At 61.9% G+C, this 57,671-nt stretch carries 53 protein-coding genes, 2 tRNA genes and 1 pseudogene (1 of these 56 running past the window's edge); 25 read left to right on the top strand and 31 right to left on the bottom strand.

Translation table 11 applies throughout. The features are described from left to right. From OXH56_04540 to OXH56_04505, 8 genes are all read right to left on the bottom strand, one after another. Positions 1–189: the 5' portion of a substrate-binding domain-containing protein gene (locus tag OXH56_04540; protein ID MCY3554571.1), read on the bottom strand. It extends 732 nt beyond the left edge of the window; only the first 189 of its 921 coding nucleotides appear in the window; it begins with the start codon at positions 187–189; its stop codon lies beyond the left edge, outside the window. After that, positions 159–422, bottom strand: coding sequence for a hypothetical protein (locus OXH56_04535; protein MCY3554570.1), 264 nt, complete (start codon positions 420–422; stop codon positions 159–161). The genes OXH56_04540 and OXH56_04535 overlap by 31 nt, the downstream gene beginning before the upstream one ends. Before the next feature lie 232 nt (positions 423–654). Then, complete coding sequence (mce, locus tag OXH56_04530) at positions 655–1,146, bottom strand: methylmalonyl-CoA epimerase (protein MCY3554569.1); 492 nt, start codon at positions 1,144–1,146, stop codon at positions 655–657. A gap of 72 nt (positions 1,147–1,218) precedes the next feature. After that, positions 1,219–2,892 carry a methylmalonyl-CoA mutase family protein gene (locus OXH56_04525; GenBank protein MCY3554568.1) on the bottom strand — a complete coding sequence of 558 codons (1,674 nt, stop codon included), beginning with the start codon at positions 2,890–2,892 and terminating at the stop codon, positions 1,219–1,221. A gap of 387 nt (positions 2,893–3,279) precedes the next feature. Beyond that, a complete protein-coding gene (locus OXH56_04520) occupies positions 3,280–3,588 on the bottom strand; it encodes a hypothetical protein (GenBank protein ID MCY3554567.1) in 309 nt (102 codons plus the stop codon). A 269-nt stretch (positions 3,589–3,857) separates the two neighbouring features. Beyond that, positions 3,858–4,424: an HDIG domain-containing protein gene (locus tag OXH56_04515; GenBank protein ID MCY3554566.1), complete on the bottom strand. Its 567-nt coding sequence runs from the start codon at positions 4,422–4,424 to the stop codon at positions 3,858–3,860. A gap of 83 nt (positions 4,425–4,507) precedes the next feature. Beyond that, on the bottom strand, positions 4,508–6,466 hold the full coding sequence (locus OXH56_04510; GenBank protein ID MCY3554565.1) for a PIG-L family deacetylase: 1,959 nt from the start codon (positions 6,464–6,466) through the stop codon (positions 4,508–4,510). Positions 6,467–6,525: 59 nt separating this feature from the next. Further along, positions 6,526–6,879, bottom strand: a complete 354-nt coding sequence (locus tag OXH56_04505; GenBank protein ID MCY3554564.1) for a hypothetical protein — start codon at positions 6,877–6,879, stop codon at positions 6,526–6,528. A 224-nt stretch (positions 6,880–7,103) separates the two neighbouring features. On the opposite strand from OXH56_04505, the gene OXH56_04500 reads away from it, so the two are divergent. From OXH56_04500 to OXH56_04490, 3 genes are all read left to right on the top strand, one after another. Then, positions 7,104–8,132: a hydroxyacid dehydrogenase gene (locus OXH56_04500; GenBank protein MCY3554563.1), complete on the top strand. Its 1,029-nt coding sequence runs from the start codon at positions 7,104–7,106 to the stop codon at positions 8,130–8,132. Positions 8,133–8,868: 736 nt separating this feature from the next. Continuing rightward, the gene (locus OXH56_04495) at positions 8,869–9,354 is read left to right on the top strand and encodes a MarR family transcriptional regulator (GenBank protein ID MCY3554562.1); all 486 of its coding nucleotides are present in this window, start codon (positions 8,869–8,871) and stop codon (positions 9,352–9,354) included. Positions 9,355–10,746: 1,392 nt separating this feature from the next. After that, positions 10,747–10,878, top strand: coding sequence for a hypothetical protein (locus tag OXH56_04490; GenBank protein MCY3554561.1), 132 nt, complete (start codon positions 10,747–10,749; stop codon positions 10,876–10,878). Positions 10,879–11,052: 174 nt separating this feature from the next. Here the strand turns inward: OXH56_04490 and OXH56_04485 are convergent. The 7 genes from OXH56_04485 to OXH56_04455 all read right to left on the bottom strand — a co-directional run bounded on the left by OXH56_04485 (position 11,053) and on the right by OXH56_04455 (position 17,018). Further along, positions 11,053–11,124 (bottom strand) — tRNA-Glu (locus OXH56_04485). Positions 11,125–11,235: 111 nt separating this feature from the next. Continuing rightward, positions 11,236–11,306, bottom strand: a tRNA-Gln gene (locus OXH56_04480). Positions 11,307–11,394: 88 nt separating this feature from the next. After that, positions 11,395–12,546, bottom strand: coding sequence for a deoxyguanosinetriphosphate triphosphohydrolase (locus tag OXH56_04475; protein ID MCY3554560.1), 1,152 nt, complete (start codon positions 12,544–12,546; stop codon positions 11,395–11,397). An 89-nt stretch (positions 12,547–12,635) separates the two neighbouring features. Beyond that, a complete protein-coding gene (locus OXH56_04470; GenBank protein MCY3554559.1) occupies positions 12,636–14,027 on the bottom strand; it encodes a sulfatase-like hydrolase/transferase in 1,392 nt (463 codons plus the stop codon). Positions 14,028–14,055: 28 nt separating this feature from the next. Next, positions 14,056–14,673: an SAM-dependent chlorinase/fluorinase gene (locus tag OXH56_04465; protein ID MCY3554558.1), complete on the bottom strand. Its 618-nt coding sequence runs from the start codon at positions 14,671–14,673 to the stop codon at positions 14,056–14,058. A 205-nt stretch (positions 14,674–14,878) separates the two neighbouring features. Then, complete coding sequence (locus OXH56_04460; protein ID MCY3554557.1) at positions 14,879–15,700, bottom strand: phytanoyl-CoA dioxygenase family protein; 822 nt, start codon at positions 15,698–15,700, stop codon at positions 14,879–14,881. An 85-nt stretch (positions 15,701–15,785) separates the two neighbouring features. Beyond that, positions 15,786–17,018 (bottom strand): PLP-dependent aminotransferase family protein, encoded by a 1,233-nt coding sequence (locus tag OXH56_04455; protein ID MCY3554556.1) that lies wholly within the window; start codon positions 17,016–17,018, stop codon positions 15,786–15,788. Positions 17,019–17,404: 386 nt separating this feature from the next. Between OXH56_04455 and OXH56_04450 the strand changes: the two genes are divergently transcribed. Next, positions 17,405–17,662 carry a transcriptional coactivator p15/PC4 family protein gene (locus OXH56_04450; GenBank protein MCY3554555.1) on the top strand — a complete coding sequence of 86 codons (258 nt, stop codon included), beginning with the start codon at positions 17,405–17,407 and terminating at the stop codon, positions 17,660–17,662. Positions 17,663–17,708: 46 nt separating this feature from the next. Here OXH56_04450 and OXH56_04445 read toward each other — a convergent pair whose 3' ends face one another. After that, positions 17,709–18,317 (bottom strand): DNA-3-methyladenine glycosylase I, encoded by a 609-nt coding sequence (locus OXH56_04445; protein ID MCY3554554.1) that lies wholly within the window; start codon positions 18,315–18,317, stop codon positions 17,709–17,711. Between the two features lie 3 nt (positions 18,318–18,320). After that, positions 18,321–18,935: pseudogene (locus OXH56_04440) on the bottom strand (histidine phosphatase family protein). A 292-nt stretch (positions 18,936–19,227) separates the two neighbouring features. Between OXH56_04440 and OXH56_04435 the strand changes: the two are divergent. The 4 genes from OXH56_04435 to OXH56_04420 are packed head-to-tail and all read left to right on the top strand — an operon-like array spanning position 19,228 to position 23,580. Beyond that, positions 19,228–20,337: an ABC transporter ATP-binding protein gene (locus tag OXH56_04435; GenBank protein ID MCY3554553.1), complete on the top strand. Its 1,110-nt coding sequence runs from the start codon at positions 19,228–19,230 to the stop codon at positions 20,335–20,337. Continuing rightward, a complete protein-coding gene (locus OXH56_04430) occupies positions 20,334–21,467 on the top strand; it encodes an ABC transporter substrate-binding protein (protein MCY3554552.1) in 1,134 nt (377 codons plus the stop codon). Before OXH56_04435 ends, OXH56_04430 begins: the two co-directional genes overlap by 4 nt. After that, positions 21,464–22,720, top strand: a complete 1,257-nt coding sequence (locus tag OXH56_04425) for an ABC transporter permease (GenBank protein ID MCY3554551.1) — start codon at positions 21,464–21,466, stop codon at positions 22,718–22,720. Before OXH56_04430 ends, OXH56_04425 begins: the two co-directional genes overlap by 4 nt. Further along, on the top strand, positions 22,720–23,580 hold the full coding sequence (locus tag OXH56_04420) for an ABC transporter permease (protein MCY3554550.1): 861 nt from the start codon (positions 22,720–22,722) through the stop codon (positions 23,578–23,580). Before OXH56_04425 ends, OXH56_04420 begins: the two co-directional genes overlap by 1 nt. Before the next feature lie 62 nt (positions 23,581–23,642). Here OXH56_04420 and OXH56_04415 read toward each other — a convergent pair whose 3' ends face one another. From OXH56_04415 to OXH56_04400, 4 genes are all read right to left on the bottom strand, one after another. Beyond that, positions 23,643–24,734, bottom strand: a complete 1,092-nt coding sequence (locus OXH56_04415) for an aromatic ring-hydroxylating dioxygenase subunit alpha (protein MCY3554549.1) — start codon at positions 24,732–24,734, stop codon at positions 23,643–23,645. 34 nt (positions 24,735–24,768) lie between these two features. Then, the gene (locus OXH56_04410) at positions 24,769–27,621 is read right to left on the bottom strand and encodes a pitrilysin family protein (protein ID MCY3554548.1); all 2,853 of its coding nucleotides are present in this window, start codon (positions 27,619–27,621) and stop codon (positions 24,769–24,771) included. A gap of 189 nt (positions 27,622–27,810) precedes the next feature. Further along, positions 27,811–28,875 carry a Gfo/Idh/MocA family oxidoreductase gene (locus tag OXH56_04405; GenBank protein MCY3554547.1) on the bottom strand — a complete coding sequence of 355 codons (1,065 nt, stop codon included), beginning with the start codon at positions 28,873–28,875 and terminating at the stop codon, positions 27,811–27,813. A gap of 50 nt (positions 28,876–28,925) precedes the next feature. Beyond that, positions 28,926–29,555: a hypothetical protein gene (locus OXH56_04400; GenBank protein ID MCY3554546.1), complete on the bottom strand. Its 630-nt coding sequence runs from the start codon at positions 29,553–29,555 to the stop codon at positions 28,926–28,928. A 205-nt stretch (positions 29,556–29,760) separates the two neighbouring features. Between OXH56_04400 and OXH56_04395 the strand changes: the two genes are divergently transcribed. The 3 genes from OXH56_04395 (at position 29,761) to OXH56_04385 (ending at position 31,819) form a co-directional block, all read left to right on the top strand. After that, on the top strand, positions 29,761–30,069 hold the full coding sequence (locus tag OXH56_04395; protein MCY3554545.1) for a metalloregulator ArsR/SmtB family transcription factor: 309 nt from the start codon (positions 29,761–29,763) through the stop codon (positions 30,067–30,069). 31 nt (positions 30,070–30,100) lie between these two features. Then, complete coding sequence (locus tag OXH56_04390; protein ID MCY3554544.1) at positions 30,101–30,583, top strand: VOC family protein; 483 nt, start codon at positions 30,101–30,103, stop codon at positions 30,581–30,583. Between the two features lie 117 nt (positions 30,584–30,700). Further along, on the top strand, positions 30,701–31,819 hold the full coding sequence (locus OXH56_04385; protein MCY3554543.1) for a PLP-dependent transferase: 1,119 nt from the start codon (positions 30,701–30,703) through the stop codon (positions 31,817–31,819). A 49-nt stretch (positions 31,820–31,868) separates the two neighbouring features. Here OXH56_04385 and OXH56_04380 read toward each other — a convergent pair whose 3' ends face one another. After that, entirely contained in the window at positions 31,869–32,177 is a 309-nt protein-coding gene (locus tag OXH56_04380) for a hypothetical protein (protein MCY3554542.1), read from the bottom strand. Positions 32,178–32,529: 352 nt separating this feature from the next. On the opposite strand from OXH56_04380, the gene OXH56_04375 reads away from it, so the two are divergent. From OXH56_04375 to OXH56_04365, 3 genes are all read left to right on the top strand, one after another. Continuing rightward, positions 32,530–33,798 (top strand): Gfo/Idh/MocA family oxidoreductase, encoded by a 1,269-nt coding sequence (locus OXH56_04375; protein MCY3554541.1) that lies wholly within the window; start codon positions 32,530–32,532, stop codon positions 33,796–33,798. A gap of 72 nt (positions 33,799–33,870) precedes the next feature. Then, entirely contained in the window at positions 33,871–34,722 is an 852-nt protein-coding gene (locus OXH56_04370; protein MCY3554540.1) for a sugar phosphate isomerase/epimerase, read from the top strand. 137 nt (positions 34,723–34,859) lie between these two features. Continuing rightward, a complete protein-coding gene (locus OXH56_04365; GenBank protein MCY3554539.1) occupies positions 34,860–35,276 on the top strand; it encodes a BrxA/BrxB family bacilliredoxin in 417 nt (138 codons plus the stop codon). 27 nt (positions 35,277–35,303) lie between these two features. Here OXH56_04365 and queF read toward each other — a convergent pair whose 3' ends face one another. From queF to OXH56_04350, 3 genes are read right to left on the bottom strand one after another with little or no spacing between them, the layout of a single operon-like run. Further along, entirely contained in the window at positions 35,304–35,702 is a 399-nt protein-coding gene (queF, locus tag OXH56_04360; protein ID MCY3554538.1) for a preQ(1) synthase, read from the bottom strand. Between the two features lie 47 nt (positions 35,703–35,749). Continuing rightward, positions 35,750–36,946, bottom strand: coding sequence for a hypothetical protein (locus OXH56_04355; GenBank protein MCY3554537.1), 1,197 nt, complete (start codon positions 36,944–36,946; stop codon positions 35,750–35,752). 16 nt (positions 36,947–36,962) lie between these two features. Further along, the gene (locus OXH56_04350) at positions 36,963–38,117 is read right to left on the bottom strand and encodes an inositol-3-phosphate synthase (GenBank protein MCY3554536.1); all 1,155 of its coding nucleotides are present in this window, start codon (positions 38,115–38,117) and stop codon (positions 36,963–36,965) included. Between the two features lie 256 nt (positions 38,118–38,373). On the opposite strand from OXH56_04350, the gene OXH56_04345 reads away from it, so the two are divergent. Continuing rightward, positions 38,374–39,300, top strand: a complete 927-nt coding sequence (locus OXH56_04345; protein MCY3554535.1) for a LysR family transcriptional regulator — start codon at positions 38,374–38,376, stop codon at positions 39,298–39,300. Here the strand turns inward: OXH56_04345 and OXH56_04340 are convergent. Both OXH56_04340 and OXH56_04335 read right to left on the bottom strand, forming a co-directional pair. Further along, the gene (locus OXH56_04340; GenBank protein ID MCY3554534.1) at positions 39,291–39,785 is read right to left on the bottom strand and encodes a cytochrome c-type biogenesis protein CcmH; all 495 of its coding nucleotides are present in this window, start codon (positions 39,783–39,785) and stop codon (positions 39,291–39,293) included. The genes OXH56_04345 and OXH56_04340 overlap by 10 nt on opposite strands. Before the next feature lie 106 nt (positions 39,786–39,891). Beyond that, complete coding sequence (locus OXH56_04335; GenBank protein MCY3554533.1) at positions 39,892–40,218, bottom strand: hypothetical protein; 327 nt, start codon at positions 40,216–40,218, stop codon at positions 39,892–39,894. 266 nt (positions 40,219–40,484) lie between these two features. Between OXH56_04335 and OXH56_04330 the strand changes: the two genes are divergently transcribed. The 6 genes from OXH56_04330 to OXH56_04305 all read left to right on the top strand — a co-directional run bounded on the left by OXH56_04330 (position 40,485) and on the right by OXH56_04305 (position 47,867). Continuing rightward, on the top strand, positions 40,485–42,758 hold the full coding sequence (locus OXH56_04330; protein MCY3554532.1) for an MFS transporter: 2,274 nt from the start codon (positions 40,485–40,487) through the stop codon (positions 42,756–42,758). Positions 42,759–42,878: 120 nt separating this feature from the next. After that, the gene (locus tag OXH56_04325) at positions 42,879–44,036 is read left to right on the top strand and encodes a Gfo/Idh/MocA family oxidoreductase (GenBank protein MCY3554531.1); all 1,158 of its coding nucleotides are present in this window, start codon (positions 42,879–42,881) and stop codon (positions 44,034–44,036) included. 162 nt (positions 44,037–44,198) lie between these two features. Continuing rightward, a complete protein-coding gene (locus OXH56_04320; GenBank protein MCY3554530.1) occupies positions 44,199–45,287 on the top strand; it encodes a DSD1 family PLP-dependent enzyme in 1,089 nt (362 codons plus the stop codon). An 8-nt stretch (positions 45,288–45,295) separates the two neighbouring features. Next, positions 45,296–46,396 (top strand): D-TA family PLP-dependent enzyme, encoded by a 1,101-nt coding sequence (locus OXH56_04315; protein ID MCY3554529.1) that lies wholly within the window; start codon positions 45,296–45,298, stop codon positions 46,394–46,396. A 294-nt stretch (positions 46,397–46,690) separates the two neighbouring features. Continuing rightward, positions 46,691–47,470: an enoyl-CoA hydratase-related protein gene (locus OXH56_04310; protein MCY3554528.1), complete on the top strand. Its 780-nt coding sequence runs from the start codon at positions 46,691–46,693 to the stop codon at positions 47,468–47,470. A gap of 76 nt (positions 47,471–47,546) precedes the next feature. After that, positions 47,547–47,867 (top strand): hypothetical protein, encoded by a 321-nt coding sequence (locus tag OXH56_04305; GenBank protein ID MCY3554527.1) that lies wholly within the window; start codon positions 47,547–47,549, stop codon positions 47,865–47,867. Between the two features lie 37 nt (positions 47,868–47,904). Here the strand turns inward: OXH56_04305 and OXH56_04300 are convergent, their stop codons facing one another. Then, entirely contained in the window at positions 47,905–48,231 is a 327-nt protein-coding gene (locus OXH56_04300) for a hypothetical protein (GenBank protein ID MCY3554526.1), read from the bottom strand. Between OXH56_04300 and OXH56_04295 the strand changes: the two genes are divergently transcribed. From OXH56_04295 to OXH56_04280, 4 genes are all read left to right on the top strand, one after another. After that, complete coding sequence (locus tag OXH56_04295; GenBank protein MCY3554525.1) at positions 48,230–50,164, top strand: ABC-F family ATP-binding cassette domain-containing protein; 1,935 nt, start codon at positions 48,230–48,232, stop codon at positions 50,162–50,164. The two genes, OXH56_04300 and OXH56_04295, sit on opposite strands and share 2 nt — an antisense overlap. A gap of 13 nt (positions 50,165–50,177) precedes the next feature. Then, the gene (locus OXH56_04290; protein ID MCY3554524.1) at positions 50,178–51,158 is read left to right on the top strand and encodes a YpdA family putative bacillithiol disulfide reductase; all 981 of its coding nucleotides are present in this window, start codon (positions 50,178–50,180) and stop codon (positions 51,156–51,158) included. 473 nt (positions 51,159–51,631) lie between these two features. Continuing rightward, positions 51,632–52,135 carry a 5-(carboxyamino)imidazole ribonucleotide mutase gene (purE, locus tag OXH56_04285; protein MCY3554523.1) on the top strand — a complete coding sequence of 168 codons (504 nt, stop codon included), beginning with the start codon at positions 51,632–51,634 and terminating at the stop codon, positions 52,133–52,135. Positions 52,136–52,202: 67 nt separating this feature from the next. Then, entirely contained in the window at positions 52,203–53,339 is a 1,137-nt protein-coding gene (locus OXH56_04280) for a 5-(carboxyamino)imidazole ribonucleotide synthase (GenBank protein ID MCY3554522.1), read from the top strand. Between the two features lie 65 nt (positions 53,340–53,404). Here OXH56_04280 and OXH56_04275 read toward each other — a convergent pair whose 3' ends face one another. The 3 genes from OXH56_04275 to OXH56_04265 form a co-directional block, all read right to left on the bottom strand. Then, positions 53,405–54,601: a DNA-processing protein DprA gene (locus OXH56_04275; GenBank protein ID MCY3554521.1), complete on the bottom strand. Its 1,197-nt coding sequence runs from the start codon at positions 54,599–54,601 to the stop codon at positions 53,405–53,407. 132 nt (positions 54,602–54,733) lie between these two features. After that, entirely contained in the window at positions 54,734–56,830 is a 2,097-nt protein-coding gene (locus OXH56_04270) for a RecQ family ATP-dependent DNA helicase (GenBank protein MCY3554520.1), read from the bottom strand. Between the two features lie 173 nt (positions 56,831–57,003). Further along, on the bottom strand, positions 57,004–57,671 hold a 668-nt coding region (locus OXH56_04265), incomplete at its 5' end, for a phosphotransferase (protein ID MCY3554519.1).

Here is a 57,671-nt window from a genome sequence, read left to right as displayed (position 1 = left end):
GAAGGCTTCGTTGTAGACCTGCTCGTACTTGACCGCCGAACTCTCGATGTACGGGAACGCGACCTCGGCGCTGGACACCTTGAGGTAACCCCGGGTGGCCGTTTCGTCGGGTTGGCCGCAACCCGTCATGAAAAATAACAGGGCCGCACCGGAAAACGCTAATCGGAAGGGGACCCCGAACCTCGCCATGAATCGTCCTCAAGGATGGAGCGGGTCTCCTCGTTCCGTTTATCCGTGTAATAGGCGGACACGAACCGGAAGACCCCATAGAGAATGAGCACGCTGCCGAAAACCAGTCTCAATTGTTCCGTCTGTATGAACACCCGCAAAATGTAGCCGGTCAGGACCAGTACACCGGATACGCACATCGCCAGCGCGACTACGTAGCCGAGTGCCTGCCGAAATGACGTAATACGGATCATACGCGGGTGAAACGGAATCCACCGAGCGGGCGCTAACGGACATTGTTGTACATAACTTCACCGGCTGGTTCAGTGGCAGAATGCCACCTTGTCCAGCCTTCCGCGGATTCCGCTTCGATCCATAGCGGTCAAGCGGACGATCGCAGGAATCCATGAGCCCTGGTTTACTGTAGTTTCAATTCTAACTAAATAAGAAAGGCTGTCCCACGTTGTCAAGTAAAAGTTACGGCGGTCACGACCGGCCGTCCCCGCCCTTTTCGCACAGTTCGATCAGTACGCCGCTTGTACTCCGGGGATGCACGAAGGCGACCCGGACGCCTCCCGCCCCGATGCGCGGTTCCTCATCGATCAGCCGGTATCCTTGGTCACTCAGGATCTTCAACGATTCCGTCACGTCGTCGACTTCCAGGGCGATATGGTGGATGCCCTCTCCGCGCTTCTCGATGAAACGGGCAACCGGACTCTCCGGGCCCGTCGCCTCCAGAAGCTCCAGTTCGGTGTCTCCGGCAGGAAGGAAGGCCACGTTGACGCCGTCGCTCTCCACGGACTCCCGGCCGTGCAGCGGCAGCCCGAGAGTCTCGTGGTACAGGCGCAGCGCCTCGTCCAGGTCGCGCACTGCGATCCCGATATGGGCGACACGGGCGGGCGGGGACGACTGGGCCTTCTGAGTCGTCGCGGCCGGCAGGTCTGTACCGGAGATCTTCTTCGATGGCTTTCTCGACATAGTATTCGACCTCTCCATCATGCGGCCGGCAGTGCGTCGGTGTGGGCACCTCAGAACCGCTCCGGACGCGGCTCAGAACCGCTCGGGCCGCTGATATTCTCCGAAGACGCCGCGGAGCGTATCGCAGATCTCGCCCAGCGTGGCCCGCTTTCGCACAGCATCGATGATCAGCGGCATCAGGTTGTCCTGCGTGCGGGCCGTCGATTCGAGCGCCTCGAGCGCCCGCGCCGCGGCCTGCCCGTCCCGGGCCTTCTTGAAAGCGCGCACCCGTTCCACCTGGCGGGCTTCGATGGCCGGGTCGATGGGAAAAGGCGCCGGCCCCTCCTCCTCGCCGCCGGTAAAGCGGTTCACCCCCACGATGACCTGTTCTTCCCGTTCGACGGCCATCTGGTAGGCATAGGCGCTGCGGCTGATCTCCTCCTGGGGATAACCCGCCTCGATGGCACCCAGGGCGCCGCCGTAACCGTCGATGCGAGCCAGGTGCGCCTTCGCCGCCTCCTCGATCTCGCCGGTCAGCGCTTCCACGAAATAGGACCCGGCAAAGGGGTCCACCGTGTCGGCCACCCCGGTCTCGTGGGCGATGACCTGCTGCGTCCTCAGCGCCAGGGTCGCCGCTGATTCGGAAGGCAGGGCGAGGGCTTCGTCGAGACTGTTGGTATGGAGGGACTGCGTGCCGCCGCACACCGCGGCCAGGGCCTGCAGCGCCACCCGCACCACGTTGTTCTCCGGCTGCTGCGCGGTCAGGGTCGAGCCGCCGGTCTGGGTGTGAAACCTGAGCTGCCAGGATCGGGGGTTCTTCGCCCCCACCCGTTCCCGCATGAGCCGGGCCCACAGCCGCCGGGCCGCGCGGAACTTGGCCACCTCTTCAAAGAACTGGTTGTGGGCGTTGAAGAAGAAGGAGAGCTGAGGCGCGAAGGCGTCGACGTCCATCCCGGCATCCATGACCGCCTTTACGTACCCCAGCCCGTTGGCGAGGGTGAAGGCGACCTCCTGCACGGCCGTGGCGCCCGCTTCCCGTATGTGGTACCCGCTGATGCTGATGGGGTTCCATTTCGGCATGCTGCCGGCGCAGAACCGGATCAGGTCGGTGGCCAGGCGCAGGGAGGGACCGGGCGGGTAGATGAAGGTGCCCCGCGCGATGTATTCCTTCAGGATGTCGTTCTGGACCGTGCCCGCGAGCCGATCCAGCGGTACGCCGCGTTCCTCGGCCACCGCCGCGTAGAGCGCAACGAGCACTGTGGCCGTGGCGTTGATCGTGAGTGAAGTGCTGACCGATTCCTGCGGGATATCTTCGAAAAGGGTCCGCATGTCGTCGATCGTGGAGATCGCTACGCCCGTGCGGCCCACCTCGCCGGCCACCAGAGGATGATCGGAATCATAGCCGATCTGGGTGGGCAGGTCGAAGGCCACTGAAAGCCCGGTCTGTCCCTGGGACAGGAGATACCGGTAACGGGCATTGGTCTCTTCGGCCGAACCGAATCCCGCGTACTGCCGCATTGTCCAGAGCCGGCCGCGATACATGGTCGGGCGGATGCCCCGCGTAAAGGGATACTCCCCCGGCATTCCGATTTCGGCATCCGGATCGATGTCCGCCGTGTCCTCGGGCGTGTACAACCGCTTCACGGGAATGCCGGAGCCGGTCTCGAAACGGTCGCGGCGTTCGGGCAGCCGCTCCAGCGCCGGCTTCAGCTTCTGCTCTTCCCATGCTTTCCGGGCCGTTTCCAGGGCTTCCTTGCCAGCATCCATGACCGGTTAGTCCGCGTTGCAGACGGGTAGAAGGGTAGCTGAATGGACCCTGAAAACTACACCGGAATCACCCGGAAGTCAACGGGTTTGGGGGCGGCGGTCTCGCGTTGCGACGGACTGGTCAGGGAATCGTGTCAATCCTCACCGGATACCCTCAGGTAACCTCCGACCCGGTTGGCGGTGTCTCGCTGCCTGACATGACAACTGGTGTTTATTATTGCCCTTCGATACGGGAAAACCTGGTATTCATTTCAAAAATATCGATCACCGAGACCACGAAAACGGGCTCTGCCCATTATTTCAACCATTTCGTAAAACGGTCCTTCCAACACCGTGCGAACAAGGCGCAGACCGTCCAGTTCTACATTCCTGTTCAGGGGGATGAGACTAGGGAATCGCCCCCTTATCGACCGATGCGGCGTCATCCAAAGTTGCTTCGGGACCCCTGAGATGTTCCTCGATAGATAACAGTCGGTTTTCAATTGCCACGAAACGTCTGTCTATTGCCACGAAACGTCTGTCTATCGCTTCGAATCGACGATCTATCGCCTCGAATCGACGATCTACTGCCTCGAATCGACGATCTACCGCCTCGAATCGACTGTTCATGATCTGCAATCCAGCAAAGAAGACGACAATGATCGTCAAAATCGTTCCGACGAAACCACCGAGCATTACCCAATCCTTACGTTCCATCGTTTCTCCGGGACGGTGAATCTAAATCAGCCGTGGGTCCGGGCGTGCATTCCCCTTAGGTAGCAGCCCCTTATATAATGAAATAGCCGAGATCGAGTTCGGATATCTCGTAAGAAAAAACCAGTGGGTATGTGAGGAGTCTGACCGGCTGGCAGGATACGGTCTTAGGAGAGCCAGAAGACGACCGGGAGTGGTAATGGCTGCCCAGGACCGACAAGAAGCCCAGCCAGGGCCGGACAGGAGCCGACCAGGAGCCGACCAGGAGCCGGTTAGGAACCAGCGAGACCCAGTGCGGCGGCTTCGCCCTGCATGGCCTCGATGACGTTGGCGATGTGATCACCCAGATCTAGACCGAGGCTTTCGGCCCCTTCGACGATGTCCTCGCGGGAAACGGCGCGGGCGAAGGCGATGGCCTTCATCTTCTTGCGCACGGATTTCACCTTCACCTCGTGTACGCTTCCGGAGGGGCGCACGAGGGCGACGGCGGTGATGAAACCCACGAGTTCATCCACGGCGAAGAGCGCCTTGTCCATCAGGCTGCGCCGTTCGAGGCCGAGGTAGGTGGCGTGGGACTTGATGGCGTAGATGACGTCCTCGGGATAGCCTTTCTCCTCCAGGATTTTCGCCCCGCGCATAGGATGGTCCTTGGGGTCGGGCGTGGCTTCGTAGTCGAAGTCGTGCAGCAGGCCCACGATGCCCCATTTCTCCTCGTCCTCGCCGTACTTCCTGGCGTAGTGGCGCATGGCGGCCTCCACGCCCAGGGCGTGCTTCCGCAGGCTGTCCGTCTTCGTGTGCTCGTGCAGCAAGGCGATTGCGTCGTCGCGGTTCAATACGATTCCCTTCTCAGTGGGTGGCCTATTGAGTGGGCGGACTGGTGAATGGGCGGACTGGTGAATGGGCGGACTGGTGAATGGGCGGCCTACCGGACGACGGCCCGGCCGTAGTAGTAGGGCAGGGCCTGGGCGGAGGGTCGGTAGGACCAGGCCAGCCGGGCCTTGCCGATGTTGGCCCCGGGGCCGGCATCGGTCTCGTCGCCGTCGTAGATTACCACGTTGAAGCCGATGGTCTCGCCGGTCTGCGGCGCCGCACCACCCGGCATGTCGGCCCAGGGGATAGCGGTCTCGATCACATAGCCGGTTTCTGTGAACCTGGAAGCCACCCGCATGCCCGGCGCCGTCTTCTCGATCACGCCCTGGCGCGCGTCGGCATCCCGTGCCGCCCGGGGTTCGGGTCCCGCCGTGGTGCCGGGAAAGATGCCCGCCTTGAAGACCGTCAGTGTGTTGTCGCTCCGGCCGGAGGGGTCGACGCAGATCTCCACGGCATCGGAACGCCAGTGGCCCTTGATGTCGTCCGGCGCGATGTTGCAGACCACCTCGTCGTCCCGCACGTCCACGGCGACGTACAGGTTCTCATGGTCGTAGGCTGCGCGGAACACCGCGCTGCAGTCGTCGTCGCCGCCCGGCAGGGAACCCGACCAGATGTGGTCCGACGGGATGGGTTGGGGCGCGATCCCCGCCCAGTCTGCAAGGTCGCCGTCGATCTCCATGGGACCCGCCGCGAGGGTGAGATCCATGACCGGCAGCACGTCGATCATGCCGCTACTGTCAACGGTTGGTCCATCCCCGTCCGGATCTTCCACCGGGACGGCCGACAGCCGCACCGGAAAGCTGCCCTGCGCGACGTCATCCGGCACGCGCACGGTGAAGGCGACCGTCGTCTCGCCAGGGCCCGGCAACTCGTAGTCCACCTGCATGGGGCTGTCCGTCCACCCCTCGGGAAGTTCGAGCCTTACCCGGCCCGACGCGCCGTCGGGGATCCGGCTGACGACCTCCGCCTCCAGGGTACCGGTCATGCCCGATCCGATAGACAGCGCGGCGGGCAACAGGTCCGCGACCCATGATACCTGGTGCTCCTCGGCCCACCGACGGTAGCGGACGATGTCCGAGCGAGGCACCATGCCGATGGACAGCGGTTCCGTCGAAGGCGGAGGACCCAGGACGATGCCGGTATCGCGTGGCCCCTCCAGGCCGCCGAGGAGGGTATTGAGGCCCTTCGGCGAAGGCGGCACGAGGGTCTTGACCAGCATGAACGCCTCCGCCCCGGCACCACGCGGCGGTACCGTAGCCCTACGGTCGAAACCCTGCGACCGGAAGTTGCGCAGGGCCAGGGACTTGATCTCCGCGTAGCTCATGAAGCGGCTGGGTGAGATGTCGCCCGTGGGTATGAAGAAGGCACCCAGCCGGCGGGCGTTGTAGTACAGTTTCACCGGCTGCCATGTACGCAGATACTCGTCCTCGATCTGCGCCGGAAACTGATCGGGATCGGCCGCGGCGGTGAAGGCCTCCGTTGCGAGCCGTGCCGCCACCTGGTGATGGCCGTGGGTGCCCGGACCGGGCCACATGGTCACGATGACATCCGGACGAAGCAGGCGGACCATCCGCACGACCCTGCCCAGCGTGTCCTCGTAGCCCCACACGTCGTAGGTGGCCTGGTCGCTCAGCGTGTAGAAGAAATCGGTCTTGTCCAGGAAGTAGACCAGGTCCACCCCGTACTCGGCCGCGGACCGGCGGATCTCAGCCTCGCGGAGTATGCCCAGCGAAGGTCCGAGCTCCCGGCCGATGGCGTTGCCGCCGCCCTCGCCGCGCGTGATGAGCACGATGCCCGCCTTCGCGCCGCCGTCGAGGACCTCGCGCGCGAAAGTGGCCGTGACCCCGCTTTCATCATCGGGATGGGCACCAATGTAGAGCAGGTCTACTTTCAGCAAGTGGTCGGATCGCATCTGTTCTATGGGCTGTGCGAAGACAGATCCGGACAGCGTCAGGGGAAGCAGGGCGAAGGCAAGCCATCTTCCCGCAAGTAAGCATAGGTCTCGCATCATTTCATGTCGCATCCGAGATAACGAGCGGGCATCACCAGCGTCGAATATCGCAAATCTGCTCACGGCAACAGTTTCATCACCGCTACGGCAAGTGCAACGATGATTCCAACGGTCCAACGTAACCCGTTGACGCTGTTCCTTACATCCTCTTTGATTTCCCTGCGGAAATCGCGCAGGTCATCCCTGAAGCTTTTCTGCAGGTCATCGCGAGTGGACTGAATCCTGGCGTCCATGGACTGTATTCTGTTATCCATGGACTGTATCTTGTCGTCAATGGATCTGAATCTTTCATTGGTATGCACGATTACCTTTGCAATCAAATCACGGATACCCTGAATATCTTCTTCGACCTTGGCAAACGATTTCTGCAGCGTGGCAGTCAGGCCCTCGAAATTCGATTTGATCGTGTCCATGTCCGACTCCAGGGCCGATATCCTTTGATCGAAATCGTCGGTGTGATCTGGTACTTGTGGTTTATTCAATTTAAGCCTCCGTTGTGGATTGTTCAAGGATAACCATGGTGGCCGTTCTCTGACCGTTGCCACATCGATGAATGCCCGCTATATAAGGTTAGTCGCTGGTAATTTCCGCATTCTCGTGTCTTGATTTGTTTTACTCACCTCGGAGGGATATCCACATGGGCGATCTGATCGTCGTTCATCCCGACTTCGACGGGGTATGGCCCTTTGCCGCAGCCCATTTCCATACCCTCTGGCCCGATGCCGAACTGATCCGCCCGGCGCACGGGGACGACCGGCCCCTGGGCGAAGTCGTGGCGGACGCGGGACCTGCGGACCGTGCGGGGAGCGTGACACGGCTGGCCACCCTCGGCATATCGGTGACCGTCGAATGTCTACGGAATTTCGGTGCGCTGGAGGAAGCGACTTTCCAGGCCGCCTGCGGCAGGGGGCTGGACGAGGCATGCGACGCGTACCTGGCGGAAGCCGGCGTCGCCGTTTACGTCCATCCGAGCGAAGGTTTCTGGTCGCAGTCCGTGGCGGAATTCGGGCTGGCGCTGACATTGTGCGGTTTGCGGCGGATCCCCCAGCTGCACCGGGAGATCATCGACGGACAGACGCCCTGGGACTACGAGCCGCCCGGCGGCCGGGGCCTGCCCGGAGCACGGGGCCAGCAGTTCGGCGACGATCCCGCCTTCGCGAGCGGCACGCTGGCCGGCAAGCGGGTGCGGATCGTGGGGGCCGGCAACATCGCCAGCCGATACGCGAGCTTCGCGTCCATGCTGGGCGCCGACGTGGCGTCCTGGGACCCCTACGCCACCGAACCGGGCTTTCACCGCGCCGGCGCGCGCCGGATCTACCACCTGGATCAGCTGGTTTCGGATGCGGAGGTGTTCGCGCCCATGGTGCCGCTTACCGAATCCACGCACGGCCTGGTCAAAGCCGGACACATCGACGCGCTGCCCCGCGGGTGCCTCGTGGTGCTGGTCACCCGAGCCCTGATCTGCGACATGGAAGCGGTCCGACGTCGGGTCCTGGCCGACGAATTGAGCCTGGCGGCGGACGTGTGGGACATGGAACCCCTGCTCCTCGGCGATCCGCTGCTCGGGCGCCACAACGTCGTGCATACGCCGCACAACGCCGGCCGAACGATCGACGCGAACCGGGCCTGGGCAGAGAAACTGGCCGACCAGTTCGGGCCTCGGTAGCAGCCTGCCGCCAGCCTGGCCATGCATTGAATGTTGAAAGGATGTGGATAACTAAGGGAGCGGGAGGTGAATCAGGAGTGGATAACGTGTGGAAAACCTAAGTGGAGATCGGACTGACTGCACTGACTACTACCAAGTCGTCTACCGTTTATGTGTTGAGTCAGGATACTTCGAAGCTTCCGAACATTAAACCATACACCCTTCTTAACATGGAATAATTGCCATGAATACGTTGCCAAACTTAATCGAGTAGTCAGTATTGTTGCACAATTCACACACAAATTTTGAGCAAAATTCACAGATTTAATCAACAATCTATATGAGATCAAAGTATTGCTATAAGAACATTTCGTAAATAATTGTTATTAATAGTGATAGAGTATGGCAATGAATAGACTTTCTCGTAACAACAATTACTATATTCACGTTTTGAACGTCCTTTATACCGATAAAATGCAGAATAGTGAAATTTGTTATTTCATAATACTGACATATATCACAACTATATTCTAATTATTATTGTTTTTGTTTAGTATTATTGGATATACATCGGTTTCCGATTTCGGTGTGATTTTTCCATCACAAATCCGCCCTGCCGATTGCACGAAATGCTTGATATTGCTTGACAAAAGCACTGTTTGTTGCGTAGAATTGCGTATCGTGATGAAAGCGAATGACATTCCCTGTTTCCTCGTGTTACCTCGCATGAGCCGGTGATTCAACGAAGGTGAGCATCGTGCAGATCAACAACCTGAGAGAACTTTCCGATCGCTACGTGTCCGTGGTGAGAAACCTGTGCCGTTTGACGTACATAGCCAGGCTGGATGAGTGGCAGGGGCTGGACATGACCGTGCCCCAGGTCAAGACTCTGATCCTGCTTGAGCACGCGGGTCCGCTCAGGATGGGCCAGTTGGCCGGTTCCCTGGGCAGTGGCCTTTCCACGACCACGACCATCGTGGACCGCCTGGTAAAAAAGCAGTTGGTTCAGCGGGATTCGGACCCGAACGACCGGAGAGTCGTAAAGTGTGAACTTACCAAGAACGGCCGGGTGGCGACCGATATGTTCTGGGAGCACATTAAAACCAGGGCCCTGAAGGCGTCCGATCAGTGGGACCTGGAGCAGTTCGAAAAGGTGGTCCAGTCGCTCGAACTGATCTGGTGTACCGAAGAAGATCTCCGGACGAGCGACGACGCCGCATCGACGGCCGCCGCTTCCGGTTAAGGGTGCGGCCCCAGATCCGCCGCGCTTCTACAGATTCCGGTTCGTTACTCTTTATTGCCTCGGTTCTACCCTACCTTAGCCTGCATCTAGCCGCATCCATCCGGCGATTTGCCTGCTTCTTTAGTCCTGCATCTTCGATCCTGGGCCCAACCTGCGATCAGCCTGCATCTACTCCACGTCTTGCCCACAATTTGCCCACACCTTAGACCACGTTTAGTCTGACCGCTTCGTCTGATTCCCAATGCGCACCTGACTCACGGCCAGGCGACGGCCCTTGAGATCCATTTCGATTTCAGTTTTTATTCATTCCACAGAGGTGTCGACATGAGATTCAGGTTAACGATAAAGTGTGAACCCGCCGGGGATGGAACGTCGCCCAATATACTTCCCTAAGAATCGGAAGCGTTGAACTAAGCGGTCATCTCGAGCTACGTCTCACGCCGACCCAGGTTATTTGCATACGCTGCGGGCTGTCGCCCGAATACCGCCTTCGCGAGGGACGATCATGGTCACGAAATGACCGTGACTACCTATGCCCGAAGGCGGTTTTTTATACTAAATCACGAAATATCACATTATATATTCCGATATTCACGTTTATAGCATATATTGAACTGTTTTTCCATGTGTGTGTAACGGCCAAATCACTATTTTGTAAAGACCGGGTAACGGTCGATTCCTCATGGCACGCGTCAAGGCGTGCGTCGAATTTACATTTACCGGGCTACATCGGTGCGCCGGGATCATACGGCGGGTGCAAGACAGAGTCCGCGAAAAGTGTACGGTGCACCCGGCGGTGCCGATGCGGTGGATGCTCTGCACCGTGCACCCCTTCCCCCGCCGCAAGTAGGAGCCCCGGCAAGTACAAAGCGACCGAAACACGGCAGGTTCCATCATGGTATGCATTGCATGGAGAAAGGTAGATGGGTAGGGATCTCGAGCTTCCGGACACGGAAATGACCATTCTGGAGAGCATCCGGAATCTTCTGCGGGCCTGGTTTATCATCTGGCTTATTCTGACATTGCTGGGAACCTTTGGCCTGATCGTTTTGTGCGCTGAAATCCTGACCAGGGGATGACAACCCGTGACCGGCGGTAAGATCCACCGGCGGTCGGCGGCGGACCGGCACGCAGCGTCGGACGGGTCGTTTCGTTGTCCAGTTGGCCCTTTGCGGGAATCGAGGTGAACGACGCAGAATCAAAACTCGAGTATCGGACGCAGTATGGATGCAGCACGGTGATACAGGACGGATGAACATCAAGACAAGGTCAGGACATGAGCGAGAACAAAGATAAGACACCGCGTGGCAAGCAGGGTAATTCCACGACGGAAATCAAGCGGTCTATCGATCGCATCGAAGGGATCTGTACCACGGGACCGAGAGCATTTGGGTGCGGCTGGGGAAGGTAGAGGAGAAGCTGAACCAAGTCGCCACGAAGTCGTTTATCCTAACCGTGGTGCTGTCCGGTGTGGTGGTGTTCAGCGCCATCGTATTCGCCATCCTGCGGTATCTTGAAAACTGATCAGATAAGCATTCCTCGCACGGTTTCTTCGCTTGTACCCGCTGGACTGAAATACCCAACGCATATTCGGGAAGACCGCCGCGCAAAAACAAAAAACCCCGAAATGCCCTTGCTAAAAGGCTCTTCGGGGATAGGTGCCGGTTCTTTCGGCAAACAACCGAGACTCAATGCGAATAGCGGTACGGGGAATCGAACCCCGGTTTGATGGCTGAGAACCACCCGTCCTAACCACTAGACGATACCGCCACGTTGTTTTAGTAGAATATACCCCTTTCACCCTCTGGCGTCAAGCCATCGGGCCGCGGTGACACCGCGCCGCCGGCATCCTCATCCTTGTATTCCCGCGGGACATGCGCACTGGGGGGCAGGGATTCGAACCCCGATTCCATGGTCCAGAGCCATGTGTCCTACCCTTGAACGACCCCCCAATCGGACCGGCGGACGACCGGGAGATTTCCCCGATTGCCACCGCGTTTAAGATAGGGATACCACTCCGAAAATCAAGTAAAATCAGGGTTATACGCGCTCGTAGGGATCGAAGAGGCGCTCGTATTCCCGCAGGGCGTAGCGGTCCGTCATACCCGCGATGTAGTCGCAGACCCTGCGCTCGAGCGGCTCGTCCTCGCCGTGCGGAACGCCGGCCGGTGGAAGCTGGCGCGGGTCGGCCGTATACTCGTTGAAGAGACTTTCGATGAACCGGGTCGCCTTGCGGGACATGCGGATCAGCCGGTAGTGCCGGTAGAAGTTCTCCATCAGGAATGCGCGGAGCTGCTGGTTCTTCCCGGCCATGGACGGGCTGTAGTCCACCACGGGGACTTCGAGGGTGCGTACCTCGTCCGGCGACTTCACCCCGTGGCGTTCCAGGTTCTCGTGGGTCGTCCGGACCACGTCCATGATCATCTGGTTGATCAGCGCGCGGATAATCCGGTACCGCTTGCGCGTGGGATCGAGGTCGCGGAGCTTTTCCACCTCCTCGCGGATCGCCCCGTCCCAGATCTCCAGGTCGGTGAGCTGGTCCAGGCTGAGTATGCCCGCGCTCACGCCGTCGTCCAGGTCGTGCGAGTTGTAGGCGATCTCGTCGGCGACGTTGGCGATCTGGGCTTCCACCGAGGCGAACTTCCCGGGCTGGAATTCCTCCTCGTCAAAGCCGTGCGGGGCGTTATGCTTCGCGATGCCCTCGCGCGTCTCCCAGGTTAGGTTCAGGCCCTGGAAGGACGGATAGCGCCATTCAAGCAGATCGATGATGCGCAGGCTCTGCCGGTTGTGCTGGAACCCCCCGCAGTGCTTCATCAGGCCATCGAGGGCATCCTCGCCGCAGTGGCCGAAGGGGGGATGGCCCAGGTCGTGGGCCAGGGCGATGGCGGCCGCCAGGTCCTGGTTGGCGCCGAGGTTCCGTGCGATCGTTTCGGAAACGCCCGCTGTCTCCATGGTGTGGGTGAGGCGCGTCCGGTAGTGATCGCCCTCGTGGTACACGAAGACCTGGGTCTTGTATTCGAGCCGGCGGAAGGACTTCGAATGCACGATCCGATCGCGGTCCCGCTGGAAGGGCGTCCGCCACGGGGCTTCCTCCTCGGAATGCCTCCGACCCCGGCTCGTGCTGCTCTTCTCGGCATAGGGCGCGAGGGTGCGTTCTTCCATTTCTTCCAGCCGGGTTCTGTCGACGATCATCCGGTGTCCTCCGGAGCGGGTTCATCAGGACGCGGCATCGGGCGCCCGAGGTATCCAGGCGCGGCGGTCACGTGCCGGTCACGTGCCGGTCACGTGCCGGCGATCAGGGAGCCGCCCGGGTCGATGTCCTGGATCATGGTGGCGTTGAAGGCCTCCAGGCACAGGTGGCTCCTCAGATCTTTATGGTCGGGATTGTCCCACAGGTTCTCGAACTCCCAGGGGTCAGTGGCCAGGTCGTAAAGCTCGCCCTTGCCGTGGGTGTGGTACAGCACCAGCTTGTACTGCTCGTTCCGGTACATGGTGGCATAGTCATGCGTATCGTTGGAGACGGCGTCGAAATACTCGCTGCGGACGAAGGACCGGTTGTACCCCGGGTCCACCGTGCCGTCCAGGATGGGCAGCAGGCTGCGGCCCTGGAAATCCTCGGGAACGTTTACGCCGGCGATATCCAGCATGGTCGCCGACATGTCGATCAGTTCAACCAGCGCATCGCTCCGTAAATCCGACACCATATGGCCGGGGTGGGAGAAGATCAGGGGCACGCGCACCAGGCCTTCGTAGAACCGGCAGCCCTTCCACAGGAGCCCGTGGTCGCCCAGGCATTCGCCGTGGTCGCTGGTGAAGATGATCACGGTGTTCTCCCGCTGCCCGGTGCGTTCGAGCTCGCCCAGGATACGGGCGAACTGGTCGTCGATCTGCTTGATCATAGCGTAGTAGAGGGCCTGCTGCTTCTTGCCGTCGAAGGTCATCGGGTGCCGGGCCTCCGACTGGAAGAACACTTCCTTTAGTTCATCCTGTTGGGCCAGGTCGCTCAGGTGGAAGTACGGGCCGGGCATATCATCCGGTTCGAACAGGTCGGCGTAGACGCGGGGCGGGATAAAAGGCGGGTGGGGATCGTAGGGGTTGAGCGTCAGCATCCAGGGCTTGTCGGGCGCCCGGCGCTCGGTGATGAACTCCAGGGCGCACTCGGTGACCCAGGTCGTCTGGTGGAGATCGGGCGGGACCCGGTCCTCGCTCGCCCGCAGGGCGTCGAGATCGCCGCCGCGCTCGCCTACCCAGTCGGCGTAGTCATGCCCTTCCGGCCAGTCGTCCCGCGGCGCGTGGCTGAACCGCCAGTACCGGTAGCCGTCATCCATACGGGGTTCGGTGCGCTTCCCCGCGCTCTGGAGGTGGAACTTGCCCACCAGGCCGCAGTCGTACCCGCTGTCTGCCAGCAGTTTGGAGATCAGGGGAGGCGGATTCTCGAAGACGCCGTTGCCGTTTCGTGTATTGTGGATCCGCCCGGGATACATGCCCGTCATGAAGCTCGACCGGCTGGGCGTGCAAATCGGGCTCTGGCAGTATGCGCGCGTAAATGCGACGCCTTCACGCACCAGGCTGTCCAGCGTCGGCGTGCTCACATGGGGATTGCCGAGCGCGCCGATCGTGTCGAAACGCTGCTGATCCGTGCAGTACCAGAGAATGTTTGGGCGTACAGGCATGTTGCGTTGCACGCGCCGCCCTCAGGCTTTACGGGGCAGGCTGCGTGGTGGCTTCTTCCTCTCCGCCCATGGACGCGTCCGAGTCACCGTCTTCCGCGCCCTCGTCGTCCATGCCGCCTTCACCTTCGTCCATGCCGCCTTCACCTTCGTCCATTTCGCCTTCGCCCATCTCGCCTTCACCCATTTCGCCTTCGTCCATCTCGCCTTCTTCCATTTCCGGGGCATCGGCGGCCATGACGTGGAGCATGTCGCCTACCGCGGCGCCGATGTCGGTCGCGGCGTTGCCGCCGTTAATGGCGATCTGTAGCGTGCCGGACTCCTCGTCCATCCGGGCGAGCCAGGCGCCTTCGGCCACATCGCCGTAATCGGTGACCATGGGCATGACGAGGGTCTGTTCGTTATGGGTCACCGAAATCCAGCCGTCGGTGGCGAATCCAGCTTCCATCAACTGATCGCTCGTGGCGTTCGTGTTGATATTGGCGAACTCCTCGCTGATACTGCTGACCTCGACGTTGATCATGGCAACGTCCATGGCCATCTCTTCGGTTGCCGCCTCTTCCATGGCCGCATCTTCGGCCCCGCCGCAGCCATAGAGGCCGAACGCGCCTACCATACAGGCCAACAGGTATGATGTAAACCGCTTCATGATCATATTCCTTTCACGTGGAAATCCCATCGTGGTGGATTGGAAAAAGTGACGCTTTGTAATGTAGAGGATAATACGTACTGCGCTGACTTCTTTGTCATCGGCTATACGTACTTTATTTATAGGGTATATAACTCAAATTCGCAACTATTAATCGCTTGAATTGCTACCGAATTGCTACCGGGACCGGCGGCCGGGGATCAGGTCACGCGCCGGATTCGGCGGTGGCGGCGCCATGCTCGGCGGTGGCGGCGAGTTCCGCCCACTGCCTGCGTCCCACTTCCTTGACCCGGCCGTCGTCCCACTTGCCCAGGGGCCGGTAGGAAGGATGGCCCGGTCGGTCCTGGCAGGGATTGTGCCGGGTGTTGTAGCAGCAGATGAGGCTCCACCTCGGGTCGTCGCTCTCGTTCGGGTCCGAACGGTGCAGCACGTTCGCGTGGAAGAACAGCGCCGTGCCGGGTGACATTTCGCAGTACACGTGGTCCAGGTGCTCCAGCGCGAGTTCCACCCGCTTCGGGTCGGCTCCCACCTGGGTGCCGTACCGACCGTGTTCGATCCGGCCCAGGCGGTGCGAACCCCGTATGACCTGGAGGCAGCCGTTGCCCCTGTGGGCCCGGTCCACCGCGATGTAGCAGCTGGCCATGTCGGGATAGAGCGCCTGGTTGTGGTACCAGTATCCGTAATCCTGGTGCCACTCCCACGCGCCGCCGACGCGGGGTTCCTTGACCATCATCTTGTAGTGGTACAGGTAGACCTCGTCACCCATGAGCCGCTCCAGCGTATCAACCATGCGCCGGCCGTGGCAGATGGCGTTGTAGATGTCCTCCCGGTCCGTGTCCGAGGTCAGCCACAGCTTGCTTTCGCGGCCCTCGGTATCCTCGGCGGCGCGGACGAGCGAGGCCTTCTCACCGTCGTGACGGCCCACGTTGAGGAGGAGTTCCATTTCTTCCTCGTCGTAAAGACCGTCCACCATCAGGTAGCCGTCTTCCCGGAACCTTTTCTCGTGTTTTTCGGTGAGGCGGAACATGATTTGCTCCAAGATGGACGTACGGTGCTTGCCTGGCGACGCCGGCGGCATCCCCGGCGGCGTGGTCGGCGCGGACGGCGCGCCCCTACACGCCGATGCGGTCTCGGTGGCGCCGTTCGACGTGGTGCGCGACCGAGCGGCACACCCGGGAGATCCCTTCGCCGATGAGCGACTGGTCGAGGAAGCTGTAACACAGGCGGAACTGGTTCGCGCCTCGGCCGTCGGTGTAAAACGAAGGCCCGGCCACGTAAGCCACCTTCTCATGCTCGACGGCCCATGCCAGCATCGCCGTGGAGTCGATCCCTTCGGGCGCGGTCAGCCACACGTAGAACCCGCCATCCGGGCGGGTCCAGGTCAGGCCGGGCGGGGCGTGCTCCTTCAGTGCGTCCAGGGTAACGTCACGCTTGGCCTGGTATAGCGCCCTGGACAGCACGATCTGGGAGTCCATCAGGCCCTGGCGGCCGTATTCGTAGACGATGCGCTGCCCGAGAGTGCTGGAACACTGGTCGCTCCCCAGCTTCGCCTGGCACAACTGGGCGATGACGGGTGGCGGCGCCGCGATCCAACCGAGGCGGATACCCGGCCCGAAGATCTTGGAGAAGGTGCTGACGAACAACACACCATCGGGATTCAGCGCCTTGAGCGAAGGTGGGGGTGCGTGCTCGAAGTACAGTTCCGCATAGGCGTGGTCTTCCAGGATGGGGATGTTGAACCGGTCGGCGAGTTCGACCAGCCTGCGCCGCCGTTCCAGGGGCATGGTCACACCGCCCGGGTTCTGAAACGTCGGCATGGTGTAGATCAGCTTGGCCCGCTTGCCCCGGCGTTCCAGTTCCGCAAGCTGCACTTCCAGGAGGTCCACGCGCATGCCTTCGTCATCGATATCCACCGCGACGAAATCCACGTCGTAGCACCGGAAGACCGAGAACGCGGTCAGGTAGGTGGGGGCTTCCACGACGATGACGTCACCTGGGTTGAGCAGCATCTTGGCGATGAGGTCCATGGCCTCTATGCCGCCCGTGGTGACGATAATGTCGTCCACGGTGGCGGTCACGCCCTCGACGGGCCCCATCCGGCCGGCGATCCACTCCCTCAGGGCCGTGTAACCCGCCGTGGGACCATATTGAAGCGACATGCTGCCGTGCGTTTCGAAGACCTGGACGGCGACTTCCTTCATCGCCTCCATGGGAAACGTGGCATCGTCCGGCAAGCCGCCTGCAAAGGAGAGCACGTCCGGCCGTTCCGCCAGCTTGAGCAGCTCAATGACCGCGGTATCGCCAATGAGATCCATGCGGTCCGCATATACATCCCGCCATTCCATCAATAACCCCCTGCGTAAATCCTTTGCATACGTACAACCGTGATCGAACCGAACCGCGGCCGGCCCTGCGTCCGTCGATCGGTTAGAGGCACCCGGCCGGTCACTGGATTCCTCACGTTCGACGATCCTTCGAGACCGCTGCGCGCGTGCATTATTTTACGGTCCGGACCGTGGGAAAACAAGACCAAATTTCCTTGACACAGGTGTGGATGCATGTCTAATCATGGCCTTCAAATGGTGGTCAATGTTGATCATCGTGTCATGATATTCATCGTATACACGGTTTCATGTGGTCATGGTGTACAATGTGTATACGGTGCATAATGTGTGCATAATGTGTGCATCGTGTTCCAGCACGCCCATCTACCGCTTCGCGAGGTATATACATGGCCGAGGACAGCCAGGTCGTAGCCAGTTTCCAGAAAAACAGCCAGGAAGAGTTCCGCTTCACCATCACGTCCTTCCGCGGTAACGAGTACGCCGATATCCGGATCTACTACGAGAACGACGGCGATTTCCTGCCCAGCAGGAAGGGCATCACCGTCTCACCGGAGGCATGGAAATCCTTCCGTTCCTGTCTCGACGAGCTGGAATCGGAACTCAAGGAACGCAACCTGCTCAAGGACGAAGAAGGAGAAGGCTGACTAGCGGCCGCCGGTCCGGCCCCGCCGATCACTCCGGGCGCGCTAACTAGCCCACCCGGTGCCCTTGCCCGGCGAGGAAGCACTCCGGGTCGTGGCGAATGGGAAGATAACCCGTGCTCATGAGGAACTCGCCGACGATCTCGGGGCCCATGAAGCGGAAGGTTTTTTTGAACACCGCCACCCATTCGTCCAGCGAAGCGCAGGTCTGGTCGTTCAGCCAGGCCGCGAAGGATCCGTGTTCCGCCCGGATCTTCTGGATGACCCGCGCGTTGTGGATGGCCGCGTCGATCTTGAGCCGGTTCCGGATGATGCGGGCGTCCCCGAGAAGGCGCGCTCGATCCTCGTCGCCATAGGCCGCGACACAGTCCACGTCGAACCCCTCGAAGGCCTCCCTCAGCGCCTTTCGCTTCTTCAACACCGTCAGCCAGCTCAGTCCGGCCTGGTTGATCTCCAGCACCAATCGCTCGAAGAAATCGTCGTCCCGGGTCAGGGGAAAGCCGTACTCGTCGTCGTGGTAGGCGGCCAGTATGGGGTCCTTGAACGTCCATGCGCAACGCTTCCGGTCATCGGTCTCTTCGACGAACTCACCCGTCCGGAAGGGGTGGTTGTCCACCCCGGTGATCCACGTCTCGGGCAGGTGCCGTACACAGTTCATCAGGGCCAGGTGCGTATAGGTGGGCGTGATGATGAAACGGGTGACGGAGGTATTCGCGAACCAGTCGATCCGGTCGTGCCCCATGCCCGGGGTGTTCAGGATCACCCCCACGAGGAACCGCATGAACGCCCCGTGGCTCACCAGGACGACGCATTCCCCCGTGTGGCCGAACTCGTCGTGGATCCTACGGGCGACCCGCTCCGCCCGGGCCTGGGCCGCGTCGTAGTCCTCCCAGGGACGGCACTTCCACCATCCCTCCTCGTCGAACTCGTCGCCGAGACGGACGCCCGGAAAGCCACGCTCGATTTCAGAGCGCTTCATGCCGGGCCTGCCTTCATAGTCCGCATTGCCCACGCCGGACTGGACCCCGCCCTGTTCGTGGAGGTCGATCCACGCCTCCACGGACCGACCCGTCTGGCGGATGTAGGGGGCGATGGTTTCCAGGGTGCGGAGGAACGGACTGACGAATACGCGCGTGGGGCGAAGGTGGCGGATGCGGTTTACGAGGTACTCGGCCTGCCGGTATCCGAGGGCGGACAGGGCGGGATCGTCGGTGCGCTCTTCCTGCGGACGGGCATTGTTCTCGGATTCCGCGTGGCGGATGATGTAGAGTTCCATGGGGTCGGGCGGTCTTTCTCCTGGAAGGCGGGCGGTGGTTGTGGAAAATGGGTCGGCACCGGCACAGTTGACGGGTTGGCGGACAAGTTGGTTGACAGGTCGGCGTCGACGACCGCGGACCCGCTTCGCAGCGGCACGATTCCAACACGGCGGACGCGCCGTCCGCTCGAACCGACATAAGGTATATTCCCGGTCCTGCTCTCGAAAGGAAAAGGTTTGACAGGCTGGACGGCGCGGGTTAAGGTTCCCACCTGATTCCGAACGGCTCATTCTCCGCCTGGAGCGTGCCTAAATGGAAGGATCCGGCCGGCCCTACGTCGAATACCGCAAGGTCAGCAAAAGCTATGACGGAACGACCACGGTAGTTGACGGCGTCGACCTGGACATCCGCAAGGGAGAGTTTCTCACCCTCCTGGGTCCTTCCGGTTCGGGCAAGACCACCTGCCTCATGATGCTGGCCGGCTTCGAGACGCCCACCTCCGGCGAGATCCTCGTGGACGGCCGCTCCATCCACAACCTGCCGCCCCGCAAGCGCGGCATCGGCATGGTGTTCCAGAACTACGCCCTCTTCCCCCACATGACGGTGGGGGCCAATCTCGCTTTTCCTCTCGAGGTCCGCGGAATGGACCGCGGCCAGTGCCGGGAACGGGTGGAACGGGTCCTGCAGCTGGTGCAGCTGGAAGGATTCGAGCACCGGCGTCCCGGCCAGCTTTCCGGCGGGCAGCAACAGCGCGTGGCCATCGCCCGCGCCCTGGTATTCGATCCCGAACTGGTCCTCATGGACGAACCCCTCGGCGCGCTGGACCGCCGGCTCCGCGAGGAAATGCAGTACGAGATCCGCCGCATCCACAAGACGTTGGGCGTCACGGTCGTGTACGTCACCCACGACCAGCAGGAGGCCATGGTCATGTCGGACCGCATCGCCGTGCTGCGGGACGGCAGGGTCGAACAGGTGGCCGATCCCGAGACGCTCTACGAGGAACCGCAGCGCTCCTTCGTGGCCCGTTTCATCGGGGAGAACAACCGGCTGCACGGCAAGGTGATGGGCATCGAGGGGGACATATGCGAAGTGTTCGTGGGCGGTGAGATCATCGAGGCGATCCGCATCGCGCCTTGCCAGGTGGGCGACACCGCAACGCTTTCCATCCGACCCGAGCGCGTGGCCGTCTCGCCGAAATCCGGGCTTTACACCAACGAAATGGTGGCCCTGATCGAGGATATCACGTTCCTGGGCGACTACCTGCGCCTGCGTGTCTCGGTGTGCCGCACGTCCGATTTCATCATCAAGATACCCAATACCGTCGGCCACGGCGCCCTGCTTGCGGGCGACAAGATCCTCATCGGGTGGACGCCGACCGACTGCCGGGTACTCGACCCCGAAACGGAAGGAAAAGGCGAATGACGCACATGTTCACCATGAGACGACGCTTCCCGCTTCCGGCCCTGGCCACACTGCTTCCGGGCCTGGCCGTGGCTGTACTGGTCCTTCTGCTTTGCGGACATGCCGCCGCGCAGGAGCGGACACTGACGCTGGTGAGCTGGGGCGGCGCATACGCCCGCGCCTGCGAGAAGGGATACATCGAACGTTTCGAGCGGGAAACGGGGATCGACGTTCAGATCGAAGACTACAATGGCGGCCTGGCGCAGATCCGAGCCCAGGTCGACGTGGGCAACGTGTACTGGGACGTCGTCGACATGGAACTGCCGGACATGGTAAGGGGCTGCGACGAAGGTCTCCTCGTACCCATCGACGTCGACGAACTGGCCCCGGGCGCCGACGGAACTCCGGCGGCGGACGATCTGCCCGAAGACGGCCTCACGGAATGCGGCCCGACCAACCTGTTCTACTCGACGGTCGTCGTCTACAACGACGCGCGGATCGGGACATCGAAACCTGCTTCCATCGCGGATTTCTTCGACCTGGAGAAGTTCCCGGGAAGACGGGGCATGCGCCGCTCCCCGCTGGCGAATCTCGAGTTCGCCCTGATGGCCGACGGCGTCGCGGCGGACGAAGTCTACGCCACGCTGGACACCGAAGCGGGCGTGCGCCGGGCCTTCCGGAAACTGGATTCCATCAAGGACCGGATCGTCTGGTGGGAAGCCGGCGCGCAGCCGCCCCAGATGCTGGCCGACGGCGAAGTGGTGATGACCACGGCGTACAACGGACGGATCTTCAACGCACAGGTCCTGGAAGAACAGCCCTTCGTCATCGTATGGGACGGACAGCTCCTGGACACGGGAGGCCTTGTGATCGTGGAGGGCACGCGGAACCTGGAGGCGGCGAAGCAGTTCGTCCGCTTCGCCAATACGGCGCGGGCCATGGCGGACGTAGGCCGGTACATCTCCTACAGTCCCACGCGCCGTTCCGCACTGGACCTGATCTCGACCCACGCGGAGACCGGTGTCGACATGAGACCGCACATGCCGACCAGCCCCGATAACATCGGCCGCGCCCTGCACAACGACTGGGAATGGTGGAGCGACAACGGCGAAGAGATGAACGAGCGCTTCAGCACGTGGCTGGCACGATGAGCGAGAACCCCGAGAATACGTCCGGCCGACCCTGGTACGCCTCCCGGTCCGGCCGCACGCCCGGGCCCCGGTTCGACCCCCGGTTGCGCGCGGGGTTGCTGGTGTTGCCGCTCCTGGTTTTCGTCGGGGTGACCTTCCTCGCGCCCCTGGCGAACATGCTGGTCCGGAGCGTTTACGATCCGGTGGTCGCCGACGCCCTCCCCGAGACCCTCGAGCGGCTGCAAGCCTGGGACGGCCGGGGCCTGCCGGACGATGCGGTCTACGAAGCGCTGGCCCGCGAACTGCTCGCGGCCCGGGAGGACCGCACACTCGGCCAGGTGGCCACGCGGGTGAACCGGGTACAGTCCGGACTGCGCAGCGCGCTGACGCGCACCGCCCGGAGGCTGCGAAACGTCGATGAAGGGCCGTGGTCCGAGGCCATGACCGGCATCCACGCGGCCTGGGGAGAGACCGGGACCTGGCGCGCGCTGCGGGAGGCCGGCGACCGGTATACGTCGCGCCACTACCTGAACGCCGTCGATCTGCAACGCGATCCCGGCGGATCCATCGCCTTCCAGCCTGAGGACCGCCGGATCTACCTGTTCCTGCTCTGGCGCACCCTGCTCGTGAGCCTGGGGGTCACCGCCCTGTGCCTGCTCATCGGCTATCCCGTCGCGCGGCTGATCGCCCACGCCCCACCCAGGCGCGCCAACCTGCTCCTGATCCTGGTCCTCGTGCCCTTCTGGACTTCCCTCCTCGTGCGTACGACCTCGTGGATCGTGCTCCTGCAGAACCAGGGCGTCCTCAACGACATGCTCGTTTTTCTGGGCGTCATCGGGGACGACGGCCGGCTGGCCATGATCTACAACATGACCGGCACCTTCGTGGCCATGACCCACGTGCTGCTCCCGTTCATGGTGCTGCCGCTCTACTCGGTCATGAGCGCCATTCCGCGGGTGCAATCGAGTGCGGCTGAATCGCTGGGCGCGACCCCGTGGCAGTCCTTCTGGCGGGTGTACTGGCCACAGACCCTGCCCGGCGTGGGCGCCGGTTCCCTGCTCGTGTTCATCCTCGCCATCGGGTACTACATCACCCCGGCCCTGGTGGGCGGCAGCACGGGACAGCTCATCTCCAACATGATCGCCTTCCACATGCAGTCGTCGCTGAACTGGAGTCTCGCGGCGGCGCTGGGCGGCATCCTGCTGGTCTGCGTGGCGGGGCTTTACGTGCTCTACGACCGGCTCGTGGGCATTGAACGGATGAGGCTGGGCTGATGACGACAACGACGACAACGACGACAACGACGACAACGACATCTACGACGACCGCCGGCCACGGATTCTGGCACATCGCGTACCTCGGATTCTGCGTACTCGTCTTCGCCTTCCTGATCGCGCCGATCCTGGTGATCGTGCCGCTGAGCTTCAACGCCGAGCCCTATTTCACCTTTACCGAGGGCATGCTCCGCCTGGACGCCGACGCCTGGTCCCTGCGGTGGTACCGCCAGATCGTGGAGGACGAGGAGTGGTCTCGGGCGCTGGCGAACAGCCTGCTCATCGGGGTCTCCGCCACGGTACTCGCCACGGCGCTCGGCACGCTCGCCGCGCTGGGCCTGTCCAACCCGGCCATGCCGGCCCGCCGCTTCGCCACGGGACTGCTGATTTCCCCCATGGTCACGCCCGTCATCATTTCGGCCGCGGGGATGTTCTTCTTCTACTCCAACCTGGGCCTGGCTCAGACCCACCTCGGGCTGGTCCTCGCCCATGCCGCCCTGGGCACGCCTTTCGTCGTGATTACGGTCACCGCCACGCTGGCCGGGTACGACCAGAACCTCTCACGGGCCGCTGCGAGCATGGGCGCCGGTCCCCTGACGGTGTTCCGGCGTGTTCAGCTCCCCCTCATCGCCCCGGGAGTCGTCTCCGGGGGGATCTTCGCCTTCGCCGCGTCCTTCGACGAGGTCGTCGTGGTGCTCTTTATGGGCGGGATCGAGCAGCGGACCATACCGCGCCAGATGTGGTCGGGCATCCGCGAGGAGATCAGCCCCGCCATCCTGGCCGTGGCCGTCTTCCTCATCGTCTTCGCGGTGTTGTTCCTGTTGACCGTGGAGTGGCTCAGGAGGCGGAACGCGCGGTAGGTGGGTTGTTGGGAAGTGCCGGGTCGTGCGGGAAGGCGGCAGGGGCACCGCAGGTAAGGTGGTCAGCCCGTTTCCGCGCCGTTCATGTACTCGTTCATCAGTGAATGGAAGTGGTGCACGCCGTTCTCCCGCTTGACGGAGAACCGGCCCTGGTTGTAGGACGCGGACTGCAGCCCGCGCTGCACGTGCTCGCAGATGAAGATGTCCTCTTCCTGGATCTCGTCGCCGAAGTCCACCAGGTTGTCCACGTCCTGTTCCATGTCGGGTGACAGGTACCATTCGAAGATGGTCAGGCAGCGGTCGTGGCCCAGGGGCACCACCAGGTTGGTCTGCATCTGGCCCAGGTAGATGTTGAGCATGAGCGTGGGGAAGACCCAGTAGTACTGCGTGTCGCCCTGGTCCTGCTCCGTCGGCAGGTAGCGGCGCGGTCCCTTGTACCCCTTCTTCTCCGGACCGAAGATCGGGGCGTGCTGGATGGAGTAGTAACGGAAGGGCTCCACCCGGTACGCGTCGTAGTCGATCTCGCGGTACAGTCCCGGATGCACGACCGGCAGGTGATAGCCTTCCAGGTAGTTGTCCACGTACACCTTCCAGTTGCAGTTCATTTCGTAGTCGCGGCGCTTGGCCCATTTCATTTCGCCGATGTTGTGGGCAGCCGCGCGTTTTCCGATGTCGCCCAGGAAAGCATCCAGAGGCGGCGCTTCCGCGTCCAGGTTGACGAAGAGCAGGGGGCCCCACTGGCTCACGCGCACCGGTTCGAGCGCCATGGCGCACCGGTCCAGGGCCTGCACTTCCTCGAACTCCGGCGCGTGGCGCAGCGAGCCGTCCAGGTTGTAGGTCCACCCGTGGTAGTAGCAGACGAAGGTCCGCCGGTTGCCCTGCTCCAGGGCCACGGGGCCGGCCCGGTGCTTGCACACGTTGTAGAAAGCGCGGACCACGTCATCGGCCCCGCGGGCGATGACCACCGGCTCTCCCGCCACGTCCACCGTGAAGTAGTCCCCGACGTCGGCCACCTGGTCCGCCCGGCCCACGAGCTGCCAGGTCCTGCGGAACATGTCTTTGTATTCACGCTGGAGGAATGCCGGATCGGTGTACCAGGATGACGGAAGCGTCCAGGCGGTTTCGATGTTTTTGTCGAAGGGGTGGTCCTTCATGTCGTCGGTCTCCTCGCCGGCCAGCGAATCCTGGCTACAGCGCGTCCGGATCCGCGGCCTCCGGCACCTCGGCCGAGGCCGGCGCCCGGGCGGGCGGCTGCGCCTCGGGGTCCAGCAACTCCGGCACGGGAAGACCCCGGTCGGCCAGCTGCGTCTCGATGGCGGCACGGTCCCCCACGAGCAGGTAGCTCGCGCGTCGCGCATCGAGGTATTTGCGAGCGGCAGACCGCACCTCCTCAAGGCTGACCGACTTCAGGTTCTCCACCGCGTCCCGCATGTCCGACATGGGCCGCTCCGAACTCCACAGTGCGCCGATGCTGCCGGCGATGCGTCTCAGGGATTCGAACCGCTGCGCGTAACCTCGGATCCGTCCGGTGCGCGCTTCCTCGAGTTCTTCTTCGCGCACCGGCCGTTCACCGCCCAGTCCGGCCATTTCGGACATCAGTTCCTTCACGACCTCGCCGGTCTTGTCCGCCTGGATCGACGTCTGCACCTTCCAGTATCCGGAGACGCCGAGCAGGCCCAGCGAAGTGGATACGCCGTAGGTATAGCCTTTTTCTTCCCGCAGGTTCTGGTTGAGGCGGGACTGGAATCCGCCGCCCCAGATCGCGTCCACGAGCCGGAGGGCGTGGTAGTCGGGCGTATCGCGGTTCGGTGCGTCGATGAACTGGCAGACCACGGTCTGCGGCGCGCCGGGGCGGTCCACCAGGTAAATACGGTTCGATTTCCGGTCCGGGGAGGGATCCGGGACCTCCTTCGCCGGCCGGACGTCGACGCTCCACGAGCCGAAACGCTGGTCCGCCAACTTCATCGCCTGGTCGCGGGTAATGTCGCCTACGAACACCAGGGCGGACTGATCCGGCCGCCAGTTCTCCTCGTAGGCCCGGGCGATCTCGTACCGCGACATTTCGGCAACGGAAGACGCGTAGCCCTGCACCGGCCGGCCATAGGGATGATCCTCGCCGAATACCAGTCCGGGGCACAACCGCTGGGCGAGGGACTGGGGATGGGAGGCCTGTTGCTTGAGGTGGTCCAGGTGGCGGTGGCGTTCCCGCTCCAGCTCCTCTTCGGGGAACAGGGGATTGCGTGCGACGTCGGCGAAAAGGGCCATGGCCGCGGAAAGCTTGTCGGTCAGCACGTCCAGTCCGATCCGGGCCGATTCAAGATACATGGATTTTCCGATGACCGTTCCCAGCCGGCTCAGGGCCTCGTCAAGGTCCAGCGCGCCGTAGCCCCGCGTGCCCTTGTCCATGGTCTGCAGCATGAGCTGGGACATCCCGCACCGGTCGGGCGGATCGTGCACACCGCCGGACTTCACGTTCAGCGAAACGGCGACCTTCGGCAGCTCGTGGTGCTCGACGACCAGTACCTCCAGGCCGTTGTCCAGCCGGTCCTCGTGCACCTCCGGCGTCTCAAAGGGCGTGTCCGACCCGAGCGCCGGGACCACGGACCGGTCGAGGACGCCATCCGCGGCCGCCTGCGCCGGTCCGTCCCCCTCTGCCTGCGCGGACGGCGATCCGTCCTCCGCCTGCGCCGCGGCCGTGCCCGCCGCCCGCGCCGCTGACGAGCCTGACCCGGCCACCGCCTTCGGGAGCGTATCGGGGAAGTAACGGAGCGTCAGGCCGTGGCGGGATACCAGCCACCGTTTGACCGCTTCGGAGATCTTCGAAGCGGTCAGGTTCCGGAACCGGTCGTGCTCGACGTGGAAGTACCCCGGGTCGTTCTTGTAGGTATTCGATTCGTTCAACCGGTCGGCCTTGCCGCCGAAACCGCCGATGCGCTCCAGGCTGGAGACGTACTGGTACTCCCAGACCGTGCGGGCGCGTTCCACCTCGTCCCGGGTCGGACCACCGGACGCCAGTTTCGCGATCTGGCCGGTGACCAGGTCTTCAACTTCCCGGACTTCGCAGCCCGGCCGGACGGTCGCGATGACGCCGAAGAGGCCGGCAATCTCCCTGGCGAAGTTGAAGACGCTGACCTCGGTGCACAGTCTTCGGTCGTAGACCAGCAGCTTTTCGAGTCGGGAAGACAGGCCGTCACCCAGCACGGCCGCGGCCGCGTCGAGCGCCGTTTCCTCGGGTTCGAACCGTTGCGGCGCCGGCCAGATCATGTGGACCCGGGCCTGGGGCACGCGGTCGGTGACCTCAACGATCTTCCCCTCGGCCAGGGCGGGCACCCAGCGGCGCTGGCGCTCGAGGAGCGGACCCGGTTCAAGCCCGCCGTAGTAATGGGCTACTCGGTCCCGGGCTTGATCTTTGTCGAAATCACCGGCGATGACCAGCGACAGGTTGTTCGGCGTATAGTAAGTCCGGAAGAACTCGGCCACCTCGTCGACCCCGGCCGCTTCCAGGTCCTCGTGCCGGCCGATGACGGGCCAGGAATAGGGATGGCCGGCGGGGTAGAGGTGTTCGTTGACCAGTTCGTACCAGCGGCCGTAGGGCTGGTTCTCCGTGGTCTGGCGGCGCTCGTTGCGGACGACCTCGCGCTGGTTCTCGAAGTTCTCCCGCGTGAGCGCGTCCGCCAGGGTGGCGACGCGGTCCGATTCCAGCCAGAGCACGTATTCGAGGTTGCCGGAAGGCACGGTGGCGAAGTAGTTGGTGCGGTCGTTGCTCGTAGTGCCGTTGACGCCGCCTTCCCGCAGGTTGCCGCCCGCCTGTTCGATGTACTTGAAATACCCATTCGGCGCGTTCTGCGACCCCTCGAACATCAGGTGTTCGAAGAGGTGGGCGAACCCGGTCCGGCCGGGCCGTTCCACCTTGGAACCCACGTGAAACCAGTGATTGACGTGCACCACGGGCAGCTTGCGGTCCACGTGCAGGATGGCCTGCAACCCGTTCGGCAAGACGAATTTCTCGAAGGATACCTGGGGAAGGTCCGATTGAGCCATGGCTTATCCCCCGAAAGTGGAAACCAAGATAGACTGACGAAGAACAAGTGTGCGGTGTTACGCGCGTTCGAAGACGCGCCGCGCACGGACCGAGCCCGGAGTCACACGCGCTCCAGGACGCGTCGCGCACGGGCCGTTCCCGGAGTCACACGCGCTCCAGGACGCGCCGCGCACGGACCGAGCCCGGAGTCACACGCGCTCCAGGACGCCAGACTTTGACGAACGGTAGGCGGCGTCCAGGATCATGACCGAACGCATGGCCGCGTAACCGGGCGTATAGTTCTCCACGTCCCGTCCGAGCACCAGGTCGGCGAAGTTCTCCGGCGGCCCCTCGCAGCTGTAGGCGCCGGCGTCGGGGGCCACGTCGTGGACCTGGTCTTGCCCGTCGTGCCGGTGGATCGCGAGGCGGGCGCGTTCGACGTCGAGCAGCAGCATGCCTTCCGAGCCGAATACCCGGATGTCGAGCTGGAACATCTGCCCCTCCGGGATGTCTCCCGACCCCGACAGGGCACCGATCACGCCGTCCTCGAAGCGCACCGTCACGGCGTCGTACATCTCCACCCTGGATTCCGCCTCGGTCATCATGGCGAAGACTTCGCGGGGCACCAGGCCCGTGAGCCAGGACATGAGGCCCAGGCTGTGGGACATCTGCGCGTGCCCGTAGCCGCCGTCGGCCACCACGGGGTCGGCCCAGGTGGCCGGATCGGGCGCGAAGAGTCCGCCGCCGTTGGCCTCGTGGTCGAAGTCCAGTCCCTGGAGCAGGCCCCGGATGGGCGAGGCCATGTGGCAGAGGACGGACTCGGTGTTCCCGACGACCCCGGCGTCGAGCTGCCGCTTGGCTTCCTGGATATAGGGCTTGTGGTGCCACCCGTAAGGTACGAGCAGGTGAAGCCCCTTCTCGTCCGCCAGCCGGACCAGTTCCCTTGCGTCGGCGCTTTTCGTGCACATGGGCTTTTCGACCATGACGTGCAACCCGCGCTCCAGCGCCGCGGCGGCGTGCTCGAAGTGCAGCGTATGGGGACTGGACACCACCACGCCGTCGAGCTCGACCTCGTCCAGCATCCGCCGGTAGTCTTCCGTCCCGTAGGGCACGTCGAAGGCTTCCTGGACCTGCCGTAATTCGTTCTGCCCGAGCCGGCAGACGGCCGAAAGTTCCACGTCCCCGGCCTCGTCCGCCCGTTTACGAAGTACCGGCAGGTGATTGGCCGTGGCCCACCACCCGGTGCCGATGAATCCAATGCGTGCAGTGTCCATGATCGGTTCCTGTCGGTAGATTCCTATGGTTTTCAGGTCGTGCCGTGTCTTTAAGAACGCGTGCCGCGAAAAACGCCGCCCGTCGTGGCGTCCACGATCCAGACTTCATTCTGCCAGAGCGTGAACCCGTGCGGTTCCGGTCCCTCCACGTCCAGCCGGTCCAGCTGCTTGCCCGTATCGGGGTCGTACAGGAACAGGGCGCGATGATTGGTCTCCACGCACCATAGCCTGCCGTTGTCCCAAGCAATGCCGTGGGGCCGGTCGCCCGGTGCGGGGAAGGACTGCAGCACGGTCCATGCGTCGGGATCCATGCGGTAGATAGTGGCGTCCGGTGGCGACGACATCCACAGTTCCCCATCCCGCCACTCCAGGCCGTGCGCGCCAGTTTTCTTCGCGCCCGGCGTGGGGTAGCGCTCCAGCGTCCGACCGGAACCGGGATCGATCTTCAGGGTCTCGCAGCTGTAGGTGGACGACACCCAGAGATGGACGCCGCTGTGGGTGATCCCGCTGCCCCGGTCGGAGTCGCTGTCGAAGATCCGCAGCGTCGCGCCGTCCCGGTAATCGTGCAGGCTGATCCGGTTGTCGCCCTGATCCAGTATCCAGAGGCCTTCGGTCGTGGCCTGCAGCCCGTTGGGATGGGGGCCGGGCGTGTCGAAGACGTGGCTGAGCGCGAGTTTCATTCTGCAGCCTTTCTGAAAAATGGTACTGCTGTACAGGGAAACCGGAGAGGAACACCATCCCAAAAAATGCACCCGCGCCACCGGGCTGTCAAGATACAAAGGAAGCGTCGGAACCGGATGTCCCGCCCGTCCTCCGGGCGTCGACGACGGCATGAAAAAAGAATTGACGCGCGGACACCATTACAATATTTTTAGAAATATGGAAATGATTAGCGCGGAATCCGCTCATGCCTCACTCGAGGCCGATCAGAAACACGCCGAAGCCTTCAAGGCGCTGAGCCACGGGACACGGCTGGCGATCTTCTACCATCTCGTCCGCCGGGGCGAAGGGGGCGATACCGTCGGGAACCTGCAGGAAGCGCTCGGCGTACCCTGGGCGACCCTGTCCCACCACCTGGACGTCCTGCGCCGCGCCGATCTGCTGGCGTCCCGGCGCGAAGAACGGTATATCTACTACCGGGTGCGGCCCGAACGGGTAAGCGACCTGGTGCGCCTGCTTACCGCCTGCTGTTAACCGTCTCACCTGTCGATACCGGAGGAAGTCCATGTCAGACTACCCCAAGATCCACTTGTCCTTTCCCGTACGCGACCTGGACCGAAGTATCGAATTCTACAAGAAGTTCTTTGGCGAGGATCCCGTGAAGACCCATCCCGGTTACGTCAAGTTCCTGCCGTCCATTGCCCCCCTGAACCTGGCCCTGTACGCGGATGGGAAGGCGAAGGGCGACGGGGCGAACCATTTCGGCATCGAGGTCGAGGACCACGAATCGGTCCTGCGGCACCTGCTGCGGATCAGGATATCCGGACTGGAAACCAGGGAAGAAATGGACTGCGACTGCTGTTTCGCCAACCAGGACAAGTTCTGGGTAGAGGACCCGGACGGCCGCGAATGGGAGATCTACGTGCTGAACCGGGATCTGGATGAACCCGGCGGGCGGGATGAAGAAGAGTGTTGCGCGGAACTTAAGTCCGGCGACCCTGCCGAACAGGCGCGTTCGTCCGACGCGACAACGTGCTGCGGCGGTTAGCAAAGATCCGGCGGCCGCGGACAGCGCACGCTGACCGGGCGAGTTGGACCAAGGTACCGGCCTGCTGCGGACTGCGAGCCGGACCGGTCACCAATGGTTACCGAACGGGAGCAAATCATGAAGCCAGACACGCTGCTGGTCCACGCGGGGGGAGGATTGGAACCCGGCTCGGGGGCCATCGCGCCTTCCATGCACCTCTCGACCACCTTCGAGCACACGCCGGAGGGCGAGGCGACGCACGACCACGTCTACATCCGGATGGGCAACCCGACCCAGGACCGGCTGGAAGAAGCCCTGTCGGCCATCGAGGACGGCGCGGAGTCCCTCGTCTACGCATCGGGCATGGCGGCGGTAACGGGCTGCGTGCAGACGCTCGAGCCGGGCGCTCACGTGCTGATGCACCGGGACGTGTACAGCGTCACCCGCGCGGTCGGTAAGGAGCTCCTGCCGAACTGGAACATCGAGGTGAGCGACGTGGACATGACCGACCTGGACGCGGTCGGGCGCGCCATGCGGCCCCATACGGCGCTGCTCTGGGCGGAGACCCCGTCGAATCCCGCCATGGACGTCATCGACATCGGCGCGGTGGCCGGCATCGCCCACGCCGCCGGCGCCCTGCTGGTCGTGGACAACACCTTCGCCACGCCGGTGATGCAGCGGCCCCTGCAACACGGCGCCGACATCGTCATGCATTCCATGACCAAGTACCTGGGCGGCCATAGCGACGTGCAGGGCGGCGCGCTCGTGTTCCGTGAAGGCGGAGACCGGTTCGAACGCGCGCGGCGTGTGCGCACGATCACCGGCGGCGTGCTCTCGCCCTTCAACACCTGGCTGGTCCTGCGGGGATTGCGGTCACTGGGCTGCCGCATGGCGCGCCACGTGGCCAATGCGGAGGCCATTGCCGCGGCGATGGCCGGTCATCCGGGGATCGAGGGCGTCGATTATCCCGGCCTGCCCGATCACCCGGGACACGCCGTCGCGACGCGGCAGATGGATGGGTACGGCGGCATGCTGTCCCTGCGGGTCAGGGGCACGCGGGAGGACGCGCTGCGAGTCGCAAGCAAGGTCAGGCTGATACGGAACGCCACGAGCCTGGGCGGTGTGGAAAGCCTGATCGAGCACCGTCAGTCCATCGAGGGGCCTGGGTCGGTAACGACGCCCAACCTGCTCCGGCTGTCCCCCGGACTGGAAGCGGCCGAGGACCTGATCGGCGACCTGGTGCAGGCGCTGGAGTGAAACCGGCGGGTTGCACTGTATGAGCCCGGGTCGGTGGGGCGCGCAGGGATTATGCCGCGGGCCAGCAGGTTCCGCAGGGGGCGTATTCTTCCTCCGCCTTGTCGACGGCTATGGCCCTGGCATTGCCGTTCAGGAATCTGCAGTCCGACCGGTGATACTTCGAGCCCCCATCGGTGACGTAAACGATCGGCACGTCCAGATCCGTATCGGATTTCGAAGGCCAGAACCGGTTGTTGACGGTCAGTTCGATACCCTTTTCGAGCAGTTCTTCCGCCATCGCCCGGATCAGCCTGCGCCTGTGCCACGTGAAGGCGGTGAGCGCCGCCGTTGCGGCCATGGCAATGATCAGTCTTAACATGGTTTCCTTATCCTTTTATTCAAGGTCGGCGGCTTCTTGCACGGCCCGGTCGCCGAAACGCGTCGCCAACGTCGGGAATACCCGTGAATGCCCGTTGATGGCGCCGGGTTTCTGATGATGGTTCAATATAACGATTTCGACCTCGAAAAACAAGCGTGAGCACGCCGGTCAGACGGAATTTCACCGTTTCGGAAGCTTTGTCATCACACGATTCGAAGCCTTGACTACGCGTTATCCGGGGGCTTGACAGCGCGCGGTCCGGAGCCTATTATAAGTCGTTCTGGTTGACCCGCTCGGTACGCATTACCGCATTTCTTCATTCAACCTGACGACAGCATAAACAGGAGCAAAAATGTCGAAGATCAGACTGGGACTGGTGGGTTGCGGCGGCATGGGGCACCGGCACCTCTACGGCCTGGCAGAACTGCACCGGACCGGCCTCTGCCGGTTCGAGCCCGTGGTGGCCTGCGACCCCCGCAGGGAGAACGCCGAATCCCTGGCCGGACACGTTGAAGACCATTTCGGCATCCGTCCGGCAGTGGTCGCGAGCCTGGACGAGGTGGACGCCGGCGATCTGCAGGCCGTCGACATCTGCACCGATCCGCGCCACCATCACACGGTGTGCGCCGATGCGGCGTCCAGGGGATGGGACGTGATGACGGAGAAGCCCATGGGTCTCACGGTCCGCGCCTGCCGCCTCATGCGCGAAGCCACGGACGGGGCCGGGCGCATCCTGTCGGTCGCCGAGAACTACCGCCGGGATCCGGTAAACCGGCTTGCCAAGGCTCTGCTGGACGCCGGCGTGATCGGAACGCCACGATACATGGTCCATAACACGGCCGGCGGCAGCAACAAGATGCTGATCACCGTGTGGCGGCACCTGAAGAACGTCAGCGGCTTGCTGCTCGACGTGGGCGTTCATTTCGCGGACATCCTGGAGTACTTCATGGGGCCGGTGTCGGACATCTACGCCCAGACGCGGCTCCATGAGAAGATTCGCTACAACGACATGGCGGGCAAAGATCCCGCGACGGCTTCCCGAAACTCGCCGGCCGGGGTCTATGAGCACTGGCAGGCGGAGATGCCCGCTGAATTCGAGGTGACCGCCGAGGACGCGGCCTATGCCACGCTGACCTTCCAAAGCGGCGCGGTCTGCCAGTACCTGGAAGAGCACGCGACCTTCGGCAAGGGATTCTGGCACCGGGGCATATACGGTTCATCCGGGTCGATGGAACTGCCCGGCGACCGTTCCGGCCAGTCGTTCACCATTGCCCTGGAAGGCAAGACCATCGAGGGAGACGCCCTCCTGGACCTCGTGCCGGACTTCGCCCTGGACGAGGCGACCGCGGCGCTGTTCGGTGGCGAGCGCATGTGGAAATACAGTTTCCCCTTCCCGGAAACGGACCGCAAGATCATCGCCATCGAGTATGCCGACTTCGCGGAGGCCATCGATGAAGGACGCCAGCCCGAGGTGGACGGCTACATGGGCATGCGTTCGGTCGCCGTCTCCTACGGCATCATGGAATCGGGCGAGGCGGGCAGGGCCGTCACCATGGACGAGATCATGGCGGACGAGACCAACGGCTACCAGCAGGAAATCAACGAAAGCCTGGGCATCTGAAGTAGAGACGCCCGAGGCGGCGTTGAGTCACGGCATGGCCGACCGGCATTGCGGCCGCAGAGACGGAGATCTATGAAACTCGGCTATTCCACCTGGGGCATGCCGGCCGTCGAGTTGGACGAAGCGGTACCCCACCTGGCTTCCCTGGGTTACGACGGCATCGAAATCACCGTCATTCCGGGCTATGTCACGGAGCTTGGCACGCTCGACGCCGAGGAACGCCGCCGGATCCGCGGCCTCTTCGCAAAGCACGGCGTGGAGATGCCCGCCATCGCCGGGCACACCAGCCTCCTCGAGCCCGACGTGCGCCTGCACGCCGCCAACATGAAACGGCTTATGGAGACCGTGGATCTTTGCGCGGACCTGACCATGGACCATCTCGTGCCCTGCCTGGACACCACGCCCGGCGGCCGGCCAGGCGGGCCAGAGGATTGGACCGGCGTGCGGGACCGGTTGCTGAACGAGACGGGCGATCTCGTGGATTACGGCGCCCGCCACGGCGTGGTCATTGCCATGGAGCCCCACATCGGCTGCTGCCTCTGCGACGTGGAGCGGACCCTGTGGCTGCTCGAGCAGATCGATTCCGAGTACCTGAAGCTCAACTACGACATCAGCCACTTCGATGTGGCCGGCGTGCCCACGGCGGAAAGCGTGGCGGCCCTGGCGCCCTACACCGTGCACACCCACGTGAAGGACCAGCGGGGCCGGGTGCCGGACTTCGAGTTCCTGATCCCCGGCGAGGGCGATTTCGATTACGTGGAGTACCTGGACGCCATGCAGGCGGCGGGATACGACGATTACATTACCGTGGAAGTGAGCATGATGGTGCAGCAGCGCGAGGACTACGATCCCCTGGACGCAGCCGGCCTGGCCTACCGTACGCTGGAGGCTGCCTTCGAGGCGTCGCAGGCGGAGCGAACTTAGGGAGGGCCGCGGGGGACGCCGCGTGAAAGTTAACATTTAATAGTAAATTGAATTGAATCGTTGGTCGCGCAGGTATAATATACGATCATCGCCTGAATGATCGTGACGCTCATCAAAACCCGAGGAGGCATCACAGCATGTACGATCCCGTACTCGTTGAACCCATGCGCCGGGAGCTGACGGACCTGGGCGTGGAAGAGTTGAAGACCGCCGACGAGGTGGACGCGCTGTTGGAGGAGCACGAGGGTACGGCGCTGGTCGTGGTCAATTCCGTCTGCGGCTGCGCGGCGGCCAATGCCCGGCCCGGCGTCGCCATGGCCCTGCAGAACAGGAAAAAGCCGGACCGGATCACCACGGTCTTCGCCGGCATGGACCTGGAAGCCACGAGCAAGGCGAGGGATTACTTCAAGGGGTATTTCCCGTCATCGCCGCAGATCGCGCTGATGAAGGACGGCCAGGTGGCGTTCATGCTGGAACGTCATGACATCGAGGGCCGCACGGCGCTCGACGTGGCCCAGCGGCTGATGATGGCCTTCAACGAACACTGCGGTTAGGCCGGGAGCCCGGTTCGAACGCCGTTTTTAATTCTTCTCGTACTCCGCCGTGCAGGTCGTGTGGATGCCGCCGCGTTTCCGGTAGTCGGTACTGACTGTCATGCGGACCGGCTGTACGGCGGCGGCGAGGTCGTCGAGGATCCGGCGCGTGACGTGCTCCTGCACCATGCCGACGTTCCGGTAGGAGAGCAGGTAGTACTTGTAGGACCGCAGTTCGAGGACCTTCTCGTCCGGCACGTAGGACACGATCACCTCACCGAAATCCGGCAACCCCGTCCAGGGGCAGACCGCCGTAAACTCGTCCGTATCGATATCCACGTCGAGGGGATCGCCCTTGGATTCGTACGGGAAGGTCTCCAGGACTTCCGGCCTGATGGCCTCGGGGCCGTCGAAGTCGAACTGCTTCTGTCGGGGTTCGATGTTCATCGGTTCTTGTTCCCTCAAACGCTTCTTCCCTCAAACCTTTCCCGTGACTACACCCGGCCCGTGATATCCGGCGCCTCGGGGTCGACGCTGCCGCCCTCCGGCTGGGTGGCGACAGGCCTGCATGGCATTTCCGTATAGGATTTGTACGCGACGTCGAGCCACGGGGTTTCGATGCGGCGATGGTCTTCGTGCCGGCTGTTCATCACGGCGTCGACGATGCCCGTGACCAGCAGCGTCCGCTCGGGCGGGTACGGCGCGGCGCCCGTCAGGAAGAACTGCTGGATATTGGCGCACAGGTAGCCGAAGTGGGCGTGGTTGCCCTCGCGAACCAGGTTGAAGACGGCCCTGTGCACGTTGCCGTCGACCCGGGCGGCGTAGGCCCAGGTCTCGATGTAGCCGCCGAGCATGAGGGTCGTCGTCCTCAGCCCGTCGCGCCGCTCCACCAGGAAGACCGCCGGTTCCTTCGCGTGATCCCGCGCCGATCCTTCCGGCTTGCCGGGTATGGCGTCGAGGGCCGCATCCATCAGGTCCCGCGACCACAGGCCCTCCTCACAGGCCCGCCACATTTCGTCGCCTTCCAGGCACCGAACCGAAGCCACGCCCGTCTCCCCGCCGATCCGCCGCTCGACCATGCACTGCAGTGCCTCCAGGGTGTGGTAGCCGTAGGATTCGATCCCGCCGAACCCCACGGTAAGCGCCTCTTCGACGTTGGTTTCGAGGTCGTACTCGATCCACGGTTCGCGCCAGGCCAGGGGCAGGGAGGAGCCGGCCATCAGGGGGATGTCCAGTTCCTCCGCCCGGTTCCACATCCACTGTGCGTCCCGGTAGTCGTAGGCGAGGTGCTTGTCGCTGAACACGGGCACGGAACGGCCGCTCTCGGCGAAGACGCCGGCGATCTGCTCGAAGAAGTACCGCCGCGGATACATGTGGCGGCCCCGCTCGTTCCACGGGTAGTCGCCGTGCTCGCCGATGAGCAGCACCGCGTCCACCCCCAGGCTGTCGCCGCCCGCGTGCAGCGCGCGGCGTATGCTCGGGTAGACGGGCACGCCGAACTTCTCGGCCAGTTGCAGGCCGATGTCGTTCTCGAGGACATGGTCGATGTAGAGAGATACGACGTCCACTTCGGGGGCGAAGTATCCCTCGTCGACCGACCAGCCCTTCAGGAACTTGGAGACGATGACGTCCGCGTGGGCGCCGGGGAAATAGATCGTGCAGATGGCGGCGACGCGAAGGCGCTTGGCCATGGGTCCCTGTTCCCTGTCAGCTGCCGAGAACGGGTTCTTCGACCGGCACTTCCGCGGGGGCCTGCGCGGGCGCTTCCGCGGGACGGTCCGACTGCTTGCCGTATTCCTCGATGAACTCCTCCACCAGGCGGCGGCACACGTCGTCGGCGTACTGCTCGGGCGGGGACTTCATGAAGTAGGACGAAGGGCCGAGCTGGGGACCGCTGAGGCCGTTGTCCAGGGCCAGCTTGCAGCACCGCACCGCGTCGATGACCACGCCGGCCGAGTTGGGCGAATCCCAGACTTCCAGCTTGAGCTCGAGGTTCAGCGGCACGCCGCCGAAGGTCTCGCCTTCCATGCGGATGTGGCACCACTTGCGGTCTTCGAGCCACGGTACGTGGTCGCTGGGACCGACGTGGATGTTGTCCTCGCCCATGTCGTAACTGAGCTGGGACGTCACCGCGTTGGTCTTGCTTATCTTCTTGGACTCGAGCCGCGAGCGCTCCAGCATGTTGTAGAAATCGGTGTTGCCGCCGAAGTTGAGCTGGTAGGAGCGCAGGACCTTGACGCCGCGGTCCGCGAACAGGCGGGTCAGCACGCGGTGGGTGATGGTGGCGCCCACCTGGGACTTGATGTCGTCGCCGATGATGGGCAGGCCGTGCTTGCGGAATCGCTCCGGCCAGTGTCCCGTGCTCGCGATGAAGACCGGGACGCAGTTCACGAAGCCGCAGCCGGCCTGCAGGATCTGCTCCACGTACCACTTCGTGGCTTCCTCGCTGCCCACAGGCAGATAGCTTACCACCACGTCCGTCTTCGTTTCCTTCAGCACCTCGACCACGTCGACGGTATCACCCGTGTCCTTATCGATGACCTCGCTGAGGTACTTGCCGAGGCCGTCGTGGGTCATGCCCCGCTGCACAGGTACGCCCAGGTTCGGCACGTCGGCGAACTTCACCGTGTTGTTGGGATGGGCGAAAATGGCCTCGCTGAGGTCCTTGCCCACCTTGTCCGCACCCACGTCGAAGGCGGCCGAGAACTCGACGTCGCTGATGTGATAGCCACCCAGGTTGGCGTGCATCAGGCCCGGAATGAACTCGTCCTGCGCGGCGCTGCGGTAGTACTCCACGCCCTGCACCAGGGACGAGGCGCAGTTGCCCACGCCGACGATGGCCACTCTGACTTTGCTGCTCATGTTTTCCCCGCTTTCCTTCCGTCGCCGGGCCCGCGTCACGCACCTTGTCACGTGCTCAACGTCATGCGCTCAACGTCACGTGCTCAACGTCACGCGCTCAGAGTTACGCGCCCCCGGAGTATTGAAGAATGAATGAAATGCTCAATGGGATCTCCGATACATCTATCGCAATAAGAAACCTCATTTTTCATATAACTCAAATAAATAATTGTTATATTATCTATAGACGTTATCTATAGCTAAAAGAGTAAACACCATGAACCTGTACTACCTGCAGTACTTCCTGGCCGTCGCGCGGCGAGAGAGTTTCTCCCGTGCGGCGCGGGACATGCACGTGACGCAGCCCACGGTGAGCAACGGCGTGCGGGAACTGGAGGAGACGCTGGGCGTGAAGCTGTTCAACCGGGGAAGCCGCCACGTTTCGCTGACCATGGAAGGCCGGGCGCTGGTCGACTACGCCGTGCGCATCCAGGACCTCGCCGAGGAGGCGGAGAACCGGCTGGCCAGCGGGGACGTCCTGCCGGGCGAGGGATTCGCCTTCGGGGCCACCGACGCCGCGGTGACCTACCTGCTCACCGATATCCTCAAGCGCTACGTGGAGCGGTATCCGGAACTGGAACTGTCCGTGCACGTCTCGCCTTCCCAGTACCTGGTGGAGGAACTCCTGGCCAACCGGTCGGAGTTCGCCCTGATCACCCTGCCGTATACCCATCCCCGCATCGAGACCATGTCCATCTACCACGATGCCATGCCGCTTGTCGTCGGTGGCGGCCATCCCTTCGCCGGCCGGACGTCGGTCGTGCCGACTGAGGTGGCGGAACAGCCGCTGATCCTCTTTCACGAGGATTCCGTGTCGCGGCGGATCGTGGACGAACGATTCACCGAGGTGGGCGTGTCGCCGCGGGTCGTTATGGAAATGCGCAGTCCGGAGGCCATGCGGAAACTCGTGGAGGCCGGCGTGGGGATTTCCTTCCTGCCATCACTGACGGTCCAGGAATCCATCGCGGCCGGTACGCTTCGGGAGGTTGCCGTCGAGGGTTTCGAATTCAGCCGCGACATCGGCGTGGCCTGGCGACGCGGCCGGTACTTCAGCCCGGCGCTGGAAGTGCTGTTGGAGGATATCTTCGAAAGTTACGGCGAGGGTGAGGCCTGGGTGGAGCGGCAGAAACGGGATCAGTCGTAGGCGTTCAGTTCCGCGTCGATGCGGTCTCGGTGCCGGGGGTCGGCGGCCGGCCCTGCGACGGGCGCGGGATCACCACGGCTCATTCGTCCTGCCCGCCACCGGCGCAACGTGAGGAAGATGATCCCGGCGCCGACGAGGAACATGAGCGGTGTGAAGAGATAGGCCAGCCGGTTGAATCCGGCATTGGGCGGGGAGGAAAGGATGCGTTCCCCGTACATGGCCTTGTAATATTCGATGATATCCGTTTGCGTCTTTCCGTTGGCGAGCATTTCCCGGAGATCCTCTTTCATCCTTTCCGCGGTACCCGAGTAGTGCTGGCTCAGCGGGGCGCGCCAGCAGCATGGCGCGATCAACTGCTCCTCGACCAACGCGGCGAGGCGTTCCCTGGCTTCGGCCATGACCGAGTTTACCTGTGAAATGGCCGTGCTGGCCGCTGCCAGAAGAACGATTAACGGTATGATGAGGAAGAGGGTGGCTCGTCGCATGGATCCCGTCGGGCTGGTTGTGAAGGCCGCGGTCTTAATCTACCTGATAATAATGTACGATATTTGGCTCGGTTGTCAATTTGATTTGATTCTGACGTATATTCCTTCAATTCTTGCTGTCCATTTCGTCCACGCGGCCCTGCGCAGCCGTTATCCTTTCATCCAGTCTGCCCTGTTGAATTTCGACAGAAGACGTACGTTCCTCCAGCCGGTCAAACCGCCGGTCAACAGCATCGAACCGCCTGTCCACTTCGTCAAACCGCCTTTCCACCGCTTTGAATTTCTCGTCCATCCGGTCGAGAATCCTGGATTCTATTTCAAGCATTTCAGCTTTGATTTCCCGTCTGCTGCCCTTGGCCTCACGCCAGAAGAAGATAAAGGCGGTCACCAGTACGGCCGGTTGGATCCAGATCGATATGGTTTCCATTTCCATGCTCCTTTCAAATGATCCGATACCATTGTGATTATAAATGGAATAGTGGAAATGCCGGCCACGATTCTCGCTTTTTCTTTTATATTCTTGACGTTACCGGCACGGCGCTCCTATTCTGAGGCGCATTTCGCGGGACTCGCAGTTTATGACGGGCTGGGCAGATTGTCGCGTGACTACGTGACCGACGGGAACGCCTGGTTTACCGCGGCCGAAACCGCGGGAACCGCGTGACCGCCAGTCCGGACAAGCCAACGGAGCAACCCAACATGCTGTCACGAGGCGAAGTCAACCGATCGCTACGATCCTTTATCGTCGTGAGAGGACTCTGGGGGGCCTGGGGCCAGATGGTCGGGACGAACACGGCCGTCTTCGCGGGTTTCGTGTTGTCCCTTGGACTGGACGCGTCGGACATCGCTTTCTACTCCGCGATCGCATCGATCCTCGCCCCGGTGCAGATCATTTCCTCCCTCTTCAGCAAGTCCATCGAGAACAAGAAGCGCTGGGTCGTCTGGAACGGCGTGCTGGAGGCGTTGTTCCGGGGGCTCATGATCACCATCCCCTTCCTCTTCGTTGAATCGCTGCACCAACGGATGCTGCTCATCTTCCTGGTCGCCGGGCTGACCGCGGGGTACATCTACACGCCGTTCTACTCGAGCTGGGTCGCCGGCACCGTCCCGGAAAACATCCGCGCCCGCTTCACGAGCCGTCAGACCATCGTCAACAGCCTCGTGGGCGCGGCGGTGGGCGTCATGACGGGCCGTTTCGTGGACTGGTTTCCGGATGACGAAAAGCTCATGGCCTTTGTGGTGGTCTTCGTCGTTGGCACCCTTTGCGGCGCCGCCGGGCCGCTGTTTCTCAAGCGCACGCCTTACCCGACCCGCGTCGACGAGACCGAGACCCGGAATCCCCTGCGCCACCTGCTGCAGCCATTCAGGGACCGGAACTTCCGCCAGCTGGTCACATTCTACGCGTCCTGGCAGTTCGCCCTCGGGCTCTCCGGTCCGCTCTTCAGCGTGTTCATGCTCGACCGCCTGGGGTTCGGCTACACCGCCATTTCCCTGCTGAGCGCCCTGGGCACGCTCGCCACCATCGCGGGGTACCGCGCCTGGAGCGTGATCATCGATCGCTTCGGCAGCAAGCCGGTCCTCCAGATCCTCATCATCCCCGGCGCGCTGAACGCCTTTCTCTGGGGCCTGTGCCAACCCGGCAATCACGCCATGGTGGCCGTCGCCATGTTGCTTTCCGGCCTCATCATGGGCGGCATCAACCTGGGCGTCACGCCCCTGCAGTACGCGCTGCTCCCGAAGGAGAACCAGGACGAGCGGGTCGCCTACATGGCCTCGTGGTCCACGTCGATCAACCTGCTCTATGCCGCCGGGCCGCTCCTTGGAGGCATCCTGGTGGCTTCGCTGGCCGGGGTCCGTTTCACCGTGGCCGGGTTCCTCATCCAGGACATCAATCTCCTGTTCTTCCTGAGCGGGATCATGCGTTTCGTGCCGCTGTTCCTGCTCCGGCCGGTACGCGACGCCCGCTCCATCTCGTCCCAGCAGCTTCTTTCAAACATGTTCCGCGGCAACCTGCTGAGCTACACCTTCAACTACATCGTGTTCAACGTGGCCACGGCCGAAGACCGGCGCGCGAGGGCGGCCTACAGGCTGGGTCGGTCCCGGAATCCCATGGCCATCGACCACCTCGTCCAGGCCCTGTCCGACGCCAGCTCCAAGGTGCGACGGCAGGCCGCGCGGGCGCTGGGGGAAACCGGCTCGGAGGTGGCGGTGGACTCGCTCATACGGGAACTGGAGAGTCCTTCTTCGGACATTCGCAGCGAGGCGGCCGAAGCTTTGGGCCAACTGAAACACGCCAGGGCGGTAGACCCGCTGGTCGAGGCCCTGGAAGACGAAGATCCCAGGGTGCGGATCAGCGCCATTTCCGGACTGGGCCAGATGGAAGGCGACGACGTGCAGGAACTGCTGTTCTGGCATTTCTCGAACAACGTGGACCCGTTGACCTTCCCCACGCTCGTGGAGGCCCTGAGCCACCGCGAGGACTACCGCATCATCAAGCCGACCTTCGACCGCCTGGGGTCCTTCACATCGCCCGCGGTTCGGCTGCAGCTGCTCAACAATATCTGCCACACGCTGGGCGCCGGCGACCGCTTCTACAAGCTGCTGTCCATGGAGGAAAACGAACGCTACGGCGAACTGGAACGCATGATCAAGCGGACCGTAACCCGGTTTACCGATTCGAAGGCCGTCCCCGAAGACACCCGCCGGAGCGTGGAAAGCCTCTTCGCGCTGTTCACCCAGGCCTACGAACGCAACGACGTGCCGTCCATGATGGAACAGGCCCGGTTGCTCGCGGCGCTCATCCGCGACAGCCACCCCGTCATCGAACAGAGTCCCCTTGACACCCTGTCGGTGTATCTCATTATCATGACCATGAACCACTTCATCGACAGCGACGCCCACCAGGATCTGCCGGGCGCCCAGGAGATCTTCCTGGCGGTGTGCATGCGGCGGATCGCCACGCTGGTGAGCTGATATGCAGGATGGTGTAACGAGCTGACGACGTCCCCCGATGCGACGGCCGAATCCACGGTTGTGACGCGCCGCCGGCGTGGATGAACCGGGTTGACCAGCCGGCCATGGAAGAGTTCGACTATGAACAAAACTCGGGAACAGTTCCACCTGGGCATCGCCGGGGCATGCGGACGGGGCATGAGCTTCCGCGCCGCCTGCGACGCCCTCCCCCGTGTGCGCGTCCACGCCGTGTGCGACATCGACGCCGGCGCGCTGCCCGCCACCGCGGAGCTGCTGGGCGCTTCGGAGCAGTACACCGACTACGATGAAATGCTCGAACGGTCCGACCTAGACGGCGTGATCATCGCCACCCCCATGCCGCTTCATGCGCCGCAGGCCATCGCCGCGCTGGACCGGGGACGGCACGTATTCAGCGAGGTCCCGGCGGCGGTTTCGGTCGAGGAGTGCCGGGCGATCGTCCGGGCGGCCCAGTCCTCCGGACGCGTATACATGATGGGCGAAAACTACACCTACATCCGCGAGAACGTGCTGGTGAAGGCGCTCGTCAAGGCGGGGCATTTCGGCACGCCCTACTACGCCGAGGGAGAATACCTTCACGAGCTCAAGGGATACGACGAGCAACGCCTGGCGGCCCGGGGACTGCCGCCCGAACAGGTCTGGCGCCGCCACTGGCAGTCGGGCATCGACGGCATCACCTACGGGACCCACAGTCTGGGGCCCATCCTCCAGTGGTTCGACGACCGCGTGGCGTACGTGACCTGTCACGGCAGCGGCCACCACTACCTGGACACGGAGGGCAGGGCCTACGCCCAGGACACGAGCGTCATGCTCTGCAAGATGGCGGGCGGCGGCCTGGCCAAGATCCGCATGGACCTTACCTCCGACCGGCCCCACGCGCTGACCAACTACCAGCTCCAGGGGACCGACGGCTGTTACGAATCGGCCCGGGGCAAGGGACAGGCGTACCGCGTCTGGCTCAAGTCCCGCTGCGTGGACGAGAACACGTGGATGGACCTTCACGAGCTCGAAGAGGAGTTCCTGCCCGACTGGATGGGGGCGGCGGCCGCGAAAGGCGCCGGGCACGGCGGGAGCGACTACCACGAACTGGTTGAGTTCATCGAAGCCGCGGAAGGCCTGCGCAAGCCGTCCATCGGCCTGCACGAGGCCATGGACATGACCCTGCCCGGTCTCGTCAGCCAGCAGTCCATCGCCGAAAACGGCAGTTCCCTGCCTGTCCCGGATTCGAGGGATTGGTACTCGGAACCTCCGGAGCGCTGAACGGCGGTTGGCGGTCTCAGCCAGGGATAGTTTACGCTGTACCTGACCGGTGCGGGCGGCTATACTTTGACAATACGCAAAGTTGCAGGCGCGGGCGGCTATACTTTGACAATACACTACGCTTAGCGGCTCGCATCTGTCGAGAAATCTGGAGTACGTCTCATGGCCCGTCCCGGCAGTCCGATCGAGGACATCGACACCCCGGCCCTGGTGATCGACCTGGATCGGATGGAAGGCAACATCGCCCGCATGGCGGCGTTCTTCGCCGACAAGGACGCCTACTTGCGGCCCCACACCAAGACACACAAGACGCCGGTCCTGGCACACCGGCAGATCGAGGCCGGCGCCCGGGGCGTCACCTGCGCCAAGCTGGGCGAGGCCGAGGTCATGGCCGCGGCGGGCATTCGCGACATTCTGGTGGCCAACCAGGTCGTCGGACGCGTCAAGATCGACCGCCTCGTCGCCCTCGCACGCCATTCGGACGTCATCGTCGCCTCGGACCATGAAGCAAACGTACGGGAGATCTCCGACGCGGCGCAGGCCGCCGGCACCCGGGTGAACATGATCATCGAAGTCGATGTGGGCATGGAGCGCTGCGGCGTGCCGCCCGGCGAACCCGCCTGGCAACTCGCACAGGCCATCGACCGGCATCCCGGTGTCGTCTTCCGCGGGGTGATGGGTTACGAGGGCCACATCATCGGCAACCCGAACGACGAGGAACGGTACGCCGGCTGTCGGGCGTCCATGACCATGCTCACCCAGACCGCCGACTACATCCGTGAGCGGGGGCTGGCCGTGGACCTGGTCAGCGGCGGCGGCACGGGGACGTACAAGGTCACCGGGACGTTTCCGGGAGTGAACGAAGTGCAGGCGGGATCCTACATCCTGATGGACGGCACCTACCAGCAACGCATCCCCGAATTCGACTGCGCGCTTACGGTCTACGCCACGATCGTCAGCCGGCCCGGCGACGAACTCGCCGTCGCCGACGCGGGCCTGAAGACCATGACAAACGACATGGGGCTGCAGTCCGTCCGCGGCGTGGAAGGCGCATCCATCCTGCGCCAGTCCGAAGAACACGTCAAAATCGAGCTGCCCGGCGCGTCCTGTATCTTGCGGCCTGGCGACAAGTTCCACATCGTCCCGAGCCATTGCTGCACGACCATCAACCTCCACGACCGGTTCTACGGCGTGCGCGACGGTACGGTCGAGTCCGTGTGGGACATCGCGGCGCGCGGAAAACTACAGTAGGAGCAACTATGGATCCCCGATACCACGTAATCAACGTCGATGAGATTCCCAGCCCATCCATGCTGGTCTACCGGGAGCGGCTCAAGGAGAACATCGACCGGACCCTGGAGATCGCGGGCGGCCCCGAACGCCTCCGTCCCCACATAAAGACCCACAAGATGCGGGCCGTCATCGAGATGCAGCGCGCGGCCGGGATCGACAGGTTCAAGTGCGCCACGATCTACGAGGCGCGGATGCTGGCGGAAATGGGCGTGGAGGACGTCTTCATCGCCTACCAGATGATCGGGCCCAACATTGGACGCCTGGTCGACCTCGCCGGTCGTCATCCCGGTACGACCTTCCGCAGCATGGTGGATGATGCGGGCGCGGCCGAGGCGCTGTCGGCGGCGGCGGATGGCGCAGGCGTAACCATCGACGTGCTGCTGGACTTCGACGTGGGCCAGCACCGCACCGGTATCGCGGCCGGGCCGGAAGCGCTCGAACTCTACGCGCTGCTCGACCGCCTGCCCGGCATCACGCCCGGCGGCCTGCACGGCTATGACGGCCATAACCACCAGGCGGACCTCGAGGAACGCCGGCAGGCCTGCGGCGCCGCACTGGACCAGGTGCGCGCTTTTCAGGCCCGGCTGGAGTCCCGGGGCCTGCCCGTGCCGCGGCGGGTCATGGGCGGTTCCATATCTTTCCCGTGCTATGCCCCGGCCGAAGACGTGGAACCCTCGCCCGGTACTTCTGTGTTCTGGGACTGGGGGTACAGCAGCCGCTTCCCCGACCTGCCCTTCGAAGCCGCGGCCCTGCTACTCAGCCGCATCATCAGCGTTCCCACGCCGACGCGCGTGACCCTCGACCTGGGCAACAAGTCCATCGCCTCGGATCCGGCCGGGCAGCGCGGCATCCCCTGGAACCTTCCCGGTGCCGAACCCGGGCTGCACAACGAGGAACACTGGATCATGGACTGCCCGGACAGTTCCGGCCAGTCAGTCGGCGACCCTATATACGTCTTCCCCACCCACGTATGCCCCTGTACCGCGCTGCATCGCCAGGTCTACGTGATCGACGGCGACGGCCTCTGCCGCGAACAGTGGACCGTCGACGCGCGGAACCGGGAATAGCGCGCGAGATAACGAACGGCAACCACCGTAAGGCGCAGTGGACCGTCGACGCGCGGGACCGGGAATAGGGTTCGGTTCAGCACGATTCCGGTCCGCAGCTATCCGCGAAAACTCCTTCGAAGTCCCCTCGCAATTCTGTGACAAACGTGTTACAATTTTTCACTTTCCTATTGACGAAGTGACGTAAATACATTATCTTAAACTGTTCGCGCTTTCTGCGAAAACCGGGCCGTGTTCCAAGAGAATCGTCCCGGTTGTATGGGTTATTTTCAGGCACGTCGACAAGGCGCTTGCATGTCGTTTGAGCAGATCCTCATTGAGCAGGACGGCGGGGTGGTCACGATCACGATCGACCATCCTCCCCTGAACGTGCTCAGCGCCCAGGTCGGACGTGAACTCGGTGAAGCGCTCGACCAGTTAGACGGCGACCCGGACGCTTCCGTGGTCGTGCTCACGGGTAGCGGCGACCGGGCTTTTGCCGCCGGGGCCGACATCCGGGAACTGCAGCGGCTGTCGGGTTCGGACGCCGAGGAAATGACCCATCGCTGGCATCGCCTCTTCCGGCGGATCGAAGGATTCAGATTGCCGGTCATTGCCGCCGTGAACGGGGTGGCGCTCGGAGGCGGATGCGAACTGGCCATGGCGTGCGACCTGCGTTACGCCTCGGAGAAAGCCCGGTTCGGCCAGCCGGAAATCAACCTCGGCCTGGTCCCGGGATGGGGCGGCACGCAACGGTTGCCGCGACTCATCGGTCGGGGACGGGCCCTCGAGTTGATGTTGACGGGCGATATGTTCGATGCCGCCGAGGCCCATCGCCTCGGACTCGTCAATCGCGTTACGGCGCCGGAGAAGTTGATGGATACGGTCGGGGAACTGGCCGGGCGCATGGCCGCAAAAGGCGGCGTGGCGCTGGCTTCCATCAAGACCTGCGTCAACGAAGGGCTGGACCAGGGGCTGGACGAAGCCCTGGCGCTTGAAGCCCGGGAATTCGGAGCGGTGAGCTCCTCAGAGGACAAGGCGGAAGGCATCGCGGCGTTTCTCGAGAAACGTCCCGCGGCATTCCGGGGTCGCTGAGTCGAGGCGTGCGCACTCAATAAGCGACCTGGATTTCATCGGTAACCATGGCACGCGGCAGGAAGAGAGCGATCGTATGCAGCTACTGGGACCCACCGAGGGCGAATACATTCAGGTAACAGGCGAATTCGAAAAGCGTGAAGCCATCGAGTTCTGCGTTCAGGATCTGAACAGCAAGAACATGGAATTCGGCGTCTGCGAGCAGGACGGCAAGTTCTTCGTGGCCCGGGTCATCGTGCCGGACGAAGAGATCGATACCCGTTCCAAGATTGTCACGGTGCGCAGCGACCGGGTGGACATACACGGGAATCCCCGCGGGATCATCCGCAAGGGGGTCTACAACTTCGTGGAATGGTACGCGGACGGAGAAGTCACTGCCCAGGAAGCCGCTGTCTGAATCACGGGCCTGCCTGATCCGACCCGGCGGAACCCGCTCACTTCCCAGGGGCCGCCCCGGCCTGTCGGCATCCTTTCAAAGACTTCCCCGGTCCATATGTGCCTGGACTGCCTGGACAGGCCGTGCCTGACCGGGTCTTACGCATACAAAATGCCGGACTGAGTGCATCCCACTCGACGAAACCATGGAAGCTTTCTGCCAGCCTTCCATGGTTTTTTTGTAATACTCGTATGCATACCGCGGACGCGACTTTCATCGAAGCGACTACCGTGATCTCGATTTCCATCAAAGCGATTTCCGCGGACGCGACTTCCGCGAGCATTCCTTCGGCAACTACAACTTTCTCAATCACGATCTGACCCATGCCGCTCGTATCCTTCCACAAAGTCACGAAATACTACGGCGCGCAATGTGTCCTGCAGGGCATCAGCTGGGGCATTGACCCCGGCCAGCACGTGGGCCTGATCGGTTCCAACGGGACCGGCAAGACGACCATGCTGCAGCTCATCACCGGCGACCTGTCGCCGGACGAGGGGGAGATCTCCCGCCGTCGGGACCTCCGGACCGGCTACCTGACCCAGGACGCGCACCTGACCGCCACCAACTCGGTCCTGGACGAGGCGCTGAGCAGCTTCGAGCGCATTCACGCACTGGAAAAGCAGCTGCGCACGGCTGAAGCGGCGCTGGAGAAGGCAAAGGGCGACGCGGAAGAGTCCGAGCGACGCCTCGGACTGTATGGCCGGCTGACGGAAGAGTTCGAACGGGCCGGCGGTTACACCTACCCGCATCGCGCAAAGACCGTGCTTCACGGGCTGGGTTTCAAGGAGGAAGACCTGCCCCTGCCGGTCAACGTGCTCAGCGGCGGGCAGAAGACGCGCCTGCGCCTGGGCAAGCTGCTGCTGGGGGACGCGGACCTGCTGCTGCTGGACGAGCCGGAAAGCCACCTGGACGTGGCCGCGACGGAATGGCTGGAAGAGTACATCACCGACCACCCGGCGGCCATCCTGCTCGTTTCCCACGACCGCTACTTCCTCGACCGGACCGTGAACCGGATCGCCGAACTGGAAGACCTGGGTCTGCAGAACTTCCCGGGCAATTACACCCGGGCCATGGAGGTCAAGGCCGAACGCCTCAAGGCGCGGCAGCGCGCCTACGACCAGCAGCAGGCCTTCATCCAGGAGCGGGAAGAGTTCATTCGCCGGACCATCGAGGGCGTCAAGACCAAGCAGGCCCAGGGAAGGCGGAGCCACCTGGCGCGCCTGGAGCGCCTCGAGAAGCCGCGGACGAAGCACCGGACGGCCTCTCTGAACTTCGGGGCGATGAAGCGCAGCGGGCGGGACGTACTCGCGCTCGACGACGTATCCAAAAGCTACGGTACGCGGACGCTGTTCTCGGAGCTGCACTTCACCCAGCACCTGGGCGACCGTGTAGGCCTGATCGGATACAACGGCGCGGGCAAGACCACGCTGCTCCGCATGATCGTGGGTCAGGAGACGCCTTCGTCCGGAAGCATCCGCCTGGGTACGGGCGTGGACATCGGCTACTACGACCAGGAACGGGCCAGCCTCACGGGCGACCGGTCCGTACTGAACGAACTCTGGTCGGTCAGGCCGGGCATGAACGAAGGCACCGTGCGCAACCTCCTCGGCCGGTTCCTCTTCCGGGGAGACGATGTCTTCAAGCAGGTGAACCTGCTGAGCGGAGGGGAGCAGGGGCGCCTGGCGCTGGCCAAGCTGATCCTGGAGGAGCCGAACTTCCTGGTCCTCGACGAGCCGACCAACCACCTGGATATCCTCTCCAGGCAGGCCCTCGAACAGGCCCTGGCCGACTACCCCGGCACGCTCATGGTGGCGTCCCACGACCGGTATTTCCTCGACCAGATGGTCGGCGCGCTGCTGATCTTCGAACAGGAAGGCGTCCGCCACTGGGAAGGCACCTACTCGGAGTACCGAGCCTACAAGGAGGAGCAGCGCCTCGCCGCTGCGCGGGCGAAGGAGAAGAAACCGCGTCGAAAGGCCGGGGCGGCTGACGGGACGACTGGCGGGGCGACCGGGGCGGCCTACGATCCCCGTAAGAAGGAACGCAAGGAGCAGCGGATGATGGCCGAGGCGCTGGAAGAGGCCATCCGGAAGAAGGAGGCGGAGATCGCCCGCCTCGAGGGCGACCTCGGCGAGGAGGGGACCTTCTCCGACCGGGAGCAGGTCGAACGGGTCGGCAGCGCTTATGCGCGCGCCCGGCAGGAACTGGAAGACCTCTACCTGGAGTGGGAGGTCGTCGCCATGGAACTGGAAGATTAGGATCGGAGGGATTTTGTACGACGCCGTCATCATAGGGGCCGGCCCGGCCGGACTCGCCGCGGCCTACGCCGCCAAGCAAGCCGGATTGGACTACGTGGTCGTGGAACGCCAGTGCATCGTCCACACCATCTACCAGTTCCCCACGGGCCTGGTCTTCTACTCGACCCCGGAACTCATCTCGCTGGGCGACGTGCCCATGATCGTCCAGGGACTCAAGCCCACCCGGGAAGAGGCGCTGAACTACTACCTGAAATTCGTCGAGTCCCAAGGACTCAAGGTGAACACATACGAAGAGGTCACCCGCATCTCGGGCCAGGACGGCGACTTCGAGATCGAATCAGTGTCGCAGCGTGAGGGCGACCGGCACTACCGGACCCGGAAAGTCATCCTGGCCACCGGCGCCTTCGACAGCGCCAACCGGATCGGCGTGCCCGGTGAGGAACTGCCCAAGGTCTTCCACTACTTCAAGGAGGGCCACCCCTACTTCGACCGGGACGTCCTCGTCGTGGGCGGCAAGAGCTCGGCCGTGGAGACGGCGCTGACCCTCTACCGCGCCGGCGCGCGGGTCACCATGTCCTACCGCCAGAGCGCGTTCCGGGGCATCAAGTACTGGGTCCTGCCCGACCTGGAGAACCGCATCGCCGAGGGATCGATCACGGCCATCATGGATTCCACGGTGAAGGAAATCCGACAGACCGATGTGGTCCTGGAAGCAGCGGGCACTGAGCGCGTGATCCCGAACGACTTCGTCTTCTGCATGACGGGCCACACACCCGACGTGCCCTTCTTGAGCGGCACGGGCGTCAAAGTCCACCCCAAAAACAACATCCCTGTACACGATTCCGACACCTTCGAATCCAACGTGCCCGGTATCTACATCATCGGCGTCATCACCGCCGGCAACGTGAGCAGCGACATCTTCATCGAAAATAGCCGCTTGCATGGACCGAAGGTGGTGGAGCATATTCTGGGGCAGGACGAGATTTCGCAGTGAGTATACAGATTTCGCAGTGAGTATACGACTGTATTTCAATGAGCACTGTCCCGATTGCGCGCAGAAGGCACAGCGCACGGGTCGCATGGACTGGCTGGACCGAGTAGAATTGCGGACTGACCGGTCACCAATCGGAGAGGTACCCGCAGGTGAAATCGTCGTGGACGAAAAATGAACGGACAGGGTATTCACCGGGATCTTTGCGACGCGCAAAGTGTGCATGCAGATTCCCCTGTTGATTCCTTTCGGACTGTTTCTGTTTCTGACGCCTGTCCTGAAGTTCGCAGGACGAAGAAAAACGGGATGTAACGGCGACGCATGCGAGATTTGAGACGGTTAATCACTGTTCGCGGTGTACCATGCCGTAAATGGCGAACTTGCCGAACGCGGCATGCCATGTCGTACGTGGCGATCTTCCATTCGGTTGCTCAGTTGCTCCACGCCAGTGTTTTTGTCGATGAAGAGGTGAATCCATGAATGAAAGGCAATCTTCTCCCAATCCCCTCGTCGGCGTGGTCATGGGCAGCAAGTCCGACTGGGACACCATGCAGAAAGTCAGGGACGTTCTCGAGCAGTTCGACGTGCCCCATGAATGCCGGATCGTCTCAGCCCACCGCACGCCCCTCTGGCTGGCCGAATACGCGGCCGAGGCCGAGGGAAGAGGACTCGAAGTCATCATCGCGGGCGCCGGAGGCGCGGCCCATCTCCCCGGCATGATGGCGGCCCAGACCCTGTTGCCGGTCCTCGGCGTACCCGTGGAAAGCAAGGCGCTCAAGGGCATGGACTCCCTGCTCTCCATCGTCCAGATGCCCCGCGGCATCCCCGTGGGCACGCTGGCCATCGGCCAGTCCGGCGCAGTGAACGCGGGCCTGCTCGCCGTGGCCATCCTGGCCACCTCGCGGCCGGACCTGCGGGAGAAACTGAGGACGTACCGGGAAGATCAGACCGACAAGGTCATGGGAGACGAGCTGCAGTGAGTGGAACACACGAACTGGCCGTCGCGAGCGCTATGAACGACCAGACCGTAACGGACGGCGCCGCGACATGAACGACCCAATCCTTCCGGGTTCGACCATCGGTATCCTCGGCAGCGGCCAGCTCGGTCGCATGATCGCCATTGCCGCCCGGCGTATGGGTTACCGCGTCCACACCCTCTCACCCGAATCCGACTCGCCCACCGGTCACGTCGCCGACCGCGAAGTCGTCGCCGCCTACGACGACGTGGAGGCCGTGAAGCGCTTCGCCGAAGACGTGGACGTTATCACTCTGGAATTCGAGAACATATCGGCCGTATGCGTCGACGCCGCATCGCCCATTGCACCGGTTCGCCCCAAAGGAAGTGTCCTCCACACGACGCAGAACCGCCTGCGGGAGAAGACTTTTTTGGCGGAACACGGGTTTCCAGTCGCGTCATTTCGTCACGTTAAATCGAAAGAGGAACTTGCTGTGGCCGTCGCGGAAATCGGCGTGCCCGCCGTGCTCAAGACGGCCGGATTCGGCTATGACGGAAAAGGGCAGGTGAAGATTGACTCGGCCGACGACGTGGACCGCGCCTGGGCGTCCATGGCGGGGCAGGAAGCGGTGCTCGAAGCGTTTATCGACTTCAAGTTGGAACTGTCCGTGGTTGCTGCGAGGGGATTGACAGGCGACTACGCGCACTACGGTGCGGTGGAAAACAAGCATAGCCACCACATACTCGATGTCACCACCGCCCCGGCCGACGTGTCCGGCGCGGTAAACGTTACCGCCGTGAACCTAACCAGGAAGGTCTTCGAAGCCCTCGATGTCGTCGGGGTCGCCTGCGTCGAGTACTTCCTCGACCGCGACGAGAACCTCATCATAAATGAGATCGCACCCCGCGTCCACAACTCGGGCCACTTCACCTTCGATGCTTGTGTTACCAGCCAGTTCGAGCAGCAGGTCCGCTCCGTGTGCGGTCTGCCCCTCGGATCGACTGAGCAGCCCCGGCCCGCGGCCATGGCAAATTTATTGGGAGATCTGTGGACGAATGGCGAACCGGACTGGGCAGCGGCCCTGGCCATTCCGGAAGTCAAGCTGCACTTGTACGGAAAACAGGAAGCCCGCCCCGGAAGAAAGATGGGACACTTGACGGCGATGGCGGATACACGGGAGCAGGCGGTGGAAAGTGTGGTGGAGGCGAGGAATATGTTGAGAGGATAAAAGTCTGAATTGCTACTGTTTTTAAGATACGTGTAGGCTAGACCAATTAGAAATAGGACTTGAGCTCAAAATATCTTACCTTGCTCTGCCGATCTCCAAATATAGCGAACTGGTTTCGACAGTTTTTCAAGTTTGCCTTCTAAAACTGCTTGATTCAACCATTCATCCAACTGAGTCTTTTTAAGTTGCAATATGTCAGCCAATTGCGTGCGATTCTTTGGATCGTTCTCACACAGAATCCTCACTTTTGAAATAAACACCTCGTAGAATCCTAAGTTTTTGTCGATCATATGTAATTCCGCATTCGAATCTGGATATTCGCCAGCCACTTCGTCATCCGAAGCATCTCCCCCTTTTTGAATATCTGTCTCCAAACCAAGTGTTAAATCAGCATGTATCCCACTATAAAGGTTTTTACCTTCGCCAATTACTAATTTGCTCTCAGCTTCACTGTATGTCTGATTGGAAGTATCAACTGAGAGACGTACTTGCTGAACAACATCAGCGATTTTGTAAGGAGCCCACTGTCCTCCCCCTCGATTAACAATGTCCTCATTTCCTGCTTTTCTGTCAGCGGTACGTTTGACCCAGGTTGGCACCCATTTCTTCCTATGATTTTCCATGGCACCAGTCCAAGTGCCGCCTTTAACGCCGGAGTGAACGACTATCGCTGCATCAGATAGACAGTAGATGTATTTATTGCGCTCCATAGCTTTGGCTGTGTTGAAACCCGATTCTGGATTTGTGGTAGAAATCAGAACGAGATTCTGATCCTGAAGGTGTCTACGATACTTTAGACTCGAACTAGTTCGCAAAAGATTGTCCGCTAGCACTCCGATCACGTTACCACAGTTTGCGAGCGCTCCAAGCATTGCGGATTCATCTACTCCTCTCGCACCACCGGACACAACCGTTAGGCCACTTCCAGCGGCCACAACCCCTACACCAGAACTGTACGCCAGGTCTTCCTCCGCCGCGTTGCGCGAGCCTACTACAGCCAACCCTCCATCCTTCAACATGGATTTGTTCCCACTACCAAACACGACGATTGGCGCAGCGTTCCCCAGTCGTTTTTTGAACCGCTTTGGATAGTCCTCTCGTGTCAGAACCCAAAGACCTGCACCGGTCCATTTCTCCATCGCGATTGCAAGAGCTCCACCTCTGTCCAAGAGCCTTTTAAGACGCTCTAGTGTAATAGACTTATCAGACCACTCCGTTAACTGCTCATGGATGTCCCCGGTCATTAGATCCCATGGATTCATGTCGCGTTTCCGAAGCCATCCTGCAAATCGCTTCCACTCACTGATCGTCAACGGTTTGGCCGCATCATTTCCCACCTGTGAGAAATGAGCGCTTAATAACAGGATAGCCTGTGTTCTATATAGTTCTGACATTCAATTCCCAGAATCCGCTGAAGCCAATGCCACGGGATAGATCGACCCGGCTCCAGCCTGTCGCAACAAAGTGGTTAGCACCGTCATTGTCCAACCTGAATCGATAACGTCATCAACCAGTATAGCGGGACCTTCGGGAATCTGATCTGAAATCCTGAAAACGCCATCCAGGTTTTTGCTCTGATGAAAGATGTTCTGCTGATCCTTCTGGGGTTCATTATCTGTAATCTTGTGTATGGCGTCAACGAAAGGCAACTGTAATTGTATCGCGAGTCTAATTGCAAAATCAGATACCAACGTTGGTTGTCTGATCGATGGTACCCAGGTTACCCATTCTGGCTTGGGATGTGGTTGCCATCGCTTTTCGATCATCTCTGCCATGGCGGCCACCAACTCATCTCGAAAAACACCTGTCTTCTTGTCGGCAGCAATCATTCGACCCCAACCCGCATCTCCCCAACGCGACATTATCCTTCCTTCGGATGACCGTAACTCCTGAGGCAGGTAGCCTTGAAAGCCATATGTTGGAAACGCATCATCAGCTACCCGTACTTTCGTCTTGAATGGCATATCTCCTTGTTTCAGGAAACGAGTTGCCTCAACGATTGGCAATTGGTCTAAATCGATATCCAAAACAGGTTCGCCAATACAGACTGAACATCGCCAGCACTTTTCGTTTTCCGGATCATCGAGTGAATTCCTCAGGAAGGACATCAGGCAGATCTCTGAATCAATGTAATCTTGGACTTCCTGCCACTCGATTTCTCTTTGCGATGACAGGCGTTCGATTTTAGTGCGGTCTATCTGGTATGGTACCGCTGTCCGGCGCCATCGGTAACCATCCCTAATCACAGGCGATGGATTTTCAACACTTAGTATCTTCAATACCTTATCGATCTGCCCGTACCTGAGATTGAGATGTTGCTGAATTTGGGCGATCGATAATTCATCATATTCAGCCAAAACAGCAAGGATACTGTTTACATGTTCCTCATCTGGAAACGCAGTACGACGGAAATACTCGTGGATTTCATCATCCTCCATCCCTGCTATTAAAACTCCGTAAGCCGTGTCAATTGCTCTTCCCGCACGGCCAACCTGTTGGTAATACGCCACTACAGAACTAGGAGCCTGGTAATGTACCACAAAGCCTACATCCGGCTTGTCATAGCCCATACCTAGAGCAGTAGTAGCCACCAGTGTCTTTATCTCGTTCTTATACAAGCATTCTTCCAGATAAAGACGATACTGGTTGCTGTCCTCGAAGTCGTCGTGATTCACGTTCCCATAATAAGCGTATGCTTCTATCCCCTTTTGTCGCAACCACTGTGCAACCTGTTCGGCGTCTCGTACTGTCAGCACATATACAATTCCGGTTCCGGGAAGCTTGGGGATATGCCTTGCTAACCAAGCAAGCCGAGACGCTTGATCTGGTAGACGCAGTGTTTGCAGTACAAGGCTTTTCCTGACTAGTGAACCGCGATGGATTTCGATGTCGCCTAGCAGTGCTTCAATGTCTTCAATTACTCTGTTATTGGCAGTAGCGGTGGTACCAAGAACCGGCATATTCGGCGGCATTTGTTTCAACACGTTTACCAATCGCTGATAGTCGGGGCGAAAGTCGTGACCCCAGTCGGAGATGCAATGTACCTCATCAACGACAAACAGGCCTACGCGATCAGCCACCGGTAACAAAACTTCGTCAACGAACTCCTCATTCGAAAGCCGTTCTGGTGAAATCAGTAATGCATCAACACGGTCGGATTGCAAATCCTGTTTTATATCAGGCCAATTGTACTGATTCGTGGAGTTTATAGTTTCCGCTCGGATACCAAGCCTTTGCGCTGCATCAATTTGGTTTCGCATCAATGCTAGGAGAGGCGATACGATAACCGTTACGCCGGCGCCCCGGTCGCGTAGAATACGAGTACTTATGAAATAGACTGAGCTTTTGCCCCAACCTGTATATTGAACAACGATCAATTTTCGTCTCTGATTTACTAGAGCGTCAATCGCTTCCCATTGGCCTTCGCGAAATCGTACATTCGGATCATCTACCGCGATTTTCAGCTGCTTCTCTGCTTGGTGTCTATCCATAGATCAACTCACCGATGCTAGGACCGAAGCCGTCACCTCGATGCCCGTAGTGCAATTGTGTATGGTTTGGTAGAAGCATAAACGTACTATAATCAACTGATCTGTTATCTTCGAAATCCCTCATATGATATGTCAGTCGTTATTGGTTGCGAAACCTCGCACAATACTCACACTCACACCATCCCCCGCAACGCCGCCACCGCCTCGTCCAGATACTCATCCTGGTTTAGATCTCCCTCGACCAGGTCCGGCCGGTGACCGCCCCACTGCGTAGCCAGCACCAGCGTCTCGCCGATATCCCATAGCGTCCAGGCATTCGCGAATACCGGCAGGCAGTCCAGCTCCACCTGCGTCAATGGGCGCACCTGGTTATATCCCTCCAGGAAGCAGCGCCAGATCTCGTCCGTCAGATGGTCGGGCACCGTCTCGATGATGTTGTACTTGAAGGTCGCCACGTCATAGGCCCGCCAGCCGAAGGCACACTGGTCAAAATCAAGGATGCAGTAGCCGTTATCGGGATGGTACAGGATGTTTCCGACGTGCAGATCGGCGTGGATGAGACCGTAGATGTCCTTACCCTTTCCAAGTCCGCTGATCTGCCGGCGCATGTGCTCGGCGTAATCCTTGAAGAAAGTCAGGTCTTCGCCGCGCCGCTCTTGCAGGATGGACCCCAGCGTCTGCAGCGGACCGTCCAGCAGGTATTGCAGATCGAAATGATGACGACAGTAAGGTTTTGGAAACTGGTCCGCCCGCTGGTGTATTTCAGCTACTGCAGCACCGAAGGAGATCACGACCGGTTCCTTCACTTCGGGATACCAGGTCACGTGCTCCTCGCCCTCGA

It is taken from the genome of Gemmatimonadota bacterium (assembly GCA_026702745.1).
Classification (GTDB): domain Bacteria; phylum JAAXHH01; class JAAXHH01; order JAAXHH01; family JAAXHH01; genus JAAXHH01.
Note: the sequence above shows the minus strand (reverse complement) of the source record. Positions and strands in the feature narration are given on the sequence as shown.

Coding starts and splice junctions, on each gene's coding strand:
- OXH56_04475 (MCY3554560.1), bottom strand. CDS start 12,546: ATGATCGTCGACAGAACCCGGCTGGAAGAAATGGAAGAACGCACCCTC.
- queF (MCY3554538.1), bottom strand. CDS start 35,702: ATGAACATCGAACCCCGACAGAAGCAGTTCGACTTCGACGGCCCCGAG.
- OXH56_04275 (MCY3554521.1), bottom strand. CDS start 54,601: ATGAATCCATGGGATCTAATGACCGGGGACATCCATGAGCAGTTAACG.
- OXH56_04460 (MCY3554557.1), bottom strand. CDS start 15,700: ATGTTCCGCCTCACCGAAAAACACGAGAAAAGGTTCCGGGAAGACGGC.
- OXH56_04415 (MCY3554549.1), bottom strand. CDS start 24,734: ATGAAGGACCACCCCTTCGACAAAAACATCGAAACCGCCTGGACGCTT.
- OXH56_04445 (MCY3554554.1), bottom strand. CDS start 18,317: ATGAACTGTGTACGGCACCTGCCCGAGACGTGGATCACCGGGGTGGAC.
- OXH56_04300 (MCY3554526.1), bottom strand. CDS start 48,231: ATGGGTCAGATCGTGATTGAGAAAGTTGTAGTTGCCGAAGGAATGCTC.
- OXH56_04405 (MCY3554547.1), bottom strand. CDS start 28,875: ATGGACACTGCACGCATTGGATTCATCGGCACCGGGTGGTGGGCCACG.
- OXH56_04425 (MCY3554551.1), top strand. CDS start 21,464: ATGAGCGAGAACCCCGAGAATACGTCCGGCCGACCCTGGTACGCCTCC.
- OXH56_04505 (MCY3554564.1), bottom strand. CDS start 6,879: ATGGACACGATCAAATCGAATTTCGAGGGCCTGACTGCCACGCTGCAG.
- OXH56_04535 (MCY3554570.1), bottom strand. CDS start 422: ATGATCCGTATTACGTCATTTCGGCAGGCACTCGGCTACGTAGTCGCG.
- OXH56_04270 (MCY3554520.1), bottom strand. CDS start 56,830: ATGGATAGACACCAAGCAGAGAAGCAGCTGAAAATCGCGGTAGATGAT.
- OXH56_04465 (MCY3554558.1), bottom strand. CDS start 14,673: ATGAAGCGGTTTACATCATACCTGTTGGCCTGTATGGTAGGCGCGTTC.
- OXH56_04330 (MCY3554532.1), top strand. CDS start 40,485: ATGCTGTCACGAGGCGAAGTCAACCGATCGCTACGATCCTTTATCGTC.
- OXH56_04420 (MCY3554550.1), top strand. CDS start 22,720: ATGACGACAACGACGACAACGACGACAACGACGACAACGACATCTACG.
- OXH56_04280 (MCY3554522.1), top strand. CDS start 52,203: ATGAACGACCCAATCCTTCCGGGTTCGACCATCGGTATCCTCGGCAGC.
- OXH56_04320 (MCY3554530.1), top strand. CDS start 44,199: ATGGCCCGTCCCGGCAGTCCGATCGAGGACATCGACACCCCGGCCCTG.
- OXH56_04370 (MCY3554540.1), top strand. CDS start 33,871: ATGAAACTCGGCTATTCCACCTGGGGCATGCCGGCCGTCGAGTTGGAC.
- OXH56_04365 (MCY3554539.1), top strand. CDS start 34,860: ATGTACGATCCCGTACTCGTTGAACCCATGCGCCGGGAGCTGACGGAC.
- OXH56_04355 (MCY3554537.1), bottom strand. CDS start 36,946: ATGGCCAAGCGCCTTCGCGTCGCCGCCATCTGCACGATCTATTTCCCC.
- OXH56_04525 (MCY3554568.1), bottom strand. CDS start 2,892: ATGGATGCTGGCAAGGAAGCCCTGGAAACGGCCCGGAAAGCATGGGAA.
- OXH56_04380 (MCY3554542.1), bottom strand. CDS start 32,177: ATGTTAAGACTGATCATTGCCATGGCCGCAACGGCGGCGCTCACCGCC.
- OXH56_04345 (MCY3554535.1), top strand. CDS start 38,374: ATGAACCTGTACTACCTGCAGTACTTCCTGGCCGTCGCGCGGCGAGAG.
- OXH56_04455 (MCY3554556.1), bottom strand. CDS start 17,018: ATGGAATGGCGGGATGTATATGCGGACCGCATGGATCTCATTGGCGAT.
- OXH56_04395 (MCY3554545.1), top strand. CDS start 29,761: ATGATTAGCGCGGAATCCGCTCATGCCTCACTCGAGGCCGATCAGAAA.
- OXH56_04340 (MCY3554534.1), bottom strand. CDS start 39,785: ATGCGACGAGCCACCCTCTTCCTCATCATACCGTTAATCGTTCTTCTG.
- OXH56_04315 (MCY3554529.1), top strand. CDS start 45,296: ATGGATCCCCGATACCACGTAATCAACGTCGATGAGATTCCCAGCCCA.
- OXH56_04470 (MCY3554559.1), bottom strand. CDS start 14,027: ATGCCTGTACGCCCAAACATTCTCTGGTACTGCACGGATCAGCAGCGT.
- OXH56_04510 (MCY3554565.1), bottom strand. CDS start 6,466: ATGATGCGAGACCTATGCTTACTTGCGGGAAGATGGCTTGCCTTCGCC.
- OXH56_04435 (MCY3554553.1), top strand. CDS start 19,228: ATGGAAGGATCCGGCCGGCCCTACGTCGAATACCGCAAGGTCAGCAAA.
- OXH56_04400 (MCY3554546.1), bottom strand. CDS start 29,555: ATGAAACTCGCGCTCAGCCACGTCTTCGACACGCCCGGCCCCCATCCC.
- OXH56_04450 (MCY3554555.1), top strand. CDS start 17,405: ATGGCCGAGGACAGCCAGGTCGTAGCCAGTTTCCAGAAAAACAGCCAG.
- OXH56_04325 (MCY3554531.1), top strand. CDS start 42,879: ATGAACAAAACTCGGGAACAGTTCCACCTGGGCATCGCCGGGGCATGC.
- OXH56_04410 (MCY3554548.1), bottom strand. CDS start 27,621: ATGGCTCAATCGGACCTTCCCCAGGTATCCTTCGAGAAATTCGTCTTG.
- purE (MCY3554523.1), top strand. CDS start 51,632: ATGAATGAAAGGCAATCTTCTCCCAATCCCCTCGTCGGCGTGGTCATG.
- OXH56_04390 (MCY3554544.1), top strand. CDS start 30,101: ATGTCAGACTACCCCAAGATCCACTTGTCCTTTCCCGTACGCGACCTG.
- OXH56_04520 (MCY3554567.1), bottom strand. CDS start 3,588: ATGGAACGTAAGGATTGGGTAATGCTCGGTGGTTTCGTCGGAACGATT.
- OXH56_04375 (MCY3554541.1), top strand. CDS start 32,530: ATGTCGAAGATCAGACTGGGACTGGTGGGTTGCGGCGGCATGGGGCAC.
- OXH56_04500 (MCY3554563.1), top strand. CDS start 7,104: ATGGGCGATCTGATCGTCGTTCATCCCGACTTCGACGGGGTATGGCCC.
- OXH56_04350 (MCY3554536.1), bottom strand. CDS start 38,117: ATGAGCAGCAAAGTCAGAGTGGCCATCGTCGGCGTGGGCAACTGCGCC.
- OXH56_04305 (MCY3554527.1), top strand. CDS start 47,547: ATGCAGCTACTGGGACCCACCGAGGGCGAATACATTCAGGTAACAGGC.
- OXH56_04310 (MCY3554528.1), top strand. CDS start 46,691: ATGTCGTTTGAGCAGATCCTCATTGAGCAGGACGGCGGGGTGGTCACG.
- OXH56_04335 (MCY3554533.1), bottom strand. CDS start 40,218: ATGGAAATGGAAACCATATCGATCTGGATCCAACCGGCCGTACTGGTG.
- OXH56_04295 (MCY3554525.1), top strand. CDS start 48,230: ATGCCGCTCGTATCCTTCCACAAAGTCACGAAATACTACGGCGCGCAA.
- OXH56_04430 (MCY3554552.1), top strand. CDS start 20,334: ATGACGCACATGTTCACCATGAGACGACGCTTCCCGCTTCCGGCCCTG.
- mce (MCY3554569.1), bottom strand. CDS start 1,146: ATGTCGAGAAAGCCATCGAAGAAGATCTCCGGTACAGACCTGCCGGCC.
- OXH56_04385 (MCY3554543.1), top strand. CDS start 30,701: ATGAAGCCAGACACGCTGCTGGTCCACGCGGGGGGAGGATTGGAACCC.